56 protein-coding genes, 5 tRNA genes and 2 pseudogenes (1 of these 63 running past the window's edge) are annotated in these 56,909 nt (G+C 52.8%); 38 read left to right on the top strand and 25 right to left on the bottom strand.

Annotated elements, in window-relative coordinates; translation table 11 throughout:
• From recJ to PGY33_RS06215, 5 genes are all read right to left on the bottom strand, one after another.
• Positions 1-1,331: the 5' portion of a single-stranded-DNA-specific exonuclease RecJ gene (gene recJ, locus PGY33_RS06235; protein ID WP_270477763.1), read on the bottom strand. The gene continues 745 nt to the left of window position 1, outside the view; the window shows 1,331 of its 2,076 coding nt (coding positions 1-1,331); its start codon is at positions 1,329-1,331; its stop codon lies beyond the left edge, outside the window.
• Positions 1,332-1,511: 180 nt separating this feature from the next.
• Positions 1,512-4,358 (bottom strand): excinuclease ABC subunit UvrA, encoded by a 2,847-nt coding sequence (uvrA, locus tag PGY33_RS06230; RefSeq protein ID WP_270477761.1) that lies wholly within the window; start codon positions 4,356-4,358, stop codon positions 1,512-1,514.
• Positions 4,359-4,468: 110 nt separating this feature from the next.
• Positions 4,469-6,388: an excinuclease ABC subunit UvrB gene (uvrB, locus tag PGY33_RS06225; RefSeq protein WP_442865568.1), complete on the bottom strand. Its 1,920-nt coding sequence runs from the start codon at positions 6,386-6,388 to the stop codon at positions 4,469-4,471.
• Positions 6,389-6,445: 57 nt separating this feature from the next.
• Entirely contained in the window at positions 6,446-7,150 is a 705-nt protein-coding gene (locus PGY33_RS06220) for a JAB domain-containing protein (protein WP_118478240.1), read from the bottom strand.
• 36 nt (positions 7,151-7,186) lie between these two features.
• Positions 7,187-7,786: a GNAT family N-acetyltransferase gene (locus PGY33_RS06215; protein WP_118478238.1), complete on the bottom strand. Its 600-nt coding sequence runs from the start codon at positions 7,784-7,786 to the stop codon at positions 7,187-7,189.
• Between the two features lie 260 nt (positions 7,787-8,046).
• Between PGY33_RS06215 and PGY33_RS06210 the strand changes: the two genes are divergently transcribed.
• The 5 genes from PGY33_RS06210 to PGY33_RS06190 all read left to right on the top strand — a co-directional run bounded on the left by PGY33_RS06210 (position 8,047) and on the right by PGY33_RS06190 (position 11,766).
• Entirely contained in the window at positions 8,047-8,601 is a 555-nt protein-coding gene (locus PGY33_RS06210) for a DUF4364 family protein (RefSeq protein WP_158575049.1), read from the top strand.
• A gap of 5 nt (positions 8,602-8,606) precedes the next feature.
• On the top strand, positions 8,607-8,975 hold the full coding sequence (locus PGY33_RS06205) for a CidA/LrgA family protein (protein ID WP_147357269.1): 369 nt from the start codon (positions 8,607-8,609) through the stop codon (positions 8,973-8,975).
• Entirely contained in the window at positions 8,968-9,660 is a 693-nt protein-coding gene (locus PGY33_RS06200) for an LrgB family protein (RefSeq protein ID WP_118478234.1), read from the top strand. Before PGY33_RS06205 ends, PGY33_RS06200 begins: the two co-directional genes overlap by 8 nt.
• Positions 9,661-9,790: 130 nt before the next feature.
• Positions 9,791-11,068: a glycosyl hydrolase family 18 protein gene (locus PGY33_RS06195; RefSeq protein WP_270477754.1), complete on the top strand. Its 1,278-nt coding sequence runs from the start codon at positions 9,791-9,793 to the stop codon at positions 11,066-11,068.
• Positions 11,069-11,220: 152 nt separating this feature from the next.
• Positions 11,221-11,766 carry a CAP domain-containing protein gene (locus PGY33_RS06190; RefSeq protein ID WP_442865566.1) on the top strand — a complete coding sequence of 182 codons (546 nt, stop codon included), beginning with the start codon at positions 11,221-11,223 and terminating at the stop codon, positions 11,764-11,766.
• Positions 11,767-11,830: 64 nt separating this feature from the next.
• Here the strand turns inward: PGY33_RS06190 and PGY33_RS06185 are convergent, their stop codons facing one another.
• Together PGY33_RS06185 and PGY33_RS06180 are read right to left on the bottom strand one after the other, a co-directional pair.
• Entirely contained in the window at positions 11,831-12,850 is a 1,020-nt protein-coding gene (locus PGY33_RS06185) for a hypothetical protein (RefSeq protein ID WP_270477752.1), read from the bottom strand.
• Complete coding sequence (locus PGY33_RS06180; protein ID WP_242988203.1) at positions 12,847-13,329, bottom strand: RNA polymerase sigma factor; 483 nt, start codon at positions 13,327-13,329, stop codon at positions 12,847-12,849. Before PGY33_RS06180 ends, PGY33_RS06185 begins: the two co-directional genes overlap by 4 nt.
• Positions 13,330-13,814: 485 nt before the next feature.
• Here PGY33_RS06180 and PGY33_RS06175 point away from each other — a divergent pair, with 485 nt between their 5' ends.
• Together PGY33_RS06175 and PGY33_RS06170 are read left to right on the top strand one after the other, a co-directional pair.
• Positions 13,815-14,225: an RrF2 family transcriptional regulator gene (locus PGY33_RS06175; RefSeq protein WP_118285485.1), complete on the top strand. Its 411-nt coding sequence runs from the start codon at positions 13,815-13,817 to the stop codon at positions 14,223-14,225.
• Positions 14,226-14,255: 30 nt separating this feature from the next.
• Positions 14,256-14,801: an NADH peroxidase gene (locus tag PGY33_RS06170; RefSeq protein ID WP_110435265.1), complete on the top strand. Its 546-nt coding sequence runs from the start codon at positions 14,256-14,258 to the stop codon at positions 14,799-14,801.
• 98 nt (positions 14,802-14,899) lie between these two features.
• On the opposite strand, the gene PGY33_RS06165 is transcribed toward PGY33_RS06170, so the two are convergent.
• The 5 genes and pseudogenes from PGY33_RS06165 to PGY33_RS06145 form a co-directional block, all read right to left on the bottom strand.
• Entirely contained in the window at positions 14,900-15,043 is a 144-nt protein-coding gene (locus PGY33_RS06165) for a FeoB-associated Cys-rich membrane protein (RefSeq protein WP_116704689.1), read from the bottom strand.
• A 13-nt stretch (positions 15,044-15,056) separates the two neighbouring features.
• Positions 15,057-17,441, bottom strand: a complete 2,385-nt coding sequence (feoB, locus tag PGY33_RS06160) for a ferrous iron transport protein B (protein WP_270477749.1) — start codon at positions 17,439-17,441, stop codon at positions 15,057-15,059.
• A 248-nt stretch (positions 17,442-17,689) separates the two neighbouring features.
• Positions 17,690-17,833 (bottom strand): annotated as a pseudogene (locus PGY33_RS06155) (IS256 family transposase); the annotation flags it as partial.
• Positions 17,817-18,218, bottom strand: coding sequence for a replication initiator protein A (locus tag PGY33_RS06150; RefSeq protein ID WP_442865567.1), 402 nt, complete (start codon positions 18,216-18,218; stop codon positions 17,817-17,819). The pseudogene PGY33_RS06155 and the gene PGY33_RS06150, both read right to left, overlap by 17 nt.
• A gap of 38 nt (positions 18,219-18,256) precedes the next feature.
• Entirely contained in the window at positions 18,257-18,622 is a 366-nt protein-coding gene (locus tag PGY33_RS06145; protein ID WP_270477745.1) for a plasmid mobilization relaxosome protein MobC, read from the bottom strand.
• 457 nt (positions 18,623-19,079) lie between these two features.
• Between PGY33_RS06145 and PGY33_RS06140 the strand changes: the two genes are divergently transcribed.
• The 6 genes from PGY33_RS06140 to PGY33_RS06115 all read left to right on the top strand — a co-directional run bounded on the left by PGY33_RS06140 (position 19,080) and on the right by PGY33_RS06115 (position 25,007).
• The gene (locus PGY33_RS06140) at positions 19,080-19,283 is read left to right on the top strand and encodes a DNA-binding protein (RefSeq protein ID WP_270383692.1); all 204 of its coding nucleotides are present in this window, start codon (positions 19,080-19,082) and stop codon (positions 19,281-19,283) included.
• Between the two features lie 106 nt (positions 19,284-19,389).
• Entirely contained in the window at positions 19,390-19,836 is a 447-nt protein-coding gene (locus tag PGY33_RS06135; RefSeq protein ID WP_270477743.1) for a hypothetical protein, read from the top strand.
• Between the two features lie 21 nt (positions 19,837-19,857).
• A complete protein-coding gene (locus PGY33_RS06130) occupies positions 19,858-20,547 on the top strand; it encodes a response regulator transcription factor (RefSeq protein ID WP_118359817.1) in 690 nt (229 codons plus the stop codon).
• Entirely contained in the window at positions 20,544-21,794 is a 1,251-nt protein-coding gene (locus PGY33_RS06125; protein ID WP_243022858.1) for a sensor histidine kinase, read from the top strand. Before PGY33_RS06130 ends, PGY33_RS06125 begins: the two co-directional genes overlap by 4 nt.
• Before the next feature lie 112 nt (positions 21,795-21,906).
• Positions 21,907-22,581: an ABC transporter ATP-binding protein gene (locus PGY33_RS06120; protein WP_110436039.1), complete on the top strand. Its 675-nt coding sequence runs from the start codon at positions 21,907-21,909 to the stop codon at positions 22,579-22,581.
• A complete protein-coding gene (locus PGY33_RS06115) occupies positions 22,578-25,007 on the top strand; it encodes an ABC transporter permease (protein ID WP_330673799.1) in 2,430 nt (809 codons plus the stop codon). The genes PGY33_RS06120 and PGY33_RS06115 overlap by 4 nt, the downstream gene beginning before the upstream one ends.
• Before the next feature lie 73 nt (positions 25,008-25,080).
• Here PGY33_RS06115 and PGY33_RS06110 read toward each other — a convergent pair whose 3' ends face one another.
• On the bottom strand, positions 25,081-25,233 hold the full coding sequence (locus PGY33_RS06110; RefSeq protein ID WP_158574609.1) for a hypothetical protein: 153 nt from the start codon (positions 25,231-25,233) through the stop codon (positions 25,081-25,083).
• A 229-nt stretch (positions 25,234-25,462) separates the two neighbouring features.
• Between PGY33_RS06110 and PGY33_RS06105 the strand changes: the two genes are divergently transcribed.
• Positions 25,463-25,732, top strand: coding sequence for a helix-turn-helix domain-containing protein (locus tag PGY33_RS06105; protein ID WP_243022856.1), 270 nt, complete (start codon positions 25,463-25,465; stop codon positions 25,730-25,732).
• A 420-nt stretch (positions 25,733-26,152) separates the two neighbouring features.
• Here PGY33_RS06105 and PGY33_RS06100 read toward each other — a convergent pair.
• Positions 26,153-26,590 (bottom strand): annotated as a pseudogene (locus PGY33_RS06100) (DUF4316 domain-containing protein); the annotation flags it as partial.
• Between the two features lie 93 nt (positions 26,591-26,683).
• On the opposite strand from PGY33_RS06100, the gene PGY33_RS06095 reads away from it, so the two are divergent.
• Entirely contained in the window at positions 26,684-27,085 is a 402-nt protein-coding gene (locus PGY33_RS06095; RefSeq protein ID WP_330423317.1) for a recombinase family protein, read from the top strand.
• A 13-nt stretch (positions 27,086-27,098) separates the two neighbouring features.
• Positions 27,099-27,530 carry a hypothetical protein gene (locus PGY33_RS06090; protein WP_118478214.1) on the top strand — a complete coding sequence of 144 codons (432 nt, stop codon included), beginning with the start codon at positions 27,099-27,101 and terminating at the stop codon, positions 27,528-27,530.
• A 374-nt stretch (positions 27,531-27,904) separates the two neighbouring features.
• Here PGY33_RS06090 and PGY33_RS06085 read toward each other — a convergent pair whose 3' ends face one another.
• The 7 genes from PGY33_RS06085 to PGY33_RS06055 form a co-directional block, all read right to left on the bottom strand.
• The gene (locus PGY33_RS06085; protein ID WP_118359829.1) at positions 27,905-28,153 is read right to left on the bottom strand and encodes a hypothetical protein; all 249 of its coding nucleotides are present in this window, start codon (positions 28,151-28,153) and stop codon (positions 27,905-27,907) included.
• A gap of 14 nt (positions 28,154-28,167) precedes the next feature.
• A complete protein-coding gene (locus tag PGY33_RS06080; protein WP_330424802.1) occupies positions 28,168-29,856 on the bottom strand; it encodes a recombinase family protein in 1,689 nt (562 codons plus the stop codon).
• Positions 29,828-30,058, bottom strand: a complete 231-nt coding sequence (locus PGY33_RS06075) for a helix-turn-helix domain-containing protein (protein WP_040894231.1) — start codon at positions 30,056-30,058, stop codon at positions 29,828-29,830. Before PGY33_RS06075 ends, PGY33_RS06080 begins: the two co-directional genes overlap by 29 nt.
• Positions 30,059-30,146: 88 nt before the next feature.
• A complete protein-coding gene (locus PGY33_RS06070; RefSeq protein WP_118145877.1) occupies positions 30,147-30,332 on the bottom strand; it encodes a hypothetical protein in 186 nt (61 codons plus the stop codon).
• Between the two features lie 15 nt (positions 30,333-30,347).
• Positions 30,348-31,637 (bottom strand): plasmid recombination protein, encoded by a 1,290-nt coding sequence (locus PGY33_RS06065; protein ID WP_118478212.1) that lies wholly within the window; start codon positions 31,635-31,637, stop codon positions 30,348-30,350.
• A 372-nt stretch (positions 31,638-32,009) separates the two neighbouring features.
• On the bottom strand, positions 32,010-33,398 hold the full coding sequence (locus tag PGY33_RS06060) for a DNA primase family protein (protein ID WP_118478210.1): 1,389 nt from the start codon (positions 33,396-33,398) through the stop codon (positions 32,010-32,012).
• Positions 33,373-33,993, bottom strand: a complete 621-nt coding sequence (locus PGY33_RS06055) for a CHC2 zinc finger domain-containing protein (protein WP_118478208.1) — start codon at positions 33,991-33,993, stop codon at positions 33,373-33,375. The genes PGY33_RS06060 and PGY33_RS06055 overlap by 26 nt, the downstream gene beginning before the upstream one ends.
• A 222-nt stretch (positions 33,994-34,215) precedes the next feature.
• Here PGY33_RS06055 and PGY33_RS06050 point away from each other — a divergent pair, with 222 nt between their 5' ends.
• The 7 genes from PGY33_RS06050 (at position 34,216) to PGY33_RS06020 (ending at position 42,219) form a co-directional block, all read left to right on the top strand.
• Positions 34,216-35,319, top strand: a complete 1,104-nt coding sequence (locus PGY33_RS06050) for a DUF6076 domain-containing protein (protein WP_118478206.1) — start codon at positions 34,216-34,218, stop codon at positions 35,317-35,319.
• Between the two features lie 12 nt (positions 35,320-35,331).
• Positions 35,332-35,958, top strand: a complete 627-nt coding sequence (locus tag PGY33_RS06045) for an alpha/beta fold hydrolase (protein WP_055058962.1) — start codon at positions 35,332-35,334, stop codon at positions 35,956-35,958.
• Between the two features lie 34 nt (positions 35,959-35,992).
• On the top strand, positions 35,993-37,165 hold the full coding sequence (locus PGY33_RS06040; RefSeq protein ID WP_117598362.1) for a hypothetical protein: 1,173 nt from the start codon (positions 35,993-35,995) through the stop codon (positions 37,163-37,165).
• A gap of 16 nt (positions 37,166-37,181) precedes the next feature.
• Positions 37,182-37,859, top strand: a complete 678-nt coding sequence (locus PGY33_RS06035; RefSeq protein ID WP_118478204.1) for a response regulator transcription factor — start codon at positions 37,182-37,184, stop codon at positions 37,857-37,859.
• Positions 37,852-38,751, top strand: a complete 900-nt coding sequence (locus PGY33_RS06030; RefSeq protein ID WP_118478202.1) for a sensor histidine kinase — start codon at positions 37,852-37,854, stop codon at positions 38,749-38,751. Before PGY33_RS06035 ends, PGY33_RS06030 begins: the two co-directional genes overlap by 8 nt.
• A 135-nt stretch (positions 38,752-38,886) precedes the next feature.
• Entirely contained in the window at positions 38,887-39,558 is a 672-nt protein-coding gene (locus tag PGY33_RS06025) for an ABC transporter ATP-binding protein (RefSeq protein ID WP_117529609.1), read from the top strand.
• Positions 39,559-39,573: 15 nt separating this feature from the next.
• The gene (locus PGY33_RS06020; protein ID WP_270477734.1) at positions 39,574-42,219 is read left to right on the top strand and encodes an ABC transporter permease; all 2,646 of its coding nucleotides are present in this window, start codon (positions 39,574-39,576) and stop codon (positions 42,217-42,219) included.
• 51 nt (positions 42,220-42,270) lie between these two features.
• On the opposite strand, the gene PGY33_RS06015 is transcribed toward PGY33_RS06020, so the two are convergent.
• Both PGY33_RS06015 and rlmD read right to left on the bottom strand, forming a co-directional pair.
• Positions 42,271-42,516: a DUF6061 family protein gene (locus PGY33_RS06015; RefSeq protein ID WP_006858255.1), complete on the bottom strand. Its 246-nt coding sequence runs from the start codon at positions 42,514-42,516 to the stop codon at positions 42,271-42,273.
• 24 nt (positions 42,517-42,540) lie between these two features.
• Positions 42,541-44,175: a 23S rRNA (uracil(1939)-C(5))-methyltransferase RlmD gene (gene rlmD, locus PGY33_RS06010; protein ID WP_270477732.1), complete on the bottom strand. Its 1,635-nt coding sequence runs from the start codon at positions 44,173-44,175 to the stop codon at positions 42,541-42,543.
• 144 nt (positions 44,176-44,319) lie between these two features.
• Here rlmD and PGY33_RS06005 point away from each other — a divergent pair, with 144 nt between their 5' ends.
• The 10 genes from PGY33_RS06005 to PGY33_RS05960 all read left to right on the top strand — a co-directional run bounded on the left by PGY33_RS06005 (position 44,320) and on the right by PGY33_RS05960 (position 53,667).
• On the top strand, positions 44,320-44,544 hold the full coding sequence (locus tag PGY33_RS06005; RefSeq protein ID WP_118478196.1) for a hypothetical protein: 225 nt from the start codon (positions 44,320-44,322) through the stop codon (positions 44,542-44,544).
• Positions 44,545-44,730: 186 nt separating this feature from the next.
• A complete protein-coding gene (locus PGY33_RS06000) occupies positions 44,731-45,597 on the top strand; it encodes a class I SAM-dependent methyltransferase (protein ID WP_118753495.1) in 867 nt (288 codons plus the stop codon).
• 29 nt (positions 45,598-45,626) lie between these two features.
• Positions 45,627-46,478: an energy-coupling factor transporter ATPase gene (locus PGY33_RS05995; RefSeq protein WP_118753494.1), complete on the top strand. Its 852-nt coding sequence runs from the start codon at positions 45,627-45,629 to the stop codon at positions 46,476-46,478.
• Between the two features lie 19 nt (positions 46,479-46,497).
• Positions 46,498-47,373 (top strand): energy-coupling factor transporter ATPase, encoded by an 876-nt coding sequence (locus PGY33_RS05990; RefSeq protein ID WP_118646016.1) that lies wholly within the window; start codon positions 46,498-46,500, stop codon positions 47,371-47,373.
• Positions 47,367-48,170: an energy-coupling factor transporter transmembrane component T family protein gene (locus PGY33_RS05985; RefSeq protein ID WP_117555176.1), complete on the top strand. Its 804-nt coding sequence runs from the start codon at positions 47,367-47,369 to the stop codon at positions 48,168-48,170. Before PGY33_RS05990 ends, PGY33_RS05985 begins: the two co-directional genes overlap by 7 nt.
• A 91-nt stretch (positions 48,171-48,261) precedes the next feature.
• Positions 48,262-49,035: a tRNA pseudouridine(38-40) synthase TruA gene (truA, locus tag PGY33_RS05980; RefSeq protein WP_118760851.1), complete on the top strand. Its 774-nt coding sequence runs from the start codon at positions 48,262-48,264 to the stop codon at positions 49,033-49,035.
• A gap of 64 nt (positions 49,036-49,099) precedes the next feature.
• Positions 49,100-50,353 (top strand): DUF5711 family protein, encoded by a 1,254-nt coding sequence (locus tag PGY33_RS05975; RefSeq protein WP_270477728.1) that lies wholly within the window; start codon positions 49,100-49,102, stop codon positions 50,351-50,353.
• A complete protein-coding gene (locus PGY33_RS05970; protein WP_270477727.1) occupies positions 50,340-50,966 on the top strand; it encodes a CvpA family protein in 627 nt (208 codons plus the stop codon). The genes PGY33_RS05975 and PGY33_RS05970 overlap by 14 nt, the downstream gene beginning before the upstream one ends.
• Before the next feature lie 64 nt (positions 50,967-51,030).
• Positions 51,031-53,313, top strand: coding sequence for an ATP-dependent Clp protease ATP-binding subunit (locus tag PGY33_RS05965; RefSeq protein WP_270477725.1), 2,283 nt, complete (start codon positions 51,031-51,033; stop codon positions 53,311-53,313).
• A 99-nt stretch (positions 53,314-53,412) separates the two neighbouring features.
• The gene (locus tag PGY33_RS05960) at positions 53,413-53,667 is read left to right on the top strand and encodes a DUF4177 domain-containing protein (protein ID WP_181967608.1); all 255 of its coding nucleotides are present in this window, start codon (positions 53,413-53,415) and stop codon (positions 53,665-53,667) included.
• Positions 53,668-53,700: 33 nt separating this feature from the next.
• On the opposite strand, the gene PGY33_RS05955 is transcribed toward PGY33_RS05960, so the two are convergent.
• Together PGY33_RS05955 and PGY33_RS05950 are read right to left on the bottom strand one after the other, a co-directional pair.
• Entirely contained in the window at positions 53,701-55,356 is a 1,656-nt protein-coding gene (locus PGY33_RS05955) for a sensor histidine kinase (protein ID WP_118478182.1), read from the bottom strand.
• Entirely contained in the window at positions 55,340-56,038 is a 699-nt protein-coding gene (locus PGY33_RS05950) for a response regulator transcription factor (RefSeq protein ID WP_118478180.1), read from the bottom strand. Before PGY33_RS05950 ends, PGY33_RS05955 begins: the two co-directional genes overlap by 17 nt.
• Before the next feature lie 155 nt (positions 56,039-56,193).
• Here PGY33_RS05950 and PGY33_RS05945 point away from each other — a divergent pair.
• The 5 genes from PGY33_RS05945 (at position 56,194) to PGY33_RS05925 (ending at position 56,866) form a co-directional block, all read left to right on the top strand.
• Positions 56,194-56,267: transfer RNA gene (locus PGY33_RS05945), tRNA-Gly, on the top strand.
• Positions 56,268-56,299: 32 nt separating this feature from the next.
• Positions 56,300-56,376 (top strand) — tRNA-Arg (locus PGY33_RS05940).
• Between the two features lie 26 nt (positions 56,377-56,402).
• Positions 56,403-56,479, top strand: a tRNA-His gene (locus PGY33_RS05935).
• A gap of 71 nt (positions 56,480-56,550) precedes the next feature.
• A tRNA-Gln gene (locus PGY33_RS05930) sits at positions 56,551-56,625 on the top strand.
• 165 nt (positions 56,626-56,790) lie between these two features.
• A tRNA-Lys gene (locus tag PGY33_RS05925) sits at positions 56,791-56,866 on the top strand.
• The last annotated feature ends 43 nt before the right edge of the window (positions 56,867-56,909 follow it).

Below are 56,909 nucleotides of genomic sequence, written 5' to 3'. Positions count from 1 at the left end.
ACATGCGTTTCCGCGTACTTGCGCAGGCGCGTGCGGAGTTCTTCGATCCTGTCCGCCTGCACGGTCAGTCCTGCGGCAAGCGCATGACCGCCGTAGCGCTCGAACAGGTCCTCACACGAGGTGAGCGCCTCAAACAGATTGAAGCTGCCGATCGAGCGGCCGGAGCCCTTGCCTACGCCGTCCTCGTCCACCGAGATGAGCACGACCGGACAGCCGTAGCGGTCGCACAGGCGCGAGCACACAATGCCGATAACGCCCTGATGCCAGCCTTCTCCGGCCAGCACGATGATCTTATCCTCAAGCGGGTTGTATTCCCGGCGCAAACGCGTGAGCGTCTGCTCGAGTATCTTGTTCTCCTCGTTCTGGCGCAGCTTGTTTTGCTCGCAAAGCTCGGCGGCAAGCGCCTGTGCGCGTATCGGATCTTTCGTCAGGAACAACTCTGCTGCCAGTTCGGCCTTGCCCATGCGGCCCGCCGCGTTGATGCGCGGCGCGAGCACATAGCTGATGGTCGAGGAGGTCAGGCGTCGGTTCTTCATCCCCGCCTCACGCAGCAGCATTTCCAGACCGATATTTGCCGTCACGGACAGCTTTTTCAGTCCTTCCGCCACAATAATGCGGTTTTCACCGACAATCGGCATGACATCGGCTACCGTGCCGAGCGCTACGAGGTCGGCGTACCGGTCGAGCACGGAAAGCGTGTCGCCCTCGAGTGCGCAGATCAGCTTGAATGCCACACCGACACCCGCAAGACTGGAAAACGGATAGGTATCGTCCGTCCGCTTGCAGTCCACGACCGCCTGCGCGTCCGGCAGGTTTTCGTGGCACTCGTGGTGGTCGGTAATGACGACCTGCATGCCGAGCTCGCGTGCGACGGCAATCTCCTCGTTGGCTGTAATGCCCGAGTCCACCGTGATGAGCAGGCGCGTGCCCTGCTCGTACAGCTGCTCCATCGCCGGACGAGTCAGACCGTAGCCGTCCGTCAGACGATTGGGAATGTAATATTCACATTTTGCGCCCTTGCTGCGCAGATAATCCACCAGTGTGCACGTTGCCGTGATGCCGTCCACGTCGTAATCACCGTAGACCACCATTTTCTCTCCGCGATTTATTACATCGCGGATGACCTCGACTGCCTTATCCATATCGGTCAAACCGAACGGATCATGCAGTCCTCGCGCATCGCAGCTCAGGTAATCCGCCGCAGCCTGCGGTGTGTCGATGCCGCGCGCCGACAGCACCGCCGCCGTCAGCGGTGTATAGCCGGTCTCCCGCGACAGCACCCGCACCCGCTCGGTGTCCGGCGAGGCGATCACCCATCGCTTTGCTCTCATATTGAACGATCCCTTCCTGAGTCACGGCAGCAGCACGCCTTCCGGCGCCTGCGTATAGTAACTCCGATTTTATATTATCACTATTATACCAAAACACACCCAAAATCACAACATCTTTATCAAATACAGAAAAAACAGGTGTCTCGCTAAGAAACACCTGTTTTATTACACATTTCGACTTTATTTATCGCGTTTTCCGCCGTTTTTGCGGGCGAGAATCGGGCCGAGATACTGTCCGGTATACGAACCCTCGCACTGTGCAACCTCCTCCGGCGTACCGCAAACGACCAGACGGCCGCCGCCGTCCCCGCCCTCGGGACCGAGGTCGAGGATATAGTCCGCAGTCTTGATGACATCCAGATTGTGCTCGATGACAACAACCGTGTTGCCTGCGTCCACCAGCTTCTGCAGAACATCCACAAGCCTGTGGACATCTGCGACATGCAGACCGGTGGTCGGCTCATCGAGGATATAGATGGTCTTGCCGGTCGAGCGTTTGGACAGCTCGGTAGCCAGCTTGGCGCGCTGCGCCTCGCCGCCGGACAGCGTCGTGGAGGACTGACCCAGCTTAACATAGCCGAGACCGACCTCGCGCATAGTCTCCAATCGGCGTGCGATTTTCGGCACGTTGGCGAAGAACTCACACGCTTCATCCACCGTCATATCCAGCACCTCATAGATGTTCTTGCCCTTGTAGCGCACCTCGAGCGTCTCCTTGTTGTAGCGGCGGCCCTTGCACACGTCACAGGGAACGTACACATCCGGCAGAAAGTGCATCTCAATTTTGAGCAGGCCGTCACCCGAGCAGGCCTCACAGCGGCCGCCCTTGACATTGAAGGAGAAACGGCTTGCATTATAGCCGCGTGCCTTCGCATCTGCCGTCTTGGCGAACAGTTCGCGGATATCGTTGAACACCCCCGTATAGGTCGCCGGATTGGAACGCGGCGTACGTCCGATGGGCGACTGGTCAATGTCGATGACCTTGTCGAGATTCTCGATGCCGATGAATTCGTCATGCGCTCCTGCACGGGTCTTCGCGCCGTTCAGCTCCGCTGCCAGCTTTTTGTACAGGATTTCATTGACGAACGAGGACTTGCCCGAACCCGAAACGCCGGTCACACAGGTGAGCGTGCCAAGCGGAATGGTAAAGTCCGTATGCTTGAGGTTGTTTACCGCACAGCCCTTGACCGTGATGCTCTTGCCGCTGCCCTTGCGCCGGATTTCGGGCACCGGAATGAATTTTCTGCCCGAAAGATACTGTCCGGTGATGGATTTATCACTTTTCAGCAGCTCGTCTATCGTGCCCTCAAAAACGACCTCACCGCCGTTGCGTCCCGCCCCCGGACCGATGTCCACGATGTGGTCAGCCGCAAACATGGTGTCCTCGTCGTGCTCGACCACGATGAGCGTGTTGCCGAGGTCGCGCAGCCGCCCCAGGGTCGCAAGCAGCTTGTCGTTGTCGCGCTGATGCAGACCGATGGACGGCTCGTCGAGAATATACAGCACGCCCATCAGCGACGAGCCGATCTGCGTTGCCAGCCGGATACGCTGGCTCTCGCCGCCGGACAGCGTGCCGGACGAACGCGAAAGCGTCAGATATTCCAGGCCGACCGACTGCAGGAAGCCGAGGCGGTCCATAATCTCCTTGATTACTCTGTCACCGATTTTATGCTGCATTTCGGTCAGTTTGAGCGTGTGGAGGAACTCCATCGCCTTGACGACCGACTTTTCCGCGAACTCTGCGATGTTCAGTCCGCCGAGCGTGACCGCCAGCACCTCCGGGCGCAGACGGCGGCCGTGGCACGCCGGACACGGACTTTCGCTCATCACTTCTTCAATCTCGCCGCGCGACCACTCGCTGTTGGTCTCGCGGTAGCGGCGTTCGAGGTTCGGGATGATGCCCTCGAACGGCTGGCGCATCACGCCGCCCGAAATGCGGCTGACCGACAGCTCGAGCGGTTCATCTCCGGTGCCGTACAGAAGCTCGTCGAGCGCCTGCTCGGAGAACTCCTCGATGGGCGTTTCGAGCGTAAAGCCGTGTTTTTTGCCGAGTGCAGTGTAGTACATGCCCGCGATCGTACCCGGGTCGGCGTTCCCCCAGCCGGACGCACGGATAGCGCCCTGCTTGATGGAAAGGTGGCGGTTCGGAATGACGCGGTCCGGGTCAACGCGCTTCTGAATGCCCAGACCCGTGCATACCGGACACGCGCCGTATGGGTTGTTGAACGAGAACATGCGCGGCGTAAGCTCCTCGATAGAAATGCCGCAGTCGTCGCAGGCGTAGTTCTGCGAGAACGTGATGGGTTCGCCGCCAATGACATCCGCAATCACCAGACCACCGGACAGCGCAGACGCGGTCTCCACCGAATCAGTAATGCGTCCGCGGGCGTCCGGACGGATGACAACGCGGTCAACAACGATCTCAATGTTGTGCTTCTTGGTTTTCGCCAGCTTGAATTCTTCCGAAAGATCATGGATTTCGCCGTCTACGCGCACGCGGACATAGCCCTGCTTGCGGGCATCCTCAAACACCTTAACGTGCTCGCCCTTCTTGCCGCGGATGACCGGCGCAAGCAGCTGCACGCGCGTCTTTTCTTCAAGCGCCATCAGCCGGTCAATGATCTGGTCGATGGTCTGCTGGTGGATCTCCTTGCCGCATTTCGGACAGTGCGGCGTACCGATGCGCGCCCACAGCAGGCGCATGTAGTCGTAGATCTCGGTGACCGTGCCGACCGTCGAACGCGGGTTCTGCGAGGTGGTCTTCTGGTCGATGGAGATGGCGGGCGACAGACCGTCAATGTAGTCCACGTCCGGCTTGTCCATCTGGCCGAGGAACTGCCGCGCGTAGCTGGACAGCGATTCAACGTAGCGGCGCTGACCCTCGGCGTAGATCGTGTCAAACGCCAGGGACGATTTGCCCGAGCCGGACAGGCCGGTGAGCACCACCAGCTTGTCGCGCGGAATCTTGATGTCGATGTTTTTCAGGTTGTGCTCTCGCGCACCCTTTACATGGATATATTCCTGCATTGTATTTTTTCCTTATCACAAAATAATGGAGAATTGAAAATTGTGGTGATGTGCTTTGCACGTTTATTGATCGCCGCGCAGCGGCGTACCTCATTATCCATTCTCAATTTTCAATTTTCCAACGCCTTTATCTGATCACGGAGCTGTGCTGCGATCTCAAACTCGAGCATCTTCGCGGCTTCCTTCATCTGGCGGGTCAGGCGGGCGATTTCCTGCTGTTTTTCGCCCTTGCTGCGCAGCTTTTTCTTGCTGCTCGAGGGCACATTCGAGGTGATCTCGATAACATCCTGCACCTTTTTATGCACAGATCTGGGGATAATTCCGTGTGCCTTATTGAACGCATCCTGCAGCGCACGGCGTCGCTCGGTCTCGTCCATGGCGCGTTTCATTGAGGGCGTAATGCTGTCTGCGTACAGCACGACCATGCCGTGCTCATTTCGCGCAGCGCGGCCGATGGTCTGGATGAGCGAGGTCTCCGAGCGGAGAAAGCCCTCCTTGTCCGCATCGAGGATGGCAACCAGCGATACCTCGGGAATATCGAGTCCCTCACGCAGCAGGTTGATGCCGACAAGCACATCGTACACGCCGAGACGCAGATCACGCACCAGCTCCTGCCGCTCGATGGTCTTAACATCGTGGTGCATGTAGCGCACCTTGATGCCCGCGGTTTCGAGGTAATCAGTCAAATCCTCGGCCATTTTCTTGGTGAGCGTGGTGACCAGAACCCGTTCTCCCTTGGCTGTGCGGGCGTTGATTTCGCCAATGAGATCGTCGATCTGACCATCAACCGGACGGACAACAACCTCCGGATCAAGCAGACCGGTCGGACGGATGACCTGCTCGACTACCTGACCCGAGCGCGACAGCTCATACTCGGCAGGTGTTGCGGAAACATACACAATCTGGTTCAGACGGTCGTTAAACTCGTCAAAATTGAGCGGGCGGTTGTCATACGCGCTCGGCAGGCGGAAGCCGTTTTCGACCAGACTTTCCTTGCGGGCGCGGTCGCCGTGATACATGGCGCGCACCTGCGGGAGCGTGACGTGGCTCTCGTCCACGATGAGCAGGAAATCCTTCGGAAAATAGTCGATGAGCGTATACGGCGCACTTCCCGGCGCACGCCGCGACAGCACGCGCGAATAGTTCTCAACGCCCGAGCAGAAGCCGATCTCCTGCAGCATTTCAATGTCGTAGCGGGTGCGCTGCGCGATACGCTGTGCCTCGATCAGCTTGCCGTTTTCCTCGAAGTATTTTACGCGCTTGTCGAGTTCATCCTCCAAATCCTTGATGGCTTCCTCCAGTTTTTCCTTGGGCGTGACGTAATGGCTCGCCGGGAAAACAGCAATATGACCCAGTTCACCGAGCGAAACGCCGGTCAGCGGGTTAATACGGCTGATGCGATCCACCTCATCACCGAAAAACTCGATACGAACAACATCCTCATCCGAGTATACCGGCCAGATTTCCACCGTGTCGCCGCGCACGCGGAAGCGGTTGCGCTCGAACGCAATGTCGTTGCGCTCATACTGAATGTCTATCAGTCGGCGGATGAGCTCCTCGCGGCTCATCTCCATGCCCGGACGGATGGAAATCACCATGCTTTTGTAGTCGATCGGATCGCCGAGTGAGTAAATGCACGACACGGACGACACAATGATCACATCGCGTCTCTCGCTCAATGCCGAGGTCGCCGAGTGGCGCAGACGATCGATTTCGTCATTGATGGCGGAATCCTTCTCAATATAGGTGTCGGTCGAGGCGATATACGCCTCCGGCTGGTAATAATCGTAGTAGGATACGAAATATTCTACCGCATTCTCTGGAAAAAATTCGCGCAGCTCGGTGCAGAGCTGTGCGGCCAGCGTTTTATTGTGCGCGAGCACCAGCGTCGGGCGCTGGGTCTGCTCGATGATGTTCGCCATGGTGAACGTCTTGCCCGAGCCGGTAACGCCCATCAGCGTCTGCTCGGTCAGACCGTTGTTGATGCCCTCCACCAGTTTGGCCACCGCCTCCGGCTGATCGCCTGCCATTTGGTAGGGGCTGTGTATTTTAAATTCCGGCACAGAGCGTACCTCCTTTTTTGCCACTCAGTATCTTTTTCGCAAACTTCCGCTTCTTAATCGACCGATAGATGTGAAATTGCTGCGTGCCACAACACAGTGATCGACCAGCTCCAAACCCAGTTCGGAGAGCGTGCGCTGCAGGCGGTCGGTCATATCAAAATCCTCCTGAGAGGGTGTCGGCGTGCCGTTCGGATGATTATGCGCCAGCGCAACGCCTGCCGCACCGGCCATCAAGGCACCGCGGGCAATCTTGTAGCTGTCCACCTGCACCCGCGCATGTCCGCCGCGTGCGATCTCCTCGCACTTGAGCACACGTCCCGCGCCATCCACATAGGCGGCCAGCAGCACTTCCTCCCGCTCGGCGCACAGCTGCGGCACGAAATACGCGCCGATGCGGTCATAGGTGTTCAGTTTATCGGTAAACTGCTCCATTTTCGCCACATCCGCCTGATAACGGTGAAACAGGGCAAAGCACAGGTGCAGCAGCTCCGCCGAGCGCGGACCGACGCCTTCGACCGTCTGCAGCTCGTCCTCGGTTGCCTCGAGCACCGCATGCAGTGAACCAAACCGCTGCATCAGCCGGTGTGCTGTCGGGTTGGTATCGCCCTGCCGCACCGCAAAATACAGCAGCATCTCCAGCACCTCGTGGTCACTGAAGATCTCCAGTCCGAACCGGCGGAATTTGTCCAGCATGCGCTGTCGGTGACCCATATGGTGATTTTCCGGCATGGTGTACCACCTTTCTTTTTAATTAGTAGTTAGTAATTAAAGGTGTATCTTCTCCACCGCCTGATTGAGCGCTCTGGTTACCAGCGGACTGTCCTTAATCTCCGGGAACGGAACGGTCGGCTGCGGTGCGCCGTCATGCGGACGCAGGCTCTTGCCCATCCAGAGGACATCGCGCCACTGACCAAATTTATACATGCTTTCCTGATATGCGCCCGAGATGATAAAGCCCATGGCTTTATGGAACTTCATCGACCGCTCATTCGGTGAAGTGATGCCGACGTAGATATTATAGTATCCCTGCATCGCCAGCAGTTCAAACAGCGCGGCGTAAATCGCACCGGCGATACCGTGGCGGTGCTGCTCCTGTGCAACGTAGATGGACGTTTCGACCGACCACTGATAGGCAGCGCGGGTACGGTGCGGCGCAGCATAGCCATAGCCGACGACCTCGCCATCAATGCGGCAGACCAGCCACGGCAGCTTTTGGGTATAGGTGCGCCACCGGCGGGTAAACTCCTCTATCGAAGGAGCATCGTACTCGCTCGACACAGTGGTTTGAATAACATACGGCGCATACAGCGCAAGCATCTCGGCAATATCTTCTTCCTCTGCAGAACGCAGAACAACTTCCGGCATGATTTTTTCCTCGTTTCGACATAATCTCGATATAAGTATACCGCATTCATTTTTTATGTTCAATAGGAGATTGCCAAAAAATCGCACATTTGTTCGCCTTGCATCTGCTGATTTTTTTACAGTATAATTCTTGCCGTTCTATATAATATTCTTTGTCATTTCAGCCGATTGCATTTTACCCTGCCGAGTAGTATACTATGAAAAGCACTGACGAAAAAGGCGTTTCGCCCTGCCGGGGAAGAGAAGGAGGCATCGCGCATATGGTTCGCTACGGTTTTATCCATACCAAAGAGGATATCAAGTTTCTGGTCCTGTTCGCCATGGATCTGCTGCCATTTCCGGTCAGCTTCAGCACCATTGTGGACTTAACGACCTGGTGTGACGAAGGCTTTGGCTACTTTGAGCTGAGCGAGGCTTTCTACGAGATGGTTCCGACCGGACACATCGAGGAGATATCCGACGAAGGAGAAACCCTGTACGCCATCACCGAAAAAGGACGCGAGGCTACCCGCATTTTCGAGAAGCAGCTTCCCTATCCGGTCCGCGAAGCCGCACAGCGCTCTGCGCTGCGTGTCGTCCGCCAGATCCGGCGCGACGCCGGCATCCACACCGCCGTCACCGAGCACGGCCCGAACGACCTGACCGTCCGCATGGAAATGGAGCAGGTGTTCGCAGTGGAAATGAACGTCGTCAGTCACGGACAGGCTGCCATGCTCGAGCGTACCTTTAAGGAAAACGCCGAGGCCGTCTATCAAACATTGCTCACCGCAATGACCAAAAACTACGCAAACGAGAAAGAAGCGCAAAAACCTTGAAACACATGAAGCAACTCGGTGTGCTGCTTGCCTGCTGTGTCGGCGGCTCACTGCTCTCCCTTTTACTCCGCGGTCTGCTGCCCGGCAACGTGCTCGGTCTGACCCTGCTGCTCGCCCTGCTCATCTTCGGCGCGGTACGCCTGCACCATGTAGAGAGCGTAGCGGATTTTCTGCTGCAGAACATGGCATTTTTCTTTCTGCCCGCCATGCTGGGCGTGCTGGAAATCTGGAACGACATCAAAAGCGAAGCACTCGCCATCCTTGCCGTCTGCCTGCTGACCACGCTGTGTACTGCCGCTGCTACCGCGCTGACCGTACATATCGTGTTCCGTCTGCAGCACCGTGAAACCGAGGAGGCGTTCGACCATGACTGATCTTCTCTCCTCTTCGCAGTTCTGGCTGCTGATTTCCATCGGTTTTTATGCACTCGGCGTAGAGATTCAAAAGAAAACCGGTTCTGCGGTCTGCAATCCGCTGCTGATTGCCTCGATTCTGGTCGGTGCGCTGCTGATCGCAACCGGCACCCCCTACCAGACCTATGAGGAATCCGGCAAGCTGATCTCGTTCTTCCTGACGCCGGCAACGGTAGCGCTTGCGATCCCGATTTACCGCAAGCTGGATGTACTGCTGAAAAACCTGCTGCCCATTCTGCTCGGCGCGTTCGTCGGCTCGATGGTGTCCATCGGCAGCGTGCTGCTCTTCAGCCATCTGTTCGGTCTGAGCGAAAGCACGACGCTTTCTCTCGTGCCGAAATCGGTAACAACTCCGATTGCAGTCGCGGTAGCCGAAATGCTCGGCGGCGTAACCTCCATCACCGCGATTGCGGTTGTCGTCACCGGCATCATCGGTGCGATCATCCTGCCGACCTTCCTCAAGTGCATCGGCGTGCGCAATCCGGTGCAGATGGGTCTGTCCATCGGCACGGCAGCTCACGCAGTCGGTACCTCGCGTGCCATTGAACTGGGTGAGACCGAAGGCGCAATTTCCGGTCTGGCGATTGGCGTTGCCGGTCTGCTGACGGCACTTATCGTTTCCATCGGCTCTGCTATTTTGCTGTAAGCAGTAATTGAAAATTGAGAATGGAGAATGTCGCTATCCTTGCGCGATACCCTAATTCTCCATTATCCATTCTCCATTCACAAAACCACCTTTCCCCTGCATAAAATGCAGGAAGAAAGGTGGTTTTTCTATGGTGATCCATGTTGTTCGGCCGGGTGATTCGCTGTACCGCATTGCGCAGCTGCACGGTATTCCCCTGCCGTTCCTCATCCAGCAGAACGAGCTGCACGAGCCGTACCGCTTAACGCCCGGGCAGACCATTGTCGTTCCGCAGCCGGAAAAAACGTACATCGTCCGCCGCGGCGACACGCTCGGCAGCATTGCCGCGCAGAACGGCACAACCGTGATGCAGCTGTGGCAGAACAATCCGCAGCTTGGCGGCACCGACCGCATTCAGCCGGGGCAGATGCTTGTACTCAGCTATGGAAACAAGCTGGGACGCTTTGCGGTGAACGGCTACGCCTATCCGAGCATCGACCTGCGCGTTCTGCGCCGGACACTGCCCTATCTGACGTACTTATCCGTATTTTCTGTCGGTTTTGACAACGCCGGACGCATTTTACCGTTCTCCGCCGAGCTGCTCGTGCGCATGGCGCGGCAGTATCAGGTAAAGCCTTTGCTCGTTCTGACAACACTCGGCGAGGACGGGCAGTTCTCCGGCGAACGTGCCCACCGGCTGCTGAACACCCCGACGGCTCGCGCGGCGCTGATCGAAAATCTGGCACAGGTACTGGCCATGCAGGGCTTCGCCGGTGTGGACATCGACTTTGAGTATGTGCCGCCGGAGGACGCGGACGCATATGCCGCGTTTGTCCGCTCGGTCCGCGAGCGGCTCTCGCCTGCCGGATACACGGTCTTCGCGGCACTCGCGCCTAAAACCTCCGCCGCGCAGCAAGGTCTTCTGTATGAGGCGCACGACTATGCCGCGCTCGGCTCTGCGGCGGACCGTGCCCTGCTGATGACCTATGAATGGGGTTACACGCTGTCCGCTCCGATGGCGGTCGCGCCGATTAACAAGGTAGAGCAGGTCGTGCGGTTTGCCGTGTCGCAGGTGCCGCCGGATAAGCTGTTCATGGGCATCCCGAACTACGGCTACGACTGGGCGCTGCCCTATGTGCAGGGACAGTCGCGCGCCCGCAGTCTGGGCAACGTGCAGGCCGTCGAGCAGGCGATTCAGGTCGGTGCGCCGATTCATTATGATGACACGGCACAGTCTCCGCACTACAACTACTGGCGCGACCGTGCCGAGCACGAGGTCTGGTTTGAGGACGCGCGTTCTGTCCGTGCCAAGCTGGCGCTTGCCGGAGAATATCAGCTGGCAGGCGTCAGCATCTGGAATATCATGCGGTATTTTCCGCAGCTGTGGCTCGTGCTGAACAGCCTGTACGACATCGAAAAGCTTGGATAAAATTCACCAAACCGACCGAATTTCCCCTGTTTCGGTCGGTTTTTTCCGTGCTTCGGCAGTTTCCCCTTGGATTTCCATTGCAAAACGGTTACAAAACCCGCTATCATACGGTGCATGGGAATTTCCCGCAAAATCCAAGGAGGTATCTACCTATGAAGTTCAAGAGACTCGTGCCGCTGGCACTTGCGCTTGTCATCGCATCCACCACTGCTGCAGAAGCTGCACATCTGCAGCAGAACCGCTTTTCGTTCGTCGTGCGTCCGAGTTACACGCAGACGGTCAGCCGTCCTTCTGCGAGCAAGCCCTCACAAAGCACCGCCGCGAACAGCAGCTACGCCGCGCAGGTGGTCTCACTGGTGAACGCCGAGCGTGCCAGACAGGGACTGCCCGCGCTGACCATCAGCACCACGGTGCAGCAGGCGGCGCAGACCCGCGCAGGAGAACTGCAAACCAGCTTTTCGCACACGCGCCCGAACGGCGCGTCCTGCTTTACCGCGCTGACCGAGGCCGGCGTTTCCTACGCGCGTGCCGGCGAAAACATCGCCTATGGTCAGAGCACGCCGGAGGCTGTTGTGCAGTCGTGGATGAACTCGTCCGGCCACCGCGCGAACATTCTCAGCAGCAGCTTCACCTCGATCGGCGTCGGCTGTACCGTTGTGAACGGAACCGCATACTGGGCACAGCTTTTCACCGCATAATGGACTTTTTCAACAAACAAAACAGACCGCATTTGCGGTCTGTTTTGCTCTATCCTGCCGTTCATCACGAGAGCAGATACACCTCACCGTTGATGGTGACCGACTGCACATTATCCAGATCAAATGCACGCGCAAGCACCGCAATCTCGGTGTCGATGCGGTCGGTGTCCTCAGTGGAATTGAAACCGTAAGTGTACAATGTCCGGTCGATATCGGCGTTTTCGTCCAGAATAACGTACTCCGATCCGTCCTTCAGCTGCACGCTCAGCGTATCCACATCATCCACCGTGCAGTGCATATCCGCGTTGCGGATGCGAATGCCGATCTGCGACAGGGTTACATCACCGTCTGCGCTCGTCAGGTACGGCATCTGCTGAAATTCCGGCAGATCGACTGCCAGAACTGTCTTTGCGGTACCTGCTCCGTCCGCACGCACGGTCGTTCCGCTCGGATCAAGTGCTTCCAGACGGAGCGGCTCTCCCTGCCTGTAATCGCTCGAAATCGCAAATGCGCCCTCGAAATAGTAGTCGTTGTCGGTCGAACGCGCGGTATCGAGGTAAAATTCACTGCCGCAGAAGCCGCTATCGCCGTACATGACCTCGAAATCAAGCTGTCCCTCCTCGGCATAGCACGAGGACAGCGTGGACCATGTGATGTCTGGCTTGTTCTGATAGCTGTCGATCAGGTGCGCCAGCGTGAACGGCTTTACGCCGTCCTGCTTTTTGTTTGCAAGGTGCAGACTGATAACGCCCGTACCCGCACTCTCGTCAAACAGCACTGACTCCACCGACAGACGGTAATGCTCGTTCTCGTCGGTCAGCCTGGCGTTGTCCGCCGTCTGCACATACCCTTCGAGATTCGCGTCTCCGCCATTCGGAAACAGCAGTGGAAACCAGCTCTGTGCATTCGCGGCGAATGCGGTTCCACCGATGCACAGCGCGGCAGCCAGTCCGGCGCAGACGATTTTCTTCGCTGAGAAACGGCGTACCGGCTTGCTTTCTCGCTCGGGCAGGCTGTCCAGCGCCCTGCGGACACTGCGGTCAAATTCTTCGGTCATTTTCGGGAAATCATTATGGTTCATCATGCGAAGCACGCTCCTTTCAAGTCCTTGCGCAAATGCTCTCTTGCCGCTCGGAGACGGGTCTTGACCGTGTTTTCCGGTATGCCGAGCATTCCGGCAATCTCACGGGTCTTAAAGCCCTCTAAGTAGTACAGCTCCACCGGCAGGCGCAGCTTTTCCTCCAGTGCGGTGATAGCGGCATACAGGTCACTGTAATCATCAGCCGCAGGCGCCGGTATCGCCTCTGCAGCAGCCGCGTCATACGGCGCAAGCCGCTGCTGACGGCGCAATATCGTGCTGCACTCGTTGATGAGTATGCGGACCAGCCACGTTTTGAAATACCGCGTGCTGCGCAGCGAATCCAGCTGCTCCCACGCCCGCAGGATTGCCTGCTGCGCCGCGTCTGCACAGTCATGCTCACTGCGGAGCATGGTTTTCGCAACCCGGTACAGCGTAGGCTCGGCTGCCAGCACCGCGGAGGTAAATTGCTCTCTATCCATCATAAGCGGGTTCTCCTTTCCGAAAGCGTCCGGACAGCGCAGACAGGTTTCGTCAAAAACGCTTCCTGTCTGCGGCTTTCATCTATTAGACGGTTCGGTGCGGCAAATGGTTTTGTGAAAGGGAAAATTTTTCGTACTTGCATTTTGCATTACCTATTATACAGTACAAGCGCACAGAATGAAATCGGTGCAAAGATTCAAAGCGCATTTCCCCATCGTATCGCACAATACAAATGAATAAATGAAGAATGCTGAATCTCCACGTTCATTTTCCATCCTCCATTCTCCATTCCTGAACCGATAGACAAAAGTCTCCCGCCATGGTATACTGTCCTTATCTGGTATAGTTAATCCGATCCAAAAGCAAGTTACTTATTGATAACTATTATCAAATAAAAAATATTATTTATTTTTAAGAAAACCTATTGACATTTTGGCACAACACGGTTATACTAAAGTTGTTCCAAGGAGAGAAAGGAAGGAACGATTTGAGAATCACACATGAAGCGGATTATGCAATTCGTGTGACCTATTGTCTGGCACTTGCAGGCGAAAAGCAGTGCGCGAAGGATATTTCCGAGGCAACCGGCGTAACACTCCGGTTTGCACTTAAAATTCTCCGCAAGCTGACGCAGTCCGGTATTACAAAATCCTATAAGGGCGTTGCCGGCGGCTATGAGCTGAACCACTCCCCATCGGAGATCAGTCTCGGCGCGATCATCGAATGCATTGATGGTCCGATCGCCATCAATCACTGCCTTGCAAATGAGTTCCAGTGCACACACATGGGCACCCAGAATGAATGTGATTTTCATCGCGTGTTCTCGGAGATCAACCGATCTCTGCGCGATCAGCTTTGTTCAATAACAATGGATCGTTTCCTGCCCCCTCAAAAATAAATTTGTTCAACGATACAGGAGGAAAAAATCATGAAAAAGTTTGTTTGTTCCGTATGTGGTTATGTATATGAAGGCGAAGCAGCTCCGGCAGAGTGCCCGATCTGCCACGCACCGGCAGAGAAGTTTAAGGAGCAGGCCGGTGAAAAGACCTGGGCAGCTGAGCACGTTGTAGGCGTTGCACAGGGTGCTCCGGAGGACATCATGGCTGACCTGCGTGCTAACTTTGAGGGCGAGTGCTCCGAGGTTGGTATGTATCTGGCAATGGCTCGCGTTGCACACCGCGAGGGCTATCCGGAAATCGGCCTGTACTGGGAGAAGGCTGCATTCGAGGAAGCAGAGCACGCTGCTAAGTTCGCAGAGCTGCTTGGCGAGGTTGTAACCGACTCCACCGAGAAGAACCTGCAGATGCGTGTAGACGCTGAGAACGGCGCAACCGCCGGCAAGTTTGATCTGGCAAAGCGCGCTAAGGCTCTGAACCTCGATGCTATCCATGACACCGTACATGAGATGGCACGCGACGAGGCTCGTCACGGCAAGGCTTTCGAGGGCCTGCTGAAGCGTTACTTCAACAAGTAATTGAGACTATTCAGAGGACAGGCAGAAATGCCTGTCCTCTTTTTTCAGAAACCGATAAACAGCAGCCTGTCCGCTCTTGGAACGGACAGGCTGCTGTTTTATTTGTGTTTTTCACTTTTGCATTGCACGGGACAGCCGGAGCAGTGTCCGGAACAGCCGGACGGATGCTTTTTCATCGAACGGAGCGCGGCAAACAGCGCGATGCCGATCAATGCCAGAATCAAAATAGTGGGGAGATTCATATACCGTGCCTCCTTATGCCAGACCAAATGCAAGACCGACACAGCGGACGGCAAAGGCAATGAGCCATGCAATCACGCATTGTGTCAGCGCAGTCGTGATGGCAGCCCGTGTGCTGTCCATCTCACGCTTTACGGTGGCGATTGCCGCAACACAAGGGGTGTAGAGCAGCACGAATACCAGAAATACGACCGCGGTAAACGGCGTAAACAGGGTGCCGATGCTGGATACCTCGCCGCCGAGCAGCAGCGTCAGCGTGGATACAACGCTTTCCTTTGCGGTAAAGCCGGTAATCAGGGCGGTGGACACACGCCAGTCCGCAAAGCCGAGCGGTGCGAACAGCGGTGCAAAAATGCTGCCCAGCGCAGCCAGCAGGCTGCTTTCCGGCATAGACACCACATTAAAGCGTGCATCGAAGGTCTGCAGGAACCAGATTACGATAGAAGCGGCAAAGATAATGGTAAATGCCTTCTGGATAAAGCCCTTTGCCTTTTCCCAGATAAGGTGCACAACACTTTTGGCACTGGGCAGACGGTAATTCGGCAGCTCCATGACGAACGGAACCGGTTCGCCCTTGAAGCGGGAGACCTTCAAAATGACCGCATACAGGATGCCGCAGAGAATGCCGAACAGATACAGGCCTATCATAGCAAGCGCACGATACCGCCTGGGGAAAAAGGCGCTGATCATCATGGTGTAGATGGGCAGCTTGGCCGAGCAGCTCATAAACGGGGTAAGTAAAATCGTCATGCGGCGGTCACGCTCACTGGACAGTGTACGAGTAGCCATAATGGCCGGAACCGAGCAGCCGAAGCCGACCAGCATCGGCACAAAGCTGCGTCCGGACAGTCCCAGCTTGCGGAGCGGCCGATCCATGATAAAGGCCACACGCGCCATATAGCCGGTGTCCTCCAGAATCGAAAGGAAGAAGAACAGCGTTACAATGGTCGGCAGGAAGCTGAGTACGCTGCCAACGCCGTTTGCGATGCCGTCTACAACGAGTGAGTGAACAACAGGGTTGATCTGCAGGGCGGATAACCCGGCATCCAACCACGAAATGCAGGCATTGACCAGAACGGTCATGCCATCGGACAGCCATGCGCCGATCCAGCTGAAGGTCATGATGAAGATCAGACCCATGATACCGGCAAAGCAAGGGATAGCGGTGTATTTGCCGGTCAGAAAGCGGTCGATCGCCATACTGCGTTTATGCTCTTTGCTCTCGTGCGGGCGGACGACTGTTGTGCTGCACAGGTTTTCCAGAAAGCTGAACCGCATGTTTGCCAGCGCCGCTTCGCGGTCCAGACCGGAATCCTTCTCCATGACGGATACGATCTGGTCAAAAGCGGAGCGATTGTCATCGGACAGCGCGAGTGCCTTTTCGATGAGCGGGTCCTTTTCGATCAGCTTGGTGGCGGCAAAGCGCACCGGCAGACCGGCTCGTTTGGCATTCGGCTCGATCATCAGGGCGGTTGCATGGATGCATCGGTGAACAGCGGCGACCGGATCGTTCTTGTCGCTGCTGTCCTGGCAGAAGTCGATGCCTCTGGGTGTTTCCTGATAGCGGGCGATGTGGATCGCGTGGTCGATCAGCTCATCAATGCCTTCGTTTTTTGCTGCCGAAATCGGCACTACCGGAATGCCGAGTGCCTGTTCAAGCTCATTTACATGGACGGTGCCGCCGTTTGCACGGACCTCGTCCATCATATTCAGCGCCAGCACCATCGGAATGCCCAGCTCCATCATCTGCATGGTCAGGTAAAGGTTTCGCTCAATGTTGGTCGCGTCTACAATATTGATGATGCCGTCCGGCTTGTTGTCCAGCAGAAAGCTGCGGGTTACGATCTCCTCGCTGGAATACGGTGACAGCGAATAGATGCCGGGCAGGTCGGTAACGGTTGCCTCCGGATGGCTGCGGATCGTGCCGTCCTTGCGGTCCACCGTAACACCGGGAAAATTGCCGACATGCTGGTTGGCACCGGTCAGCTGATTGAACAGCGTCGTTTTGCCGCAGTTCTGATTGCCGGCAAGCGCAAATGTCAGTTTTTTATCGGCAGCCGCGGCTTTGGCGTGCTCATAAATGTAGTAGTCCTTGGATTTTCTGAGCTCACCCATGCCGGGGTGCGCCGCAGGACGGTGGCGTACCTGTCCGGCTGAAGGCTTTTTTGTTCGCTGATACGGCGTGCCGACTTCGATCTTCCGCGCTTCATCCAGGCGCAGGGTCAATTCATAGCCGCGCAGCTCAAACTGCACCGGATCACCCATCGGAGCGACCTTCTGCAGCGTGACCTCGGTCTGCGGCGTCAGTCCCATATCGAGCAGGTGATGGCGTAAGGCTCCGCTTCCGCCTACTGCGGTGATTTTTGCACTTTCATGCGGTTTCAATTTATCCAATGTCATATCTATATCTCCTCGCGGCTTCGTGCCGTCGACAGTTTTGCTCTATACTCGTAGACTATTATTCTCCTATGAGTGGGAGTTGTCAATGTTTATTATACAGCAATCCTGCCGATTGTGCACACGCAACACACGGATGACATCGAGAATTACGAGGAACATAATGCCAACGGGGGCGGAAGTCAAGGGGCACCCTCGTCCATTGGAGCTTCGCCGGCGATATAGTGCCCCTTGCCCTTCGAGCCAGGTTGTTAATCAGGCATCCGATCCTCGAAGTAGATTGCCGGCTGGGCATGAATCATGCTCCAGTCCTGCCGGCGGCCGGTCCACTTTTTCGTGATGTCGATCATCGCCAGATACAGCATTTTGAAAAGGCTGTCATCGGTCGGTCTTACTATGTTCTTTATACTCTGCATCAGTATTACTTGTGGGCAATTTCTGCCCCATGCAAGGGGAAGAATCCTGCACGTCCATTGGGCAGGTATTGCCCTCTGGACGGGAAGAAATCTGCACCCTGTCCGGGATTTGCAGAAAGATACGGTTTGCCTGATTCCAGCCCTGACGGACGCGGGTGATCAGCCCGGCATTTTCCAGCTCCCGCAGGGCGGTTTTGACCGTCCGCTCACTCCGGTCAAGGTCATCCGCCATCTGCTTGATCGTATAGATCACATACACATTCCCATCCTCGGACACCCAGCCGCTTTTCTGGGAAAGCGTAGTGCGGTTGAGCAGCAGCCCATAAAGTAGCTTGGCGTTGATGGAATATTCGCCCGCCAGCATGAAGCGCGGCAAGGGAATGAACGGCGGCAATGTGGTGTTCAGTTTGAAATAGATTTTTCATCACATCCTCTCTGGTCTGGTGTGATACGGCTGCTATGGCGGTTTTCTGTCAGGTCCGCGAGGGGAGTACGCAGCTGTGCCACCCTTTTTTGCCCTCTTTGACTGATAATGCGGACAAATAACGACAACCGCCCGGAAACTCTGCTTGCAATCGTGGACGCAGCGGCGGCTAACTTTTTCTGCTCGGTGTAATCGACCTTGATGATGTACCCGTCAATCAGCATTTTCTGGGCATACGCGCCGAAGTTGCGGGTGCCAAGCTGGTTCATCTTGTGGCGAACCATGCTCAATTCCTGCTCATTCAGGCAGATTTCTTTGCGGATGGGTCGTGTGCGGTCTGGCATATTGAAACACTCCTTTCACAATACAACGGACATTTTTTCTCAAAAACTTGGTAGTGACGAAAAGAAAATTTTGAAGACAAGGACATTGGCGATTCGTTGCCCCTCACTTTACAACGGACATTTCTTCGTCGAAACGCAGGTATCGAAACGAAAGATTTTCAAAAAATATGCGCCCCTGCTTTTGCAAAAGCGGGAGCGCGTTGTATTTGCGGATATGAGATTTGAGAGAATAGCAAGTACATCCGGTGTCCGTACCCACCGGAAAAATGAGCGTTTCAGCCTTGCAGCCGATACGCCCATTTTGATTTTTGGGGAAGCCCCAAACCCTTGATTTTTAAGTTGTAGATACTTTCTGGGCTTTTCCGAAAAGCCCTTTCTTTTATTCGCTTTGACGATTATAATTATACTGTGATTTTATAAGCAGACGCAGAACGGAACTGCAACAGGAGTGCTGCCCATGAAGTATTTATCTATCGCGCAAACCGCCGAACGCCGGGGTATCTCCACCCGCCGTATTCAGATTTTATGCGGCGAGGGGCGCGTCCCCGGTGCGATCCGCATTGGCTCGGTCTGGGGGATTCCAGAGGACGCAGAGAAGCCAGCGGACGCGAGAATCAAGAACAGCAAGTATATCAAGAAGCCCGCCGAAAACGAAAAATGAGCCGCATCATGTCTCAACGGAAAACATTCTGCCGGACGAGCAAGGTGTTGCTTCCTTTGGCACGACTGATTCTTCAGAGCGAGTGACATATTTTCAAGCGGAGGACGTGCTTGTTAGCAACATCCGTCCATATTTCAAAAAGATGTGGTTCGCAACAACTTCGGGCGGGTGTAACGCCGATGTCCTGTGTTTTAGAGCCTTGGACAAGAAGTACGCATACCTTCTGAAATCCATCATGTTTCAAGATGGATTCTTCGATTATGTCATGTCAGGGGCAAAAGGAACAAAAATGCCTCGTGGTGACAAAACTCACATCATGCTGTACCCGATCCCGCGTTTTTCCGAGACACAGCTCCTGAAATTTATTGAATATAATAAAATTAGTTTTGGGGAGGGAGGGCGAATGCAGTCCCTTTTCCGCGTCAGCCGGAAGCAAAGGTATAGCACACTAGACTTTCCTGCGGAAAATCGTGTGCCAACAGGAATGCAGAGTTCGCCTGAATCAATAAAAGCATTTGCAGTATTTGATGTAACGTTTAACATATATAGCTAAGACGGAAGGGTGGTTTGAATTATGCCAAATATCCTTGTGGTTGAGGACGATGAAAACTTGAATCGTGGAATCACTTTTTCACTGAAAAAATCCGGATATGAGGTTTTTTCAGCAGAATCAGTGAAAAAAGCGAAAAGAATTGCAAGTGATAATAATGTGGATGTTGCCATTTGTGATGTGAATCTTCCGGATGGGAATGGATTGGAATTTGTAAGGTGGATGAGATGCAATTATAATACATACATTATTTGTCTTACCGCACTAGATCAGGAGATGGATCAGGTCATGGGATATGAAGCAGGGGCAGATGATTATATTACAAAGCCGTTTAGTCTTTCGGTACTTCTTTTGAAAATAGAAGCACATTTCCGCCGCAGACAGGAGAAAACGGAAGCCGGAAAGATGATTTCGGGAGATATCGTATTTATCGCAGGAGAAATGAAAGTCCTGATAAAGAGTCGTGAAATCAGTCTGACAAAAACGGAGTTGAAAATGCTGACTTTTTTTCTTCAGAATCCGAAACAGATTCTTTCAAAAACACAAATATTAGAAAATGTATTTGATCTGGAGGGGGATTTTGTGGATGAAAATACAATCGCTGTCAATATCAGAAGGCTCCGTGAGAAAATCGAAGACAATCCGGCTGCACCGGTCTATATAAAGAATATCAGAGGTCTTGGGTATATATGGAATCAGGAGGTAAGTCAGTGACGAAACGACATCGTAAAAAGTGGGTTGATGCCTTGTCACTGGTGCTGCCGGTTCTACTCTTTTTTGCGGTATTGAACTGCTTTACCACCTATTTATATTATCAGGATTATCAATGTAAAATGGATATCCTGACAGAAGTTGCGGCGGGCGCAGAGACCACCGGCATGGATGTTGCCGCAGGATGGCTGAAAGGAAACGACCATCAAGCCAATGAACAAGGTAAGCAATTATTAGAGCAATACGGGTACTGGGAAAACAAAGGGACTTCGTTTTATGTGCGCTTCCGGCAGAATATCATGATAACCGGCTGTACAAGTGCAGTGCTATGTCTGTCTTTGCTAACGTTCCTGTTTTACCGGAAGAAAGCTGAGGCGAAAGAAAGTCGGAAACGATTGGAGCAACTGGAGCAAATCCTGATTGCATTTCGGGAAAATCACTTTGAGGTAGTGCCGGACACAGAAGATCATGTCGGGCAGGAAAGACTGAAATTTCAGCTTGAAGCAATCGGACATCATATCCAGCTGCTGCAAGAGGAAGCCAGAGCGGAGAAGGAAAGCACAAAGGAAATGGTATCCGACATTTCCCATCAGCTGAAAACCCCGGTTGCAGCCTTGGATACCTGCTTTAGCATATTGCTGCGGAACAATCTGAGTGAGACGGAGCAACAGGAATTTCGCATCCGCTGCCGGAGTGCATTGGACGGATTGGAAACATTGTTGCAGTCTCTGCTGGAAATATCCAAACTGGAGACAGGTTTGATTCAGCTTGATCAGAAAACACTTCCCATTATGGATACGATCATCTCCGCAGTAAACCGAACGTATCCAAAGGCAGCGGAGAAAGGGATAGAACTTATTTTCGACTGCAACGAATCACTGGAGCATTGTGCACTCATGCAGGATAAACGTTGGCTTGGAGAAGCAATCATTAACGTTTTGGACAATGCCATCAAATACAGCCCAGAACATTCAAAAATCACGATCCGTCTACAAAAAAGAACCGGCTTTGTGAGAATTGAGATCGAGGATCAGGGAATCGGAATCCCGCAGAGTGAATACCATAAAATATTCCAGCGGTTTTACAGAGGGACTGCGCCGGAAGTCCACGAAAAGAGCGGAACTGGCATCGGTCTGTATCTGTCCAGACAGATTATTGAGCAGCATGGTGGGACAATCACGGTAGCCTCCGGCAAAGTCAGAAAAGGAAGTACCTTTTTGATTCAGCTGCCGGAGAATGGACTTTCGTAGAGATGATGAGCAGAAGTCTTTCAAATCTGTAAGACTTCTGCTCTCTTTTTGAAAGTGAAATGAAAGGTTCCTTTGATACAATGCTGGTAAATAAGAAAAGGAGGCCATTGGAGTGGGCGTGATATTAGAAACGAATCAGCTTTGCAAATTTTATGGGACGGGGGAAAATCAGGTCAAAGCCGTCAATCATGTGAATATCCAGATTGAGCAGGGAGAATTTGTCGCCATTGTCGGAAAATCCGGCTCCGGAAAAAGTACCCTGCTGCATATGCTGGGCGGGCTGGATACACCAACCAGCGGCAGCGTGATCTTGTCTGACAAGGACCTGTATTCCATGAAGGAGGATCAGCTTGCCGTTTTCCGGAGAAGAAAGATCGGATTTGTATTTCAGGCATTCAATCTGGTATCCTCCATTAATGTGTGGGAAAATATCGTTCTTCCGTTGGGGCTTGACGGAAAAAAAGTGGATAAAGCTTATGTCAATGATATTATCACCACACTGGGTCTTGAACACCGGATTCATAATCTTCCGAATACCCTCTCCGGAGGACAGCAGCAGCGCGTTGCGATTGCAAGAGCCTTGGTAAACAGACCGGAGATTTTGCTTGCGGACGAGCCAACCGGAAATCTTGATTCCAAGACAAGTGACGAGGTGATCGCGCTGCTGAAAATGAGCGCAAAAAAATATGGACAGACGATTGTAATGATTACCCATGATGATGAGATCGCGCAGGTTGCTGACCGTATTTTAGTCATCGAGGATGGACAGGTGGTGGATTTTAATTGAGGACGATCAGCAAAATTGCATTCAGCAACGACAAAAGAAATCGGACAAGAAGTGTCCTCATTATGACGGCGATTTGCCTGACTACCACGCTTCTGGTCATTATCAGTACAATTGGAAATGGACTGATCCGCTTACAGAAGGATCAGGCTGCAAGCTCATACGGAAGCAACTACGGCCTGTTTATCGCCGCAGATGGTACGCAATTAAAAGAAGTGGAACGCAGAGCTGAGATATCTGATATCGGCATCATGTGTACGGATGGCATCCTGAAAGGAAATGAAAATGGCGGCTTTGTCAGTGCGGATGAAACGGTCAGGAAAATGCTTCCCTATAATCAGGAATATGTGTTGAAGGAAGGTACCTATCCGGAAAAGGCGCAGGAAATTGCCGCAGGACGCGCTTTCTTTGATGCAGTGGGATACCATGATGTAAAGGTCGGAGACACCGTAACATTGGAGTACCGTTCCGGTATGCAGTCGGAATACGCACCGGTGGAATTTACTGTAAGCGGGATTTTATATGACCGGGATGAATATACCATCGAGGCTTCCTATGTTGTATTCGGTTCGCAGGATTTTTATAATGAGCGTGTTGCGGAGGGTGACAGGCAATATAATATCTATTTTACCTTGAGCGATTCTGCAAATGTATCTATGAATAATGTTGCGCCTGTTATAAAAGAAATCGCGGATTCCTGCGGCATTGACCAGAAAAACGTGATCATCAATGACCTCTACCTGCAGTGGGTATTGCAGCCGAGCTATGAAATGATTGTGGTTTGTGGAACCCTGATCCTCGGAATCGTGCTGTTTTCCGTTGTGGTCATTTATAATATCTTCCAGGTCGGGATCGCCCAGAAGGTTCAGGAGTACGGAAAAATCAAGGCGCTGGGTGCAACCAGAAAGCAGATGAAGCAGTTGATCTTTCGTGAGGGCATTCTTCTGGCGGTTCCTTCGATACCGCTGGGGCTGCTGTTTGGTTTCCTGATTGCAAAAGTCAGCTTCAACTGGCTGGTGGAGCAGGGAAATCTGGTATCGTCCGGAATCAAGAACCATCAGGTGCCTCTGTTTTCACTGACAATTATGCTCATCTGCATTTTTGTATCGTTTCTTACGGTCGTTTTGGCTCTGCGCAAACCCATGAAAATTGTTTCCCGGATTTCACCCATCGAAGCGACACGGTATCTTGGCGGCTCCAAAACGCAAAAACAGGGCAGACGAAAAGGCAGAAAAGATGTCACCGTTTTCTCCATGGCAATGGCAAATGTGACAGGCAATCCGAAAAGAACCATTGCTACGATTCTTACCATGGGGCTTTCCTGTGTATTGTTTGTAATTGTCTCTAATTATGTAGGAAATATTGATACGGAGCATGAAGCACGTCTTTCCGTTAATCATGGACAATTTGAACTGCAGCTGGATTATTCCCAGAATTATGATGAAGCCTATTCGGAGAATAATCTGGACACAATCCTACAGAACGACCCACTGAATGATTCTTTGATTAAAGAAATCAAATCCATCCCCGGTGTAACGGATGTACTGACGAGAGAAATCGTCTCTGCAGATTTGAACGGAACAAAATTTCCGGTTGCAATCGTAAATCAAGAGGATTTTGAAAGGATGCGCGGGGATGGCGATATCGGTTCCATGGACTATGCACAGGCTGTCAAAAACGGGGATGTTTTCTTTGGCTGGTCCATGTGGATGGAAGCTGACGGGTATTCTGCGGGTGCACCGATTACATTCAACTTTGATAACGGAAGCGGAACCTATACCTATCAGGGAAAAATCGCAGGCTCCTTTGTAAGCGCGGACACTTATCTTGTCATTCCGGAAGGTGTATACCGTTCCATGAATCCGAGGGGAACAGCCTATGGCTATCTGTGGGTGGACTGTGATAAAAAAGATGTTGCATCTGTGGAACAGAGTCTGAATACTTTGATTTCTAATACTTCGCATATAAAAATGGATACCTATCATGCACAGTTACAATCTGCAGAATACGCAAGCCGTATGATGAAGCTTGGCTGCTATCTGTTCATGGCAATTGTCGGTCTCATCGGGTTTATGAATCTGGCAAACACCATGATCATCAATATCACCACGAAGAAGCAGGAATACGGTGTGCTGCAAGCGGTAGGCATGACCAATAAGCAGTTGAATCTGTGCTTACAAATACAGGGCTTGATTTTTACGGTTGGCACCATCTGCGTCGCACTTGCTGCCGGTCTGCCCCTTGGCTATGCACTGTTTTCCTATGCGAAGCATAATGGGATTTTTGGAATGAACGTTTATCACGTTCCTCTTATCCCGATTCTTGTTATGATTCTTCTGGTTGGTATTCTACAAATTGTGCTTTCCTGTGTTTTAAGCAGTAATCTGAAAAAGGAAACGCTGGTAGAAAGAATAAGGTATCAGGGATAGTAGATTCTATAAAAAGCAAGCTGCCGCTCAAGATGGGCGGCAGCTTACCTTTATAGTGATTCAAACATAAAAGTCAAATTTTGCGAGGACCCGCCATCGTCTCAACCTTGTCCGTTCTTCCTACAAAGAACAGGTCAACGGCTATTTTTAGCCCTAACTGATCAAAGATCCCCACCCCAAACGGCTCCTCAAAAAATATTGTCAGCTTTCCATTTACTTTGTCCATAAGAATCCCTCCTAAAATTGATTGAACAAAGAATGGACAACCCGGAGGGGCAGGTTACTTACCCTATCTATATAGGACGACCGGGCTACCTACCGGCTTTTGGTAGGTAGCTCCATTCTATCACCCTCATCACGGACAGTCAACGCAATGTCGTTAGCAAAATCAACGACGGCGCACCGTGGATAATGACACCGCTGTTAGGTACACTAAATGCAAAGGTGGTGAGGCTATGCGAGAGAAGAAGGACATCAATATTGAAATCGGCGGCAATATTCAAGTGGCAAGAGAACAGGCGGGCTATACGCAGGACACGCTCTCAGAAATGCTTGGCATGACGCCGAATCACCTGAGTGCTATTGAGCGTGGTGCTTCCGGTATCTCTCTTGAAGCCTTGCAGCGCCTTTGCCGTTTTCTCGACGTCAGTGCGGACCGAATATCTTTGGGACTGACGAGCCAGAAGCGGAAGCCCTTGCGCTTGCCAGACGTATTTCGGATATAAAGCCGGAATACCGGCAACAGGTTCAAGAGCTGCTGTCCGCAATTTTGAATATGTCATAAAAAAAGAGCCTCTGCCGATACCCAAACCGGGCATCGACAGAGGCTCTTGGTTCGTTTTCCGGGCATTCAAACAAGTGCCGAAATCGACACTTATTTCCGCGCTAAAGATGAAACCACGCAGGGAATACAATCACTTAGGCTGGTCAATTTGCGCCGCTCTGAGGCTTGCAATCACAGGCTTTTTCGACCCCTAACTGTCTACACCTCGATGCCTTGCGGGAGAAGTGCGGACAGGCGATGAGATCCGCGCGGAAGCTCTGCTTGCAGCTATGGACGCAGCGGACGCAGAAGCGGTTATACTTCCGGCGTCCGCTGTCTCCTATGAAGAACGACCACTCCTGCCGCCATTTCTGACTTCTGCTCACAGCTCAATCTCTCCTTTGTTCTTTTTGGGAGAGCAGCATTCCTCCTGCTTTTCTGCCTTTGCAGACTTGAGCCTGTCCATGATGGAGGACTTCTCACCGGTTTCGGGGGCTTTGACCTCTGCGGTCTTGTCCTCCTTCGGACCGTTGTTGATGATCCCATCAATCATGCCGTAGTCATCCTCCATCGACATCTCCGCCGCCTTGAGGTAGTTTTCCTTCTCAAGAGCCACCATCCAACTTTCCTTGCTGATACCGAGCATTCCGCCCTTTGCCACATGATCGGTAATCTCCTTTGCATCCACGCACAAGCCCTCGGTGTTATCCGAATAGAGACGGTAAACCTCGCAGCCCTTCTCCAAAGCCTTCTCAGCCGCTTCCTGTCCAGCGGGAAGAACGCCAGCCCATGCGTAACCGTAGTCCTTCATGTCATTGAGCCGACCGAGGCAAGAATTGTTGCGTACATCTATGAAAGCTGCTTGGAGGGCGCACCCCCGGCAGAAATCGCCGCTGCGCTGACGGAATAGGGTATCAAATCTCCAATGGGGAACGATCTCTGGTCTGCCAGTACTGTCCGCAGCATCCTCCGAAATGATAAATACTGCGGTGATGCTTTGATGCAGAAAACCTATACCAAGGATTTTCGCACCCATAAATCCGTCAAAAATACGGATTTAAATATGTATTTCAAGGAAAATCACCACACAGCGATTATCAAAAAAGAGGATTGGATCAAGGTACAAAAGTTGCTGTCAGAGCGGCACAGCACAGCCAAACGAGCTACATTGCGCCGTCTGAGCAATCACTTCGTCGCATACCGCGTGAAAGATGGTCTTTTCAAGGGCTATCTGATTATGGATTCCCGGTGGTCTTTTATGGAGCGTCAGGAGTTTATGAAAAACGTGGATGAGGCGCAAAACACCATGAAATGAAAGGATTTTAACTATGAACTTTGATTTTTCCGCTTTGAACTTTGAAACCATCGACTCCAACATCAACGCCTACCCGGATATATTCCTGAATCAGAATGGCGTGACCATCACCAAGAAGGTGCTTGAGGACTTGGGCTATCCCGCCTTTGTTTTGTGTCTGCTGGATGCGAAAGCGAGGGTATTTGCGATCCGTTCCTGCAAGAGCAACGAACCGAAGGGCTTCAAGTTCTCCAAGCCGAGAGGCGAACAGAAAGGTGTTGTTACGATCTCCAACAAGAATCTGCTTGACCCGCTTCGCGCTGTTACTGGCGAGGACTGGATTCCCGGCAAGCGTTACAAGGTGCGTGGTTTCTGGGTTGCTGATGCAAAAACCATGTGCTTTGACCTCAATGAGGGCGTTCAGGAGGACTTTCGTCCTGTTACGCCGAGCAATGACGCAGAATAATCCCTGATATTCAGGGAGAAAAGTGAGAGCAAAAGAGCGGCGGCAAGCCGCCTGAGCGAGAAAGCCACCTCTCCCTTTTCTCCCTCGCTGCAGCTATGGAAACCGTGGAAAACCGCAAGCGGTTTACGCACCGTTCCCACAGCCTGCGCTCACTCTCTTTTTCCTCTCTTGCTTTCTCCCTATACAAAGATAAGTGTCCATTTTCTATCCCGAAAACGCACAGTCGCCACGACGAACAGAGGGCAGCGTGTCAATATGTCAAAGAAAAGCAAACGGCACACAGGCGGTTTTATCCTCAAAAAAGCCCCGAAGCACGACAAAAATAAGCCCAGCACCACGCCGTTTGACGTGATGCTGGGTTTTTAGCCGTAAACTCACTCTGATATTAAGCCAAAATGCCGCAGCGCATCCTTGATTGCCTCGACCTTTTCAGGCGGGCAGGGATGATACTCATGTTTTCTCTGCTCCACTGCGTTCGGTGCTTTGTGCATATCCAGTCCGACCATACGCTTGACCTCTGCAATATATGCCGTATGGACTTTGAAGCCGTACTTCTCCTGCACATACTCCTGAATACGCTTATAGGTCGGATGCTCCTTGACCTCGCCGGTTTCCACTTCCATTCTGACCTCAACCGTCAGTGGATTTGTTCCCGTGACAAGAGGGCGACCGTCTCAACAGTTGTTTCAGTTTCCAAGGGAAGTTCTTTCACTTCCTCACCATCAACAGGCACAGGGAAGTTGAATACAATCTTCTTTATCCAACTTCCGTCTTTCCTTTTCTCCGGGAACATCTCAATTCGCTCGATAAAGGCCTTCATAAACTCTTTCTGCTCCGCTTCCGTTGCGGAATGGTAGACTTCATCAAATGCCAGCAACAAGCGATAGATATTGTCACCGGAAATCTTCTCCTGCTGAATGCTGCGGATCTGACTTTGCAATTCGCCAATCTGAACTTCAATTTCCTCTATGGTATCATACTGCTCATCATAGCGGCGCTGCAAGTCCAAAATTTTTCTGTCATAGTGGGCATCGTTGATGTCCAAGGTATCCATCTGACGCTCCAAGCGGCTTTTCGTTCCAAAGGCTTGCTTTAGCCGCCCTTGTAGGACAGCTATCTGCTTTTCCATATCTTCTGTATCAACTGCTGTTCCGATTTTCGCCTGAATCGCTTCTACAAACCGTGGATTATTGACCATAGCGGAGATAACCTTCGCCACAAATTTGTTGATCTCTGTCTGCTCGATATTCAGCCGGAAGCTGCACTCATGTCCGGTAGGCGTAACCGTATTTTTGCAGTAGTAATAATACCGGGTTTTCTTGTCCTTGCTGTGTGCCTTGGCGATATTGCCGTACATACTCTTGCCACAGCATGGGCATTTCAAGATACCGGACAGGATGTGGGCGTGGTCTGGATTATTGACCTTTTCCCGCTTAAAGGAATTGACCTTGCGCTTTTCCTGTGCCAGATACCAATCTTCTTCGGAAATAATGGCTTCGTGCTGCCCATCGTAAACAGGGAACTCCGACTGCTCGACCACGTGCATCTCATTTCTTGTACCCTGTTTCTTTTCGGTTCTCCGTCTGCCGTAAGCAATTTTACCCATATAAACGGGATTGTCCAGTACGTCCTGCACAAAGTTCCTTGAAAATCCGGGAATGGTGTTATTCTGCCGCAGCTTCTTGATAAAACCGTTGCGGTTCAGATATTTGGCTACTCCGGCAACGCCCTCGTTGGTATGGATGTAGCGGTCATAAATGACCCGGATCACCTCAACTTCATCCTCTGCAATGACAAGGTTTCCATTTTCCAGTTTGTATCCATATGGAGCGAAACCGCCGTTCCATTTGCCCTCACGAGCCTTTTGCTCACGTCCTGCCATTGTCTGTGTGCGGATATTTTCTCGCTCAATCTCTGCCACCGCAGACAGCACAGAGATCATCAGCTTTCCTGCATCCTTGGAGCTGTCAATGCCATCCTCCACGCAGATCAGATTGACACCGAAATCCTGCATGAGTTGCAAAGAGTTCAGAACATCCGCCGCATTTCTGCCAAATCGGGACAGCTTAAAGACCAGCACATAAGAAACATCATCTTTGCCGTCCTGGATGTCATTCAGCATCCGTTGAAACTCCTGCCGCCCTTGGATGTTCTTGCCGGAAAATCCTTCGTCAGAATACTCCCCGGCAACGATCATATCCTCGTATGCCGCATACTTCCGCAGCTTGTCACGTTGGGCATCCAAGCTGTACCCGTCAACCTGCATGGAGGTGGACACTCTCGTATATAGATAACATTTAAGTTGTTTCTTTTTCAGAATCGCCACCTCCTTCGTTCATTTCTTTTACCACAAGTCCTTCGTTACGGATATAATACTCCAAAAGCCACAGCACATAATCCGGTGCATGGCGGTTGTCCAATTCCCACTCGGTCATCGTCCGGTATGGTATATGAACCAACTTGCAAAAGTCCTTCCGGTTTAATCCCGTGCTTTCCCGCAACTTTATAATTCTGTTTTTACAATCCATCTGCCTATCTCCCTAAAAGCAAAAATACACGTTGCGTACATATTATAGCATATCCGCAACAAGTACGCAACGTGTAAATTGTAAATTTTTACGCAGCCTTATCCGTCAAAGGCTGCGCTTGATTACTTTCCTCGGAATGCTCCACTTCCTGCGGAGCGTCCTGTTCCAATTTATCCAAAACCTGATGTCCATATTTCTGGAGCATCTGGCTCATAACATCCACACAGCGGTCAAATGCCGCATTATATTTCGCTTCCTCATAATATTTCTTCAATAGGCGATTCCTCCATCAAAGTTCCATATCCTGTCCACGCTTCCGTGCAGTGTGTTCGTGCTCCTGCGTTTCTTTTCCTTTGCTGAGGACAACATCAAGAAAAGCCCGAACCCTTTCGGATGCGATTTCCAGTGCATCCAAGAAGGGCTGGGCTTTCTTTTTCAGCTCTTGATATTGTTCATGCAGCGCATCGTACCGCTGCTTCCATGTTTTTGCACTTTTCTCCGCTTGCTCGAATTTCTGCTTGTACTTGATCTTCTCTGCCTTTTCCGCAAAGCTACTGACAGCATAATCTTTGAGTGTGCGGCATTCATCCGGTGTCAGAGTGATATTGTTTCCGAATGTGGCCTTCTTGCCCATCGCTTCAATATCCTGCACCGTCAGTGCAAGAGTCTTTGCCGTCTTGGTTTCCTTTTGCAGCGCTTTCAGTTTCCTTTTCTGTTTCTCCGTGGCAGCTTTGGCATTCTCCAAACTCTGCTCCGCCTGTGCCACCTGTCCGGTCACAGCTTCCAAACGCTGCTGTTCTGCCTGCACCTTGAACTGCGTCACCGTCAGATGTTCCTCGGTGCTGCCACGCTCTCCACGCTCCACATCGGTGTAACCGGCAGTTCGCATGAAATTGAAAAAGTCATCCTGCAACACACTGTAGGATGACTTCAAAATCTTTTTCCCTTTTGCATTCAACATGGGATTTCCGTTCTCACCAAGCACCGGCTTGGACTCCCATTTCTTACTGCGGCTGACCTGTGTGATGACCTCCTTGACGGTTCCCCGGAGGGCTTCATCCTTGCATCGCTTCGACCAAAGGATCTGCTTTTTCACCACCGGGATATAAACCACATGAAGATGATAGTGGTACACATCCTCGCCCAGAGCTTCGGACATTGCCCGGTTGCGCTCATCGGCGTGCATCACAGCGGAGAGGATATACTGTTCACCGCCCACGATCTCCACGGCTGCTTTGTAGGCATCGGCATAAAACTGTTTCGCAAATTCATAGCCGCCGTGGTTGTAGAAGTAAGCAGAGTTCACATCGAAGATCAACTCGCCGTATTTGACGGCATCCGGTTTCAGACCTCTGGTGGAGATCACGCCATCCTGTTCCATCTGCTCAAACATTTTTACATAATCGTCCGTGGGTGCTTTGAAATGGACATTCAGAGAAGTGCGTTCCGGCACGATGTCCTGATTGCTGTAGCTGTCCTTTTCACGCTCATTGTGTTCCTGTACCTTAGCCACATCTGCCGGGGTTTCCAAGTCCTGATTTCTGGCTACGGTACGGTCTATTCCATCATTTCTTGCCATAGAATTTTTGTCCTTTCTTTGAGATTTGCAGACAGCGGAGAACTACGGAGAGGCACTTTTTCAAAGTGTAATAACCCACTATGACACTTTCATCCATACTGGCTGCAAAGTGCCGTGGGCTCTCCGAGGGCTCTCCCGAGGGGGAATGCGGTCACTGCGGTGACCTCTGCTGAACTGCCCGAAAACTGTCTGCATCGTTTTCTGTTGTTCAGCCCGGATAGCTGCTGTTTTGCGAAACACCACCCATCCCGGCGGCAGTGAAAATCAAATCTTTCACTGCAATAGAAACAGCCCAAATAAAGGAAATGAGCTGTTTCTATCACAAGCGTTTCACGCTCTTTTGCTGCGTACATACGTACCAGCCAATGGGATTTACTCGACCTGCCGCCATTCCTCCGGAATGTCCTCCGGTACGTACGTACACGGCGAATCTCCGTAAAACCCATTTATATGAGGTCGTGCAATGGCTTCCACTCCCATGAATCCCCAAACCCGCCGTCCGGCAGAGTTGGTGATATTGTTGCAATGTTCCAGATTAAATTTCTTGGCATTGGCAATCATGGCGTCGCTGAAGCTGCGGGCTTTCAGCGGTGCAAGGGAATTTTCTTCGCACCACATCCGGTAGATTTCATAGAAATCCTTGGAACTGATGGACGCATCCGCTTTACGCTGGATGTATCCCTCGGAATCCATGAAATCAAAGATATTGTTGTCACGCTTGACCGCTTCCCGGTTTTCCCGGATACGCTCACTCTCCGTAAACTTAAAGTTGTTGGTAACAAGCCGCTGTAAGCCTTCAAATGCCCACAGGAAGATACCCTCGGCTTCAGGTTTCATCTTCTCCGCAAGGTCGGGATCGTCAGCTCTGTCCACTGGCTTTTCCTTGGTGGTCAGCACAAGCTGTCTGCGATAAAATCCGTCACTGCGGTCATACAAGGCTTGCAGATCACCGTTGCTGAATGCCAGCAATCGGGCGAACATCCAACCCTGATAACTCTGCTTGCCTTTGCGTTCCAAATCCATCTTGCCCTGTGCGGTGACAATGGATTTTACATAGTTGGTCTGGCGCAGAGCTTCCATCCGCATATCATCATCCACGCACAGGAGAATGTGTTTCAAATCGGCACGGGCGAAGCGGTTTTCAGAAATCTTGCCGATGCTGCCGTCTTTCATATCCGTGCCGAAGATGGTAGACAGTACCGCACCGATTTGAGATTTACCCTCGCCGCCGTTGCCTTTAATCACCATCATGCGCTGCCCCTTGTTGGAGGGAATCAGGCAATAGCCGATAAACTCCTGCAAAGTTGGAATGTCCTCGGCGTAAAGCAACCCATCCAGAAAGTTCAGCCAGATCACCGGCGCAGTAGCATCGGGATTGTAAGCAACCGGCAAACGGCTCCGCACGATAGCCGGTCTGCCCTCGGTAAATGTGCCGTTCAATAGCAGCGTACCGTTGGACAAATGAATCCGATCCTGCTCCGGTGGAAAGTCCGGCACTTGCGCTTCCAGTTTCAGCACTTCCAGAATGTTGGTGATCTTCCGGGGGATATTGTTTACGGCACAGAATTTCAGCTTGTCGTAAATCTCCCCACGCAGAGGAAGATCGTCCGTCACTCGACCATCGGGCGTGAAAAAAGCTCCGTTTGCGAAGATGATCCTGCGCTCTTGCAGAAATTCTTCACAAAACAGAGCTTCGTTGATGTTCTGCCCGTCAAACCACATGGGCAAGTTCATATCAGGCGTTTTCCGGTTCTTCGCCATGGTGCGCCACCTCCTTTTTCTTTCGTGCGGTATACTCTTGCAGAAAAGCAATTTTGCCGTCCTGCATCAGCTTGTCCACCAATGCCACCCGTTCTTCCAGATCACCCACCGTCAGCACATCTGCCATATATTCGATATGGCAGTGCATCTGGCAGGCTTCCACAAAACGGTCATCCAGAGCATCTTCCGGTGTCTTGGGAGCATAGCGCACTTTCCAATCTTCCAACAGATGCAAATAATCCGTCAGCACCCGGAAGCACAGCACTTCATCCTCCCGGAACTGACGGATATAGGGACGCTTCGGCTTGACCATAGCTGCGGCAGTGGGCGGTTTCGGGTCAAGCCCGAAGTCCAAAGCCAGCTTTTGCGCTGCTTCATAACTGCTCAGATTGAACAGCCTTGCCACAAGGTCGATCACATCCCCTTTGGCTCCGCAGCCGAAGCAGAAAAAATAGTCCTCATTCAGCTTCAAGCTCGGATGCCTGTCGTTGTGGAACGGGCAGCAAGCCATGCCGTTGTGGCTCACTTTCAGCCCGTAGTGTTCGGCGGCTTGCTTGACGCTGATTGCCGCCTTGATGGTTTCATAGATTGTCATAGAAAACCCTCCGTTCATAATATTCTGGAAAGCACGAAGCACCCGCCGTGATTGGCAGGTGCTTCGCTCCTTCTATTATGGTTATGACGGATTTTTCAAAAAACAGGCTAATGACAGGACAATCCTGTTTCAAAAAACAGGACAACTTATCTGAGGACGTAGATTTCTTCACATTTACATGATATAATTAGAAAAATGAAAAAACAGGACAGGAGGGCAAGCATGAATCAAGAATTGATGACATTGGATTTCTGGCAGGATACGGTCATATATGAGAGCAAAACATTTCCTGTCGGTACGCTTGCCTGTGATGCACTGAATGTTCCTGTGAATACCATTGCAAAAATAAACGAGCAATGCGAGAAAATCAATCTGCTGCTTGGAATATTAAACGCCGGACAGGATGCTTCTGCACTCTGTCCTATTGCAAAGGAAGCTGCTCTGACGATGCTCGATATTCTCAGTCAAACACCGCCGTTCTCCTATATGAATATCTCAAAGCACAGAGAACGGATTGAAAAAGTCTTTACTGTGGACAATGCGCTGAAATATGTGGAGTTTGCCATAAAAGCCGCAACCAATTCTTTGCAATTTGAAGAAATCCAGAACTTTACCGATGCGATGATGCTCCAACGCTATACCGCAGTTTTCGGGCATCTGGCATACTCCCTTAGGGAATACCAAACGGCCATGCTTGATTTTGCAGAAAAAACAGACGGCAACGAAGCAGACCGCACCGCAGAGGGTTTTGCAAAAATGTTCGGCAGCTATTTCCCGCCGGAGTTTTCCATCACGGAAGGCAATGCCTGGATGTCTACCCTGAACAATTCCGTTCAGTATGTATCCGTCATCCGTCCCGGCGAAAAAGTTGCGAAGCTGGTCAAGCGGATGCACTATGTATCCTTTGTAGGGATGTTCCGGTCTGATCTTTTTGAGGGCTTATGTGTTGGTCATGCCCCGAAAAAATGCAAAATCTGCGGCAAGTGGTTCCTCACCACCAACGCAAGGCACACCAAATACTGCGGCGGCTATGCACCGGGGGACAAGCTGCACCGCACTTGCCGGCAGATCGGCAATCTAAAAGGCAGAGAACAGCGAGAGCTTGCAGACGATCATCCGATTATCCAGATATATGAAAAGAGGCTGAACACCATAAATCGCTATGTAAAGCGTGGTACTCTGGACGCTGACCTTGCGGAGGTCATGAAGAAACTGGCAAAAGATAAAGAACTCCGGGCAAAAAGTGATGTTGCTTATGCCAAAGGAGCTTATGAAAAAGAAATGGAACAGGCTGCTTTGCTTGCAGAAGCTAAGATACATATTTAGTGGGGGAACAATATGAAACAAATATATGTGCATGGATTAGGACAAACATCTGACAGTTGGACAAAAACAATAGATATTTTGCAAACTACTGATTACAGCTTGTGTCCGAATCTTCCTGATTTAGTTCATAGCAAAGAAGTGACCTATGATAATCTATATGCTGCATTTTCAGATTACTGCAATCAATATGATGAGCCTATTGATTTGTGCGGTTTATCGCTTGGGGGCGTATTAGCTCTGAACTATGCTATACAATATCCGAAAAAAGTTCGCTCCTTGGTGCTTATCGCCACACAATATAAAATGCCCAAGAAGCTTCTGAAATTTCAAAATCTTCTCTTTAGATTTATGCCTAAATCCATGTTTCAACAAATGGGATTTAGAAAAGCTGATTTCTTACTTCTATGCGAAACCATGATGGAGTTGGACTTTAACAACTCTCTGCACAAAATATCATGCCCTACACTATTGTTATATGGCGAGAAAGATACTGCGAATAAAAATGCTTCTATTGAATTGGCAGAATTGCTTAAGAACGTGGAATTAAAAACGATTATTGGTGCCGGACATGAAGTTAATATTGAATCACCGCAGGAATTGGCAGAAATACTTCATGCTTTTTATGAAAGAATGTCTTAAGGGATTCTTATAGAAATGAGAAGGGAGGTGCGCTATGCTGAGTGATTTTTCATGGGACATGACCGGATACATACCAAAACACGCTGTCAATCCGCACGGTGACGGCATCATTCCTTATGCGGCAGAGCGCATCTTTCAACTGGAACCGGAGCCTCCAGCGGTGGGCAATCTGAACGAATATATCCTGTCTGCCTTGCAGGAAAAGAATTTGATATATTTCTCATTCTTCCTACACCACTACGAGCCGCAGCTTAACAAGCGCATCAAAGACTTTCTCGGTGTGGATGGCGGCGATCTGTATGACACAGACCGATTTATAGATATAAAGCTCTCCTGCCGGGAGCAAATGCTCCAAAAGCTGATGGACTATGACCTTGCCAAGGGTGCAGAGTATGCTACATACATTTTCCCGTTCATCCGGGATGCTATGCTCCGTTTTCGCATGGGCGAAGAAAAATGGTCGGTGTCCTCTCTGACCAATTACAAAATGGTGCGGTCAATGGCTTGGCTGTACCACAATACCAAGGATGCGGTCAACGAATTTTCCAAGAAATACAACTGCGATCTTGCCCTTGCGGAAGAATATCTGAAAGTTGTCCGTGGAATCCGCAATCAGCAGCCTTTCTATGTCACAGACGAGGACGGCGAAGAAACAGGCGAGGATGTAGCCCTTGACGATAGCTGGAACTATACCGATATCCTCTGGAACGGCATACAGGCAGAAAAGGTGCAGCGGGCATTTGAGAAACTGAATTACCGGGAACAGACCTTGCTCGAAAAACGGTTAGCAATTTGCATGACCTGTGGGCGAGTTGGCTCATGGAAGAACCGCCCCACCTTTGAAGAACTGGCGGTTATGTTTGAGGGCAGTACAGCCAGCGGTGCAGAACGAGCCTACCGAAAAGCAGTGGACAAGTTGACGGAATTGTTGGTTGCCGAGGGCGCAATCCATGCAGTCCGGCTAAAACAGAAATCCAAGATCAAGCGAAAAAAGAAAATCGCCGCCGCAATCTACGAATATCAGGCAGACTGCGACGGCGAATGGGGCGAGATTTCATTTGATTTTGAGAATGGTACGGCAGAGATCATTCGCCTTGCCGATTGGGATACGATAAAAACCAACCGCTTTGCGAACAAGGCCGTAGCCTATCTTCTGAACTGTGAGAACGAAAAATTGCCCAAGGAAACGATGGTGGCATTTGAATAACGAAGGAGTGAGATACATGGAACAATTATTGATTATTGAAGATGATATCGGTTTGAATCAAGGCTTATGCAAAGCGCTGAAAGCAGATGACCGTCAGATTATATCCTGCCATGATCTAAAAGCGGCAAGAGAACAATTGCTTTGCGGGAGTGTATCCCTGATCCTGCTGGATATCAATCTGCCGGATGGCAGCGGGCTCGAGCTGCTCCGGGAGGTCAAGGAAAACACACCCTATATTCCTGTTATTCTGCTGACTGCCAATGACACCGATCTGGACATCGTAGACGGACTGGAGAGGGGCGCTGATGATTACATTACCAAGCCCTTTTCTCTTTCGGTTTTGCGGGCAAGGGTGAATACCCAACTGCGAAAGCAAGCGTCAAACCATAAAAATGCGCCGTTCCATATGGATCTATTTCACTTTGACTTTGAGGCTATGACCTTTTATGTGGGAGATTCAAAAGTGGAATTGAGCAAAACAGAACAAAAATTACTGCGTCTGCTTGTTGAAAACCGAGGCCGAACCATGACCCGTGGAGACCTTGTAGACCGGATCTGGACAGATGGCTCAGAATATGTGGATGAAAATGCTTTGTCTGTTACGATCAAGCGACTGAGGGATAAGCTTGGCGCACAGAAATATATTAAAACCGTCTATGGAATCGGTTATAGCTGGGTGACAAAAGATGAATAAAACCGGCATTGTGATCATACTGCTATGTTTTCTGGCGGCGATAGCTGTTGTATTATGGGAGCGGAGAAAGGCCAGAAAAACGATGGAAGAAATCGAAAGGATGCTGGACGCTGCCATAACCGGTTCCTTTTCTGAAACCAATTTTGATGAAAGCCAGCTGTCTGCATTGGAAACGAAGTTTGCGCACTATCTTTCCGCCGCAGAAGCATCTTCTCAAAATATAGCGCAGGAAAAAGACAAAATCAAAACCTTGATTGCGGACATTTCCCACCAGACGAAAACGCCGATTGCAAATCTGCTGTTATACAGCGAGCTTCTGATGGAGGAAACTCTGCCTGCATCGGCGAAGGCAAATGTGGAGGCGCTGTACAAACAATCGGAAAAGCTGCGATTTCTGATCGATTCTCTCGTAAAGCTTTCCAGACTGGAAAACGGGATCATTTCACTCTCCCCTCAGCAAGCAGCGCTGCAGCCGCTGCTTGAAAGCGTAGTAGAACAATATGCCGCCAAGGCTTCTGAAAAAGGATTGTCTTTGCGACTGCAAGATACCGATGCTTTTGCTGTATTCGACTTCAAATGGACAGCGGAAGCGCTGGCTAATATCGTAGACAACGCCATCAAATATACCGAGCATGGCACCATTACTATTTCTGCCGTAAGCTATGAAATGTTTGCAAGGATCGATATATCGGATACCGGTTCAGGCATCCCGGAAAATGAGCAAGCGAAGATATTTGCTCGCTTTTACCGCTCAAATAGTGTGCAGAAACAAGAAGGGGTCGGCATCGGCTTATACCTTGCCCGACAGATCGTATCCGGCGAGGGCGGTTATATCAAGGTTGCTTCCGTTCCGGGAAAAGGAAGTACGTTTTCCATATTTCTCCCGAAATAACAACAATTCTATCAAAACTGTTAGATTTCATTTTTCGCCGGAAAGAATGTGGAAAGATTCCTATGCGATAATCTGTATGTATCAAAGGATCATTTCCTTTCATACATACAGATTTTTTCATGGAGGTACTCATTTATGGAAGTTTTACAGGCAAAAAACCTGAAAAAGATTTATGGCTCCGGCAATAACGCAGTTCATGCGTTGGATGGAGTTGATTTAAGTGTAAAGAAGGGCGAATTTGTTGCAATCGTCGGCACATCCGGCTCCGGCAAGTCTACCCTGCTGCACATGCTGGGTGGGCTGGATCGCCCTACAAGCGGCACAGTCATGGTGGACGGACAGGATATTTTCTCCTTGAAGGATGAAGCCCTGACCATCTTCCGCCGCAGGAAAATCGGCTTTGTGTTCCAAGCATATAATCTTGTTCCGGTGCTGAATGTGTATGAAAATATCGTTCTACCCATTGAGCTGGACGGTGGCAAGGTCAACAAGGATTTCGTACAGCAGATCGTGCAGACCCTTGGGCTGGATGAGCGTCTGGATGCCCTGCCCAATCAGCTCTCCGGCGGTCAACAGCAGCGAGTAGCCATTGCCCGTGCGCTAGCGGCAGCACCCGCTATCATTCTGGCAGATGAACCCACCGGCAATCTGGATTCCAAAACCAGCCAGGATGTATTGAGCCTTTTGAAAGTCACCAGTCAAAAGTTCGCCCAGACAATCGTAATGATCACTCACAACGAAGAAATTGCGCAGATGGCAGACCGCATTATCCGTATCGAAGATGGTCGGATCGTCTCCCAGAACTAACGGGAGGTGGCTACGATGAATGTCAAAAACAGAAAATGTATTCGAAAGCTCAGCTTAAAATCTCTTTATGCGAACCGTCGCCGCAATCTGATCGCCATTTTTGCCATTGCGCTGACAACGCTGCTATTTACGTCCATGTTCACCATTGTCTTGTCGTTGAACGCCAGTTATGAAACCTACCAGTTTCGGCAGGTAGGCGGCTATGCGCATGGCACCTTTAAGGATGTTTCCCCCGAGCAGGCGGAACGCATCGCTGCCCACCCAAAGGTGAAGGCTACGGGGGCACGGAAGGTAATCGGTATCACTGCGGAGGGGGTCTTTGCCAAAATACCGGCAGAGATCAGCTACATGGATGCCAACTGCACTAAATGGAGCTATGCAACCCCTACTATCGGACGGATGCCCGAAAGCGGCAAAGAGGTAGCCATGGATACGGCAGCGTTGCAGCTGCTTGGCGTAACGCCGGAGCTGGGCGCCGAGGTCACGGTTTCCTATTCCATTACGGACAAGGATCAAACCGCCTTTACTGTAACAGATACCTTTACGCTGGTAGGCTATTGGGACTATGATGAACTAATGCCTGTTCACTACATCAACATCAGCCGTGATTACGCAGATGACATCGAAGCGCAGGCAGTGAAAACAGGGCTACAGCCCTTCCGCACTGACCTGAATGTCATGATGGCTTCCAGTACAAACATTCAAGGGCAGATGGAGCAGGTGGATACCGATCTCGGCTACACATGGGACAGCTATACCGATCCCAACAGCGTTCGAATCGGCGTCAACTGGGGATATACCTCATCCCAGCTGGAGTCGCAGCTCGATCCGGAACTTGTGATCGCCATAGCAGCTTTTTTGCTGCTGGTGATTTTCACCGGGTATCTTATCATCTATAACATTTTCCAGATCTCTGTTGCGGGGGATATCCGGTTTTACGGGCTTCTGAAAACCATTGGCACAACGCCCCGGCAGCTCAAACGCATCATTCGCCAGCAGGCACTTCTGCTTTGTCTGATCGGCATTCCGGCGGGGCTGCTGTTGGGCTATGGCATTGGCGCTGTTCTGGTGCCTGTTGTCTTGCGCTCCACCCGGTTGGATGCAGGCATCACCACCATCAGCACTTCGCCTGTGATCTTTGTTGGCTCCGTGCTGTTTGCCCTGCTGACGGTGCTTTTGTCCTGCTCCAAGCCCGGGAAAATGGCAGCCAGGGTTTCTCCGGTGGAGGCTACCAAATATACGGATGCAATGCAGACCAAGAAAAAACAGCGCAGCACCCGGGGAGCGAAGCTCCATCAGATGGCCTTTGCCAATCTGGGACGAAACAAAAAAAAGACGGTGCTGGTGGTGGTGTCTCTGGCGCTGTCGGTGACGCTGTTCAATGCGCTGTGTGCCTTTGTGGGCGGCTTCAGCATGGAGAAGTATGTATCCTTCATGACCTGCGCCGATTTTATCGTCAGCACGCCCGACTATTTCCGTTACAACCCGGCAGATGAATTCATCACGCCGGAACAGATCGAAGAGATCGCAGCAAACACAAAGGCCAGTCTTTCCGGCACGGGATATGCTGTGCGAAAACCCGCATATCTGTGGATGACGGAGGATGCTCTGCGGCAGGACTATGCAAGGTACGAAAGCGCCGAGCAGTTGGACAGCCATATGAGCCGTCTGGAGCACCGGGGCAATATGGTGATGGGAGATACCAGAATCGAGGCTCTGGATAACAGCCTGTTTGACAAGCTGCAAGTGTTCGACGGAGATATTTCTCCTATGCTGGAGCCGGACAATAACGCCATTGCCATTGCGGTTTCTTTGGATGATTACGGCAATCTGCCCAATCCTGAATACTACCCCAAGGTGGGAGACACGATCACCGCTACCTATGCGGATGATGTGAAATATATCGACAGCCGCACCGGGGAACTCCGCACCGAAGATACACCGGAGGAGTACTTTCAGGCAAAATTGTATGGAGCCAGAGATGTAGAGTACACGGTCTGCGCCTTGGTAGAACTTCCGAATTCCATGAGTTATCGTTATGGTGGTATTGGATATGACGTAGTTTTGTCTGTGGACACCGCACAGAGGGACAGCGGTGGTGCAGCCATTCCGATGCTCTACCTGTTCGACACAGCGGACGAAGTTGACGAGACCGAAGCAGAGCAATATCTATCGAAGCTTACTGCCGGTGAGTTTTCGCCCTTGATGTATGAAAGCAAGGCCACGGCTCGCTCTGAATTTGCTCAGTTCCGGCAGATGTTCCTTCTGATAGGTGGTATCCTCTGTGCTATCATCGGGCTGGTGGGACTCTTAAATTTCTTCAACGCCATGATGACCGGTATTCTTTCCCGCCGCCGTGAATTTGCTGTACTTCAGGCTGTAGGAATGACGAACCGGCAGCTCAAAACCATGCTGATCTACGAGGGATTGTTTTACGCAATGTCCTCCGTAGCGGCGGCCTTTATTCTGTCGCTGGCGGTGGGACCTCTTGCGGGAAAAATGCTGGGCAGTATGTTCTGGTTCTTTGAGTATCGATTCACCATTCTGCCTGTCCTGCTGACAATTCCGGTATTTCTTCTGCTGGGGTGGCTGATTCCTTGCATGATGTATGACAACGCAGCGAAATGCAGCGTTGTAGAGCAATTAAGGGATGCTCAATAACTGTTAAGCAAAAAACGGCCCTCTGCCAATGAAAAGGCAGAGGGCTGAGTTTTAATCTAAGGGTTTACATTCAGTTACAGTTTTTAGATAAATTTCGGGGTTTCCGTTCAAAACAAGGTCTGCATATCCAATCGGGTCATTGTAGATTAGATAGTCCAGCTCTGACCGCTGATACATATTGTCAGCAACCTCATTCTCCACTGCTATTGTATCAATAGCAATCATACTGCCATCTAAGAATTTCAGTTCCACACAGGCATTATCCATGTTGAACTCACAAGAAATCAACCTATCCATAAGAAACCTCCACTTTGCTGGATGTTAGATCATCCCAAAATATTTGAATGCTTCTCGGATTGCTTTCTCTTTTTCCGGTGGACACTGGGGCTGTCTGGAATCCTCGGACTTCGGCAGATTATAGTTCTTACCAACCCCAATCCCACATTTTCGTTTAATCTGTGAGATATAGAGGTTGGACACCTTTAACCCGGTATGCTCCAACACATACTCCTTGATCTGCGGATAGGTTGCCCCATCTTGAAATTCGGACATATCCATATCTTCCAAAGAGAACTCAACCCGAATCTTTTTCGAGTCGACCTCACCCTTGGAAAGCAAGACAACTGTCTCAACATGAAAAGTTCTCGGGAACAGATCGATCGCCTGTGCCTTCTCGAGCGTATAGCCTGCGCCGCACAGCTCCGCCACATCGCGCGCAAGCGTTGCCGGGTCGCACGAAACATACACAACCTTAGGCGGCTGCATTTTAAGGATCGCGTCGCGTGCAGTCGCGTCCAGACCCTTGCGCGGCGGATCGACCACCAACACATCAATGCCGCGCTTAGCCAACCGCTGCGCCGCCTGACCCGCATCCGCACAAAAGAACTCTGTGTTCTCCATGCCGTTGCGGAGCGCGTTGCGCTTGGCGTTTTCGATGGCCTCCGGCACGATTTCCACGCCAATGGCAGTCTTTGCATGCTCGGCCAGCGCCAGCGTGATCGTACCCGCACCGCAATAGAGGTCAAGCACGGTCTCCTCGCCGGTCAGACCGGCGTAGTCCACCGCACACGCATACAGACGCTCGGCCTGCGCGTGGTTGACCTGATAAAACGCCTCGGGCGAGAGCAAAAACGTGTGCCCGCACAGGCGGTCCTCCAACATTGGTTCACCCCAGAGAACATCCGTCCGGTCACCCAGAATCACGTTGTCATCGCGCTGGTTGTGATTGAGCAGAATACCCGTCAGCGACGGTGCTGCCGCGCGCAAACGCTCGACCAGCACGTCCAGTCCGGGCATTTTCTTGGTCGCGGAAATGAGCGTCAGCTGGCTTTCGCCGCTTTTTTCGCCCACTCGAACATAAATATGGCGAATCGTGCCGCGCTTGCTCGCATAATCGTACGGCTTGACCGAAAATTCCGTCATCCATTCACGCACCACAGCGGCAATCTTATCTGCCGTCTCGGACTGGATCAAACACCTGTCCACCGGCACAATGTCGTGGCTGCGCGGACGGTAAAAGCCGGTAACGATGCTGCCCTCTTTGTCCCGTCCGACCGGATACTGCGCCTTATTGCGGTAATGCTCAGTCGTCGGCGCACCCGTAATGCCGAGCAGCTTTGCGCCGTCCTGACCGCCAATGCGCGTCAGCGCATCACGCACCTTTTTCTCCTTTGCACGCAGTTCTTCCCCGTAGGTGATGTGCTGATAACAGCAGCCGCCGCACTTGTCCGCCACCGGACATGCAGGCGCAATGCGCTGTCCCGACGGCACGATAATCTTCTCTACCCTGCCGAACGCCACATTTTTCGTCACCTTGACAATGCGGACATCACACTGATCGCCAACTGCTGTGCGCGGCACAAATACCGCCCGGCCTTCGATCTTCGCAAACCCCGTGCCGTCCGCCGTATAATCCGTAATCTGACAACGATACGTCTTATTCTTCTGCAAATCCATAAAAACCCCTCAATAGTGGAAAATTGAGAATGGAGAATGGAAAGTGAACTTCTCCCCTCAATTACTACTTCCTAATTACTAATTTTTATAATGGTATTATAGCACGAACTTCGGAGATACTGCAATCGAAAGGAGCGTGCAATTATGGCGCAGGACAGGAAAAAACAGGTCTCCGGCGAGATTCCCTTTGATTTTATGCAGGAAATGGGACACAGTCCGCGGGCAATGGAGCAGTTCTTTGATCTGCCGTATCAGGCGCGGCAGGTGCTGACCGATGCGGTATGTATCTCAGACGAACCCGAGGAACGCCGCGCGACGGCTCTCAAGTCGCTTGCAAACGGCGGCGAAGGCTTCTGCGAACGGTTCTGACCGCTTTTCCCGCTCGAACGGCTGTACCTTACGGTGCAGCCGTTTTGCTGTATTCGCCAAAATACGCTGTCTTGACATCTTTTATTTCTAATCGCTTTTCATTGCGTTAGTGCATATTTGGTGGTAGAATAGATACTGAATTATTGTGTAAACAACTACTTATATATAATGTAATGGAGAATATTTATGTGGATCGCAGATCATTGGAAGGACTACGCCGTGCTCGACTGCGGCGGCGGTGAAAAAATTGAACGATGGGGCAATCAGATTCTGCAGCGCCCCGACCCGCAGGCTATCTGGCCGCGCGACAAGGACTGCAAAATCTGGAATAAGCCGAACGCTATCTATCATCGCTCGAACGCGGGCGGCGGCAAGTGGGAAATCCGCAAGCTGCCCGAGCAGTGGGCTATCCACTACGGTGATTTGACGTTCCAGCTCAAGCCGATGAGCTTCAAGCATACCGGTCTGTTCCCCGAACAGGCTGCCAACTGGGATTTTATCGACAAGATGATCCGTCACGCAGGCCGCCCGATCAACGTGCTCAACCTGTTCGCGTACACCGGCGGCGCTACGCTTGCGGCGGCAAACGCCGGCGCATCCGTCTGCCACGTTGACGCATCCAAGGGCATGGTGCAGTGGGCCAAGGAGAACGCCGCGTCCTCCGGTCTGAGCGACCGCCCGATTCGCTGGATCGTGGACGACTGCAAAAAGTTCGTGCAGCGCGAGATCCGCCGCGGACGCAAGTATGACGCCATCATCATGGACCCGCCGAGCTACGGCCGCGGTCCGTCCGGCGAAACGTGGAAGATCGAGGAGGATGTTGCCGACTTCGTAGACCTGACCATGGGCGTGCTGAGCGACAAGCCGCTGTTCGTGCTCATTTCCAGCTATTCCACCGGTCTGGCGCCGTCCGTGATGAGCTATCTGCTCGGCATCACCGCAGGCAAGCGCGCCGCCGGCAAGATTGAGGCACAGGAGCTCGGCCTGCCGGTTGAATCGACCGGTCTGGTGCTGCCGTGCGGCTCGTCGGCACGGTTTATCGCGGAAGAATAATAACCTTTTTTACCGAAGGACGAAAATAAATGAGTGAAATCATCAAAACCGAAAACCTGCAGTACGCCTATCCCACCGAGGACGGACAGCTTTCCGTTCCTGTGCTAAAGGGCGTAAATCTTTCCATCCGGCGCGGCGAGTTCGTCGCGGTGCTCGGTCACAACGGCTCGGGCAAGAGTACGCTTGCCGGCTGCTTCAACGCGATCCGTCTGCCGACCGGCGGCGTATGCTACGTTGACATGATGGACACCCGCGACGAAAACAACACCTATGAGGTGCGCAAGACCGTCTCGATGGTATTCCAGAATCCGGACAACCAGCTTGTCGCCACCGTTGTTGAAGAAGATGTCGCATTCGCGCTGGAGAACATGGGCGTGCCTCCCGAGGAAATCCGCAAGCGCGTTGACGATGCACTGCGTGCCGTCGGCATGTACGAATACCGTGCACAGGCGCCGCACCGTCTGTCCGGCGGACAGAAGCAGCGAATCGCAATCGCAGGCGTTATCGCCATGATGCCGCGCTGCGTTGTACTCGATGAGCCGACCGCCATGCTCGACCCACAGGGCCGCCGTGAGGTCATGAATGTTGTCCGTGAGCTGAACCGCAAATTCGGCATCACCGTTATCCTTATCACCCACCACATGGACGAAGCCGTACAGGCGCAGCGTGTGGTTGTCATGCACAAGGGCAACGTGCTGATGGACGGCACTCCGCGCGAGATCTTCACGCAGGTGGACAAGCTGCGCGCGGCTTCCCTGACCGTACCGCAGACCATCGAAGTCCTGTACGACCTCGATCAGCAGGACGGCGAAAAACTGCCGATCGACGCACTCTCGATTGAGGAATGTGCAGATATTCTCGAACAAGAATACTTGAATTGATTATCCGAAGGAGAATCTTATGTCAACCATACTTGAAACGAGGGGCTTGACGCACGTTTACGGCGCAGGCACCCCCTTTGAGCGTGTTGCGCTTGACCATGTTGACCTGAAAATCGAAAAAGGCGAAATTCTCGGTGTGATCGGTCACACCGGTTCGGGCAAGTCTACGCTCATTCAGCACCTGAACGGTCTGCTGCAGCCGTCCGAGGGCGAGGTCCTGCTCGACGGCAAGTCCATCTGGGATGCCAAGGGCAAGTGCAGCCGCGAAACGCGCTTCCGCGTCGGTCTGGTGTTCCAGTATCCGGAATACCAGCTGTTCGAGGAGACCATCGCGAAGGACATTGCCTACGGCCCGACCAACATGAAACTGCCGCAGGCCGAGATTGACGAGCGCGTGCGCGAATCCATGGCGGCAGTCGGCCTTGCACCTGAGCTTGCCGACCAGTCTCCATTTGCGCTGTCCGGCGGTCAGAAGCGCCGCGTAGCCATCGCAGGCGTTATCGCGATGCGGCCGGATGTGCTCGTGCTCGATGAGCCGACCGCCGGTCTCGACCCGGCGGGCCGTGACGAGATTTTTGAGCTGGTCCGCAGCTACCACAAGCAGTCCGGCGCGACCATCCTCATCGTGTCCCACTCGATGGAGGATATCGCACAGATTGCCGACCGTCTGCTTGTGATGAACCACGCCAAGGTGCTGTTCTGCGACACGCCGCGCGAGGTTTTCTCGCACGCGGACGAGATCATTGCCGCAGGACTGGACATCCCGATGATCACCAAGGTCATGCTCGAGCTGAAAAAGCGCGGTCACGATGTTGATACCTCGGTCTACACCGTAGCGCAGGCCATGGATGCTCTGCGTGCCTGCAAGCGGAAGGAGGCTGCTCACGAATGCTGAAGGATATTACCCTCGGTCAGTTTTTTCCGGGCAACAGTGCGGTGCATCGTCTTGATCCGCGCGTAAAGATCGTGCTGACGGTGGCATTCATCGTGCTGCTGTTCCTCGCGCAAGGCCCGGTTTCCTATGCGCTGATCATCGCATTTCTTGCTGTTGTCATCGGTATTTCGCGTATTTCGCCTAAAATGGTGCTGCGCGGCCTCAAGCCGATCCTGTTCATCGTTATCTTCACAGCGGTGCTCAACCTGTTCTATACACCAGGCACCTACATTTTCCAGTGGCACTTCCTGCACATCAGTGTGGAAGGCGTTAAGCTGGCCATTTTCATGGTACTGCGCCTGATGCTGCTGATTATCGCAACATCCATGCTCACCTACACCACCTCACCGATTCAGCTGACCGACGGACTCGAGCGTCTGCTTTCTCCGCTCAAAAAGCTGCACGCGCCGGTGCATGAGCTGTCCATGATGATGTCGATCGCACTGCGCTTCATTCCGACCCTCATCGAGGAGACCGAGAAGATCATCTCGGCACAGAAGGCGCGCGGTGCAGATTTTGACTCCGGCAACCTGATTCAGCGTGCCAAGGCCATGATCCCGATTCTCGTGCCGCTGTTCATCTCGGCGTTCCGCCGTGCAGACGAACTCGCAACCGCCATGGAGTGCCGACTGTACCGCGGCGATGTTGGCCGCACCCGCATGCGCCAGCTCAAGATCGCCCGGGTGGATATTTGTGCTCTACTTTGGGTAGCAGCCTTGTTTGTGGTTATTATTGCACTGAAACACTTTGGACTGTAACGTAAATCTATATTGTAGGGCGGGCTGCCCTCAGCCCGCCGCACGGAATACTTTTATTATCATCCACTTCCAACGCTTAACTTTTATAGCTATGAAGAATATTGCATTAGTTTTATCTTATGACGGCACAAATTTTAACGGCTGGCAGATTCAGAAAAACGGTCCTTCGATTCAGGAGAGCATGGAGGACGCGATTTTTCATCTGCTGAAGCAAAAAGTTCATGTTTCCGGTGTCGGACGCACGGATTCCGGCGTTCATGCCCGCCGGTATGTGGCAAACTTCCACGCAGACTGCACGATCCCGATGGACCGTCTGCCGTATGCGCTCAATAGCTTTCTGCCCGAGGACATTGCGGTTTCCGGCGCAGTCGAGGTTCCCGAGGACTTCGATGCGCGCTTCAACTGCACAAAAAAGGAATACGCCTATTATCTGTTCCCTTCCACCCTGCGGGACCCGTTCCACGCGCGGTACGCATATCGGTACAATTATCCGCTGGATATTACAAAAATGCAGGAAGGCGCACAGTATTTTGTCGGCAAGCAGGACTTTGCATCCGTGAGAAGTCAGGGCACACCGGTCAAGAGCACGGTTCGCACCATTTTCTGGTGCGAGGTGGAGCCGGTGGATGACCTCATCCGCATCCGCGTCTGCGGCGATGGTTTTCTGTACAACATGGTCCGCGCGATTGCGGGCACGCTGACGTATGTCGGCGGCGGCAAGCTGGCGCCCGAGCAAGTGCGCGACGTACTGCTCGCGTGCGACAGAGAGCAGGCCGGACCGACCCTGCCTGCCTGCGGTCTGTTCATGAACCGCCTGTGGTACGACGATACGCCCGAACTCGACAGATTCCGCCTGTCCGAGTGACAATTTTCAAGTTCTATTCACATTTTCACCCACAAAACACGCTACAATAAGGAGGCGGGATTTCATGAGCGAACAGAACCCAAAGCAGAATATCATCCGCTTTCCGCTCTCCAGGCGGGAGCGCCGTCAGCGCCTGCTCGACAGCAAGGACGCGCGTATCCGCACGACCGCCCTGCTCCGCATGCTCTGCGGCTGGGCTCTGGTGCTGGGAACAGCCATGTTCCTGATCGCCAACTACCGTATTTTTACGCCGACCTCGCTGCGCACACTCGGCAGCTATATTGCGGCCGGTATTCGCTCGCATGACGGCGATATCACCACCATCAACTACGAAAACGAGACCTTCAGCGACGGTGCGCTGTTTGAATCCGGTCTGGCGTACGCGGACAGTGACGCGCTGTTCCTGTCCCGCGCGGGCAGCATGACCACGCTGCGCTATTCGCTCGGCTACTCCGATCCCGCGGTGGAAAGCAGCACAAATTATGTGCTCGTGTACGACCGCGGCGGCGTCAAAGCCGCACTGGTCGGCTCGGCAGGCGCTGTTGCGGAGCTGGAGCTGGAATCCACCATTCTAAACGGTTCGATCGGCCGCAGCGGCCGTTTCGTGCTCACCACCAATGAGCACGGCTACCGTACCGCCGCTGCCGTTTACGACACCGCAGGAAAAGAGGTTTTCAAATACCGCGCTTCGGAATACTATATTGTATCCGCCGTGCTCTCGCCGGACTGCAATACGCTCGGCATTCTCGCCTTCCGGCAGAACGGCGTAACGCTTGAGTCCCATGTGCTGTTCTTTGATGTGTCCTCCGGCAAGCAGGTTTCGGACACCGCACTGACTGACGCGCTCGGTGTAACGCTCACTTATTCCGAGAACAACGCCGCGATCGCACTGTGCGACACCGGCCTGTATCATGTCACCCGCAGAGGCACGGTCGATGTGCTGCTCGAGCTCAGCTCGCAGGATCTGATCGCCACTGCCTCTCAGGGCAGTACGATGGCTGTCGCTGTGCGCTCCTACCTGAACGATGCACGCAGCGACCTCTATACCGTCCGCAACGGCAGTCTGCACGGTCCGTTCGCACTGACCGAGGAGCCGACGGCGCTTGCCGTCTCCAACGCCGGTACGGCGGTGCTGTCTGCGTCCGGCGTTACGGTCTACAACACCTCCGCCGAGCCGCAGTGGCACAATGATGACGCTGTCGGCGCACGCCGTGTGCTCATGACCGATGACGGTACGGTTTTCCTGCTCTACAACCGCAACGCGCGTATCTTTACCGCGCATTCCGAACGATCCGAGGAAGTGCATGCAGATAACTGATATCAACGATATGATTTCCACAGCGGCGCAGCTGCTCAACGCGCCTGACCTTATCCTCATTGCCGTGCTGCTAGCCAACGTCTGGCTCGGTGCCCGTCGGGGACTGGTCGGTGCGCTGTACGGCGTGATTGGCCGCATCGGCATGATCGCCGCGTCTGTTGCCGCCGCCAAGTACACCGCGCCGTATATCGCGCAGTGGGTGGTCGTGCCGGCAGTCGGTCAGCTGTTTGAAAAACAGGCCGCACTTAAAACCGCCGAAGGCGTGCTGGACGGTCTGCGGCAGAGCGTCACCGAAGCGGCTGTCGGCATGTCGGAGAGCATCGCGTTCTCCATGCTGATGGTGCTGTTCAGCGTGCTGTTCGGACGGCTCATCTGGATTTTCGGCCGCAGCCTCAAGCTCATTGTGCGGCGTACACCGCTCAGCGCACTCGATTCTGCAGGCGGTGCACTCATCGGCTTTGTAACCGGCGTTGCATTCGTCTGCATCCTGCTGATCGTGCTGCAGTGGCTGTTCCCGATCACCTACACATCGCTCGGCTATCTCTCGCCGGAGCGTGTCAAGCATACGCTGCTGCTAAAACAGCTGGTGGACGCTTTACCAATCGCCATTTAATGGAGAACACCTTAATTCTCCATTTTCTATTATCAATTCTCAATTCCTAAAAGGAGTTTAACCTATGAATATGCCAATGTGCTCGCGGTGCAAGAAAAACATCGCGGTGGTGTTCATCACCAAAATCGAGGGACCGGATAAGACCACCCAGGAGGGTCTGTGCCTCAAATGTGCACGCGAACTGGGCGTCAAGCCGCTCGATAACATCATGGAGCAAATGGGTATCACCGAGGATGACCTCGAAGCGCTCTCCGGTGAGATCGGCTCCCTGTCCGACCTGAACGACCTGGTTCCCGCCGGTTCGGACGGCACGGACGACGACGCCCCCCATGAGACCGATCCGGTTGCCGCCGGCACTCTGCCGGGACAGCCCGCAGGCGGCTCTCACGATGAGACCCGTACCCGTTCTTCCCGCAAGGAGGACAAAAAGCGTAAATATCTGAACAATTACTGCGAGAACCTGACCCAAAAGGCCGCAGAAGGCCGCATTGACCATATCGTGGGTCGCGACCGCGAGACCGACCGCGTCATTCAGATTTTGAACCGCCGCCAGAAGAACAACCCGTGCCTGATCGGCGAACCCGGTGTCGGCAAAACCGCCGTTGCCGAGGGTCTGGCAGTCCGCATCAACGAGGGCCGCATTCCGTTCAAGATGCGCAACAAGGAGGTCCATCTGCTCGACCTGACCGCTCTCGTGGCGGGCACGCAGTTCCGCGGCCAGTTTGAGAGCCGCATGAAGGGCCTGATCGACGAGGTAAAGCGTATCGGCAACATCATCCTCGTCATCGACGAGGTGCACAACATTGTCGGCACCGGCGATTCCGAAGGCTCGATGAACGCCGCAAACATCCTCAAGCCTGCCCTCGCCCGCGGTGACATTCAGGTCATCGGCGCGACCACGCTCAAGGAGTACCGCAAGTATATCGAGAAGGACGCCGCGCTCGAGCGCCGTTTCCAGCCGGTCTATATCGGTGAGCCGTCGGTTGCCGAGACCACTGAAATTTTGAAGGGCATCCGCTCGTACTACGAGACCTTCCACGGCGTTACTGTTTCCGATGAGATGTGCCGCCGTGCCGCTGAGATGAGCGAACGCTATATCACCGACCGTTTTCTGCCGGATAAGGCCATCGACTTGATCGACGAAGCCTGCTCGCGGCTCAATCTGGATTCTCCGCAGCTGTCCGAGATTCCCGAGCTGCAGAACGAGCTTGAGCGCCTGCAGGCACAGCTTGACGAGCTGACCCAGTCCTCTGCCCGCGCCGAGGAGGAGGAGACCTACGCCAAGATCGCCACCTGCCGCAGCCGCATTCTGCAGGTGGAGGCACAGCTGCACGAGCTGCTGACCAAGCCTGCACCGCAGGTTGACGAACAGCTTCTGGCTGAGGTGATCGAAATCTGGACCGGCATTCCGGCATCCAAGGTAGCCGCACAGGAATCCGCACGCCTGCGCGATATGGAGGCCCGCCTCAAATCGCACGTTATCGGTCAGGACGAAGCCGTAGACGCGGTCTGCGCGTCCATTCGCCGCAACCGCGCGGGAATCAGTCCCAAGCGCAAGCCGGCATCCTTCCTGTTCGTCGGCCCGACCGGCGTCGGCAAGACCGAGCTGGTCAAGCAGCTTGCTCTCGACCTGTTCGACTCGCCGGATGCACTCGTGCGTCTCGACATGTCCGAATATATGGAAAAGCACACGGTTTCCCGCCTGATCGGTTCCCCTCCGGGATACGTCGGCTACGATGAAGCCGGTCAGCTGACCGAGAAGATTCGCCGCCGTCCGTACTCTGTCGTTCTGTTCGACGAGATTGAGAAGGCGCATCCGGATGTGCTCAATTCCCTGCTGCAGATTCTGGATGACGGCCGTCTGACCGACGCGCAGGGCCGCGTTGTCAGCTTCGAGAACACGGTTATCGTTATGACCTCGAACGCCGGTTCGCAGTCCAATAACACGCCTGCAGGCTTCGGCCGCACCGTGTCTCAGATGAGCAAGGACCGCGTGATGAAGGCTCTTGAAGAAATTATGCGTCCGGAGTTCCTCAACCGCATTGACGAGATTATCGCGTTCAACCAGCTGTCCGAGGATAACTTCCGCCATATCGCAGAGATCATGCTCGGTGAACTGCGCACCACGCTCGCAGACAAGGATATCCGCCTGACGTGGGACGACAGCCTGCTCGGTCTGCTTACCGAGAAGTCCTACTCGGTCAAGTACGGCGCCCGTAATCTGCGCCGCCTGATCGAGAAGGAGATTGAGAATCCGCTGGCCACCGCCATCGTCGCCGGTGATAAGCCGCTGATGGGCGCTCACCTGTCCGCTGTGGACGGCAAGGTAAAACTGGATACCATCTAACACGCGAAAACCGCCTGAACAGGCGGTTTTCTTTTGCACGCAGATTGACAATTCCTGTCGAATACGGTATAATCGTGTAAATTACTGGAGGTGTTATTTATGGATTTCAGCGATTCCTCGACTTTCTCCACCGCATCCGGCAAAGACTATCATTACGTGGTTCTGCAGGTTACTTTGAAGGAAAAATTTCTCGGCACCGGTTCCGGCAACCTGACCGAACTGGAAGAAGCGATTAACCATCAAGCGCAAAAGGGTTATCGCCTGCACACGATTACTACATCGAACGGCGGCAGCAAGGGTCTGATGGGCGGCGACCGCATTCAGGCAACCATGGTATTTGAAAAAGTTATTTAATAAAGCAAAAACCGCTCTTTCGAGCGGTTTTTGCTATTTATCTGCAAATTGGAACCAGAACTTCGGTCCGATTTCGGTATTCTCCGCTCCGCAGGCGTATCCATGCAGATCGAACACGGTTTTCGCAATCGACAGTCCCAATCCGTCGCCTTTTGCGCTGCGCGACGGATCGGCCTGATAATACGCCTCCCACAGCCGCGGCAGCGCATCCGCCGGAATGGCATCGCCGGTGTTTGTCACCGAGAGCACACCGTCTGCGAGGTACACCATAATGCAGCCGCCCTCCGGCGTGTGCTGCACGGCGTTCTCGAGCAGTGCGTCCAGTGCCCGCGCAAGCAGTGCCCTGTCTGCATTGACCTCAAATTTGTCCTGTGCTGCAAATTCGGTGCGGATGGTGGAATCGGTCGGCAGAGCTGCCTGCAGGCGCTCCTGCGCCAATTCTGCCAGAGAGAACGCGGTTCGCCGCAGCGCCTTTGCGCCGGTCTCCAGTCTCGACAGTTCAAGCATGTGCCGCACACTGCCGTCCATCCGCTGCGCCTGCTGCTGAATGACACCCAGATAGTGCGCCTGCTTTTCTGGTGCAAGGTTGTCACCGAGCAGCTCGGCGGTGGCGCTGAGCACGGAGAGCGGCGTTTTCAGCTCGTGCGCGAGCGCGGCTGTCGTTTCACGGCGTACCCGCTCTATGCGCTCCTGTTTGCGCCAGACGCGCAGTAAGGCGCAGGAGAGGATAATGGCACACAGTATCGCCAGAATCAAGCTGAGCACGCCTGCAGGCACCAAAATCGGCAGGCACGCTTTCAGTGGGCAGCCTTCCGCGGCAAACGACATCATGACATAGCCGCCATCGACATAGTCGCAGTATTTCATTGTCCGCTGATACTGGCGCACCAGCCACGGACGCACGACCGGTGCAGCACTGCCTGCTTCGCTCGGGTTCTCCACCCAGGCACGCATTTCTTTTCGTTTCGGAGAAGTCATATCGGCTGCCACTTGCTTTGCAGTCAGGCTCACTCCCGGATGGCCGGGAAAGGACATGCGGTGTAATACCAGTTTTTTCAGCGGCAGATCGCTCATCTTGTCCGCATCATACGCGCACTCGACCGTATTCACTTCGTCGGTCAGCTTTAATTCGCCATTTACTTCTTCATACGGACGCACGGTTACCGACTTCAAGTAGGCTTCATCGCCATCTACCCATGCTTCAAAACGCATATCGTATGGCAGCGACTCTTGATCGACTACACCGCTGCCAATGTAGATTGCTTCGAGAACATTCTGCGGCTGGTCACTCATATCCACCAAGTATTCCTTATCTGTCATGTGGTCGATATCCGTATCATCTGTCAGGATCAGCCACCAACGGTCGCTCTGCAGTATATTTCCGCCCTGGTCGGTAATGGCCGTCACTATCATCAGTGCGTCAGACGAATTTCTCCGATAGGATTGCTCCTTCAACATCCTGCGCAGTTCCGCCGGATCATTTTCTTCATGCTCCTTGGAATCCAGCATATACCTTGCATAATCGCCGGTATACCAATCCGCAGAATCCTTAATATCCGCCGCCATCAGCTCCGCGCGCTGCTGTCCCAGCAGGAGTGAGAACGCGCCCATCGACAGCAGCCAGAACGCGAGGAAGCCTGCGCCCACTCGAACAAAGAAATTTCCGAAATTCTTAGGCTTGGTTTTCATCTCCGTCCACCTCCAGCTTGTAGCCGCGCTTCACCACGGTTTTGATGCAGTCCGCATGCGGACCGAGTGCTCGGCGCAGCTTTTTGATGTGCCCGTCGATTACCCGGTCCGTGCCGTCAAAATCCCAGCCCCACGCAAGGTTCAACAGCTCGTCACGCGTCAGCACGCGGTTTTTGCGCTCCATCAGCGCCCGCAGCAAAGCAAATTCCTTGGGCGGCAGGTCGATGCGCCTGCCGTCCGCTGTGACAATCCCCCGTTCCGGGTCGAGTGACAGGGTACCCGCTGTCAACGTATTCCCGGCATTGAGGCCCCGCGCTCGCCGCAGGAGCGCCAGTGCCTTGGCGTACAACACCGCCAGCGAAAACGGCTTGACCACATAATCGTCCGCACCGAGGCCGTAGCCGTGCAGCTTGTCCTGCTCGTCCTCGCGCGCCGTGACGAACAGAATGGGCGCGTCTCCCTGCTGCCGTGCTACGCGGCACAGCGCGAAGCCGTCCGTGCCCGGCAGCATGATGTCGAGCAGCAGCAGGTCGAACCGCCGGGTTTCGATGAAGTGCAGCGCCGTGTCGCCGTCCGGCGCAGACACAACCGTGAAATCGCCGCCGCTCTTTGCGGTGAAGTAGTCGGTCAGCACCTCCCGCATGGCCTGCTCATCCTCGGCCAGTAAGATCGTTGCTTTCATGCTCTCTCCCTCCTTTGATTACAGTATAGCATGACCGTCTGCCCTTTTGATGTTCTTTGCAAATCTGGCCGAAAAAAGTTTTTAAAAAAATTTTTAAAAAAGATGTTGACATTATAGGGTTTTATTGATATACTAAATGAGCGTCAGAAAGACCCGCGGGTGTAGTTCAATGGTAGAATGTCAGCCTTCCAAGCTGAACACGTGGGTTCGATTCCCATCACCCGCTCCATTTTCTTCGAATGGGTTTGTCGGAATTGATATGCGCCAGTAGCTCAGCCGGATAGAGCAACTGCCTTCTAAGCAGTAGGCCGGGGGTTCGAATCCCTCCTGGCGTGCCATTTCCGTCGGCTGCAAACTTTATATGGTGGGTATAGCTCAGTTGGTTAGAGCATCGGATTGTGGTTCCGAGGGTCGAGGGTTCGAGTCCCTTTACCCACCCCATATAACCCTGTGACGCGCTGCGAACGCAGCGCGTTATCTTTAGGGTAACGCTGTTTCGAGCAAACGAATACGGGGGCGTCGCCAAGCGGTAAGGCATCGGCCTTTGACGCCGACATTCGCTGGTTCGAATCCAGCCGTCCCTGCCATTATGGCAGATTTTGAATCCTTGGATTCGAAAGGCGGCTCTTGGCAATATGCCGGTTGCATATTGTAACCGCCGTGGCTTTTGCCGCAGCAAAAGCGAATCCAGCCGTCCCTGCCATTACGGCATGCGACTCAATTTCATACTCAGCGCAAAACTTTTTTGACCTGACCCAGTAGCTCAGTCGGCAGAGCACCTGCCTTTTAAGCAGGGTGTCCGGGGTTCGAATCCCCGCTGGGTCACCAAAATGGAAGTTTAGCTCAGCTGGGAGAGCATCTGCCTTACAAG

Source organism: Butyricicoccus sp. AF18-9LB (genome assembly GCF_027684505.1).
GTDB classification, from domain to species: Bacteria; Bacillota; Clostridia; order Oscillospirales; family Butyricicoccaceae; genus Agathobaculum; species Agathobaculum butyriciproducens.
Note: the sequence above shows the minus strand (reverse complement) of the source record. Positions and strands in the feature narration are given on the sequence as shown.

Excerpts from the sequence above, each read along its gene's own strand:
- uvrA (WP_270477761.1), bottom strand. The coding sequence starts at position 4,358 with ATGCAGGAATATATCCATGTAAAGGGTGCGCGAGAGCACAACCTGAAA.
- uvrB (WP_442865568.1), bottom strand. The coding sequence starts at position 6,388 with ATGGCAGGCGATCAGCCGGAGGCGGTGGCCAAACTGGTGGAGGGCATC.
- PGY33_RS06220 (WP_118478240.1), bottom strand. The coding sequence starts at position 7,150 with ATGCCGGAAAATCACCATATGGGTCACCGACAGCGCATGCTGGACAAA.
- PGY33_RS06215 (WP_118478238.1), bottom strand. The coding sequence starts at position 7,786 with ATGCCGGAAGTTGTTCTGCGTTCTGCAGAGGAAGAAGATATTGCCGAG.
- PGY33_RS06210 (WP_158575049.1), top strand. The coding sequence starts at position 8,047 with ATGGTTCGCTACGGTTTTATCCATACCAAAGAGGATATCAAGTTTCTG.
- PGY33_RS06205 (WP_147357269.1), top strand. The coding sequence starts at position 8,607 with ATGAAGCAACTCGGTGTGCTGCTTGCCTGCTGTGTCGGCGGCTCACTG.
- PGY33_RS06200 (WP_118478234.1), top strand. The coding sequence starts at position 8,968 with ATGACTGATCTTCTCTCCTCTTCGCAGTTCTGGCTGCTGATTTCCATC.
- PGY33_RS06195 (WP_270477754.1), top strand. The coding sequence starts at position 9,791 with ATGGTGATCCATGTTGTTCGGCCGGGTGATTCGCTGTACCGCATTGCG.
- PGY33_RS06190 (WP_442865566.1), top strand. The coding sequence starts at position 11,221 with ATGAAGTTCAAGAGACTCGTGCCGCTGGCACTTGCGCTTGTCATCGCA.
- PGY33_RS06185 (WP_270477752.1), bottom strand. The coding sequence starts at position 12,850 with ATGATGAACCATAATGATTTCCCGAAAATGACCGAAGAATTTGACCGC.
- PGY33_RS06180 (WP_242988203.1), bottom strand. The coding sequence starts at position 13,329 with ATGATGGATAGAGAGCAATTTACCTCCGCGGTGCTGGCAGCCGAGCCT.
- PGY33_RS06170 (WP_110435265.1), top strand. The coding sequence starts at position 14,256 with ATGAAAAAGTTTGTTTGTTCCGTATGTGGTTATGTATATGAAGGCGAA.
- PGY33_RS06165 (WP_116704689.1), bottom strand. The coding sequence starts at position 15,043 with ATGAATCTCCCCACTATTTTGATTCTGGCATTGATCGGCATCGCGCTG.
- feoB (WP_270477749.1), bottom strand. The coding sequence starts at position 17,441 with ATGACATTGGATAAATTGAAACCGCATGAAAGTGCAAAAATCACCGCA.
- PGY33_RS06150 (WP_442865567.1), bottom strand. The coding sequence starts at position 18,218 with ATGCTGGCGGGCGAATATTCCATCAACGCCAAGCTACTTTATGGGCTG.
- PGY33_RS06145 (WP_270477745.1), bottom strand. The coding sequence starts at position 18,622 with ATGCCAGACCGCACACGACCCATCCGCAAAGAAATCTGCCTGAATGAG.
- PGY33_RS06140 (WP_270383692.1), top strand. The coding sequence starts at position 19,080 with ATGAAGTATTTATCTATCGCGCAAACCGCCGAACGCCGGGGTATCTCC.
- PGY33_RS06130 (WP_118359817.1), top strand. The coding sequence starts at position 19,858 with ATGCCAAATATCCTTGTGGTTGAGGACGATGAAAACTTGAATCGTGGA.
- PGY33_RS06110 (WP_158574609.1), bottom strand. The coding sequence starts at position 25,233 with ATGGACAAAGTAAATGGAAAGCTGACAATATTTTTTGAGGAGCCGTTT.
- PGY33_RS06105 (WP_243022856.1), top strand. The coding sequence starts at position 25,463 with ATGCGAGAGAAGAAGGACATCAATATTGAAATCGGCGGCAATATTCAA.
- PGY33_RS06090 (WP_118478214.1), top strand. The coding sequence starts at position 27,099 with ATGAACTTTGATTTTTCCGCTTTGAACTTTGAAACCATCGACTCCAAC.
- PGY33_RS06085 (WP_118359829.1), bottom strand. The coding sequence starts at position 28,153 with ATGGAAGTGGAAACCGGCGAGGTCAAGGAGCATCCGACCTATAAGCGT.
- PGY33_RS06075 (WP_040894231.1), bottom strand. The coding sequence starts at position 30,058 with ATGGATTGTAAAAACAGAATTATAAAGTTGCGGGAAAGCACGGGATTA.
- PGY33_RS06065 (WP_118478212.1), bottom strand. The coding sequence starts at position 31,637 with ATGGCAAGAAATGATGGAATAGACCGTACCGTAGCCAGAAATCAGGAC.
- PGY33_RS06060 (WP_118478210.1), bottom strand. The coding sequence starts at position 33,398 with ATGGCGAAGAACCGGAAAACGCCTGATATGAACTTGCCCATGTGGTTT.
- PGY33_RS06055 (WP_118478208.1), bottom strand. The coding sequence starts at position 33,993 with ATGACAATCTATGAAACCATCAAGGCGGCAATCAGCGTCAAGCAAGCC.
- PGY33_RS06050 (WP_118478206.1), top strand. The coding sequence starts at position 34,216 with ATGAATCAAGAATTGATGACATTGGATTTCTGGCAGGATACGGTCATA.
- PGY33_RS06045 (WP_055058962.1), top strand. The coding sequence starts at position 35,332 with ATGAAACAAATATATGTGCATGGATTAGGACAAACATCTGACAGTTGG.
- PGY33_RS06040 (WP_117598362.1), top strand. The coding sequence starts at position 35,993 with ATGCTGAGTGATTTTTCATGGGACATGACCGGATACATACCAAAACAC.
- PGY33_RS06035 (WP_118478204.1), top strand. The coding sequence starts at position 37,182 with ATGGAACAATTATTGATTATTGAAGATGATATCGGTTTGAATCAAGGC.
- PGY33_RS06030 (WP_118478202.1), top strand. The coding sequence starts at position 37,852 with ATGAATAAAACCGGCATTGTGATCATACTGCTATGTTTTCTGGCGGCG.
- PGY33_RS06025 (WP_117529609.1), top strand. The coding sequence starts at position 38,887 with ATGGAAGTTTTACAGGCAAAAAACCTGAAAAAGATTTATGGCTCCGGC.
- PGY33_RS06020 (WP_270477734.1), top strand. The coding sequence starts at position 39,574 with ATGAATGTCAAAAACAGAAAATGTATTCGAAAGCTCAGCTTAAAATCT.
- PGY33_RS06015 (WP_006858255.1), bottom strand. The coding sequence starts at position 42,516 with ATGGATAGGTTGATTTCTTGTGAGTTCAACATGGATAATGCCTGTGTG.
- rlmD (WP_270477732.1), bottom strand. The coding sequence starts at position 44,175 with ATGGATTTGCAGAAGAATAAGACGTATCGTTGTCAGATTACGGATTAT.
- PGY33_RS06005 (WP_118478196.1), top strand. The coding sequence starts at position 44,320 with ATGGCGCAGGACAGGAAAAAACAGGTCTCCGGCGAGATTCCCTTTGAT.
- PGY33_RS06000 (WP_118753495.1), top strand. The coding sequence starts at position 44,731 with ATGTGGATCGCAGATCATTGGAAGGACTACGCCGTGCTCGACTGCGGC.
- PGY33_RS05995 (WP_118753494.1), top strand. The coding sequence starts at position 45,627 with ATGAGTGAAATCATCAAAACCGAAAACCTGCAGTACGCCTATCCCACC.
- PGY33_RS05990 (WP_118646016.1), top strand. The coding sequence starts at position 46,498 with ATGTCAACCATACTTGAAACGAGGGGCTTGACGCACGTTTACGGCGCA.
- PGY33_RS05985 (WP_117555176.1), top strand. The coding sequence starts at position 47,367 with ATGCTGAAGGATATTACCCTCGGTCAGTTTTTTCCGGGCAACAGTGCG.
- truA (WP_118760851.1), top strand. The coding sequence starts at position 48,262 with ATGAAGAATATTGCATTAGTTTTATCTTATGACGGCACAAATTTTAAC.
- PGY33_RS05975 (WP_270477728.1), top strand. The coding sequence starts at position 49,100 with ATGAGCGAACAGAACCCAAAGCAGAATATCATCCGCTTTCCGCTCTCC.
- PGY33_RS05970 (WP_270477727.1), top strand. The coding sequence starts at position 50,340 with ATGCAGATAACTGATATCAACGATATGATTTCCACAGCGGCGCAGCTG.
- PGY33_RS05965 (WP_270477725.1), top strand. The coding sequence starts at position 51,031 with ATGAATATGCCAATGTGCTCGCGGTGCAAGAAAAACATCGCGGTGGTG.
- PGY33_RS05960 (WP_181967608.1), top strand. The coding sequence starts at position 53,413 with ATGGATTTCAGCGATTCCTCGACTTTCTCCACCGCATCCGGCAAAGAC.
- PGY33_RS05955 (WP_118478182.1), bottom strand. The coding sequence starts at position 55,356 with ATGAAAACCAAGCCTAAGAATTTCGGAAATTTCTTTGTTCGAGTGGGC.
- PGY33_RS05950 (WP_118478180.1), bottom strand. The coding sequence starts at position 56,038 with ATGAAAGCAACGATCTTACTGGCCGAGGATGAGCAGGCCATGCGGGAG.